This is a genomic window from Alcanivorax jadensis T9 (assembly GCF_000756655.1).
Taxonomy (GTDB): Bacteria; Pseudomonadota; Gammaproteobacteria; order Pseudomonadales; family Alcanivoracaceae; genus Alcanivorax; species Alcanivorax jadensis.
Genome location: NZ_ARXU01000002.1, coordinates 287,756 through 344,253, shown reverse-complemented (window position 1 = coordinate 344,253; position 56,498 = coordinate 287,756). Strand labels below are relative to the sequence as shown.

The window sequence follows — 56,498 nt, the reverse complement described above, 5'->3', positions numbered from 1 at the left end:
TTCGATCTGATCACTGAACTGTTTCAGTTCAGACAGGGACATGTCGCTCAGGTCCTTCTTCTTTTCTACGCCGTAGGCCACGGCCTTGCCAACGATTTCGTGGGAGTCGCGGAAGGCAATGCCCTTGCGCACCAGGTAATCGGCCAGGTCGGTGGCGGTGGCGAAACCGCGACGGGCCGCTTCGCGCATCACCTCGCGATTGGGTTCCAGGGCCGGGATCATGTCGCCGAAGGCGCGCAGGCTGCCTTTGATGGTGTCCACGGCGTCGTAGAGCGGCTCTTTGTCTTCCTGGTTGTCCTTGTTGTAGGCCAGCGGCTGGCTCTTCATCAGGGTCAGCAGGCTGATCAGGTGGCCGTTGACGCGGCCGGTCTTGCCGCGCACCAGCTCCGGCACGTCCGGGTTTTTCTTCTGCGGCATGATGGAACTGCCGGTGCAGAAGCGGTCGGGCAGGTTGATAAAGTTGAACTGGGCGCTGGTCCACAGCACCAGTTCTTCGCTGATCCGTGACAGGTGAGTCATGGTCAGGGCGGCCAGGGCACAGAATTCGATGGCGAAGTCCCGGTCGCTCACGGCATCAAGCGAGTTTTCGCAGACGCCGTCAAAACCCAGCAATTCGCAGGTGCGCTCGCGGTTGATCGGGTAGGTGGTGCCAGCCAGGGCAGCGGCGCCCAGCGGCATGCGGTTGACCCGCTTCTTGCAGTCCAGCAGGCGTTCGCGGTCGCGCTTGAGCATCTCGAACCAGGCCAGCAGGTGGTGGCCGAAGGTCACCGGCTGGGCGGTCTGCAGGTGGGTGAAGCCGGGCATGATAGTGGCCGCTTCACGTTCGGCCAGGTTCAGCAGGCCGGTCATCAGGTGCAGATACTGTTCTTCCATGATCAGCATTTCATCGCGGAGCCACAGGCGGATATCGGTGGCCACCTGGTCGTTGCGGCTACGGCCGGTGTGCAGCTTCTTGCCGGTGATGCCGATCTTGTCGGTGAGCCGCGCCTCGATGTTCATGTGCACGTCTTCCAGGGCCACGGACCACTGGAATTCGCCGGCTTCGATTTCTTTCTGGATTTCCGCCAGGCCGTTGATGATGGCGTCACGCTCCTCATCGGTGAGCACGCCCACTTCTGCCAGCATAGTGGCATGAGCCTGGGAGCCGAAGATGTCCTGGCGGTACATGCGCCGGTCGAAATTCACGCTGGCGGTGAATTCCTGAACGAACTGATCGGTGGATTCGCTGAAGCGGCCGCCCCAGAGTTTGTTCTGCTGCTTGTCGGTCATCGTACGGTTCCCATGCATAAAGCCGGATTTGCGAGGCGCGCAGTATAGCAGGGACCGGGGACCCCCTGAACATTAGCCCTGCTGGTATTGCTTGGGTGACGTGCTCGCTTAATGTATAACTGCTTGTAACTAGTGATTTTTACTGACCGGAGATTCAATGGCGGCCACGGACGAGCAGCCCAATTCCAGTTTTCTGCCTGACCTGTGCAGCACTCGCGCGGTGCTGGTAGTCGTTGTCGTGGCAGAGCTGATGGCTCTGGTGATCAACCTGGTGGCCACCTATTACAGTGATTTCAGCATGGGCAGGCTGGCGATCACCTCACTGTTTGTGCAATGGGTGGGGCTGACCTCGGCGGCGCTGGTCTGCCAGCTACGTCCCAGGCTCAATCGCCTGGCGCCCTCCGTGGCAGCGGTGGCAGTGGTCTTGCTGGTGGTGGTCGACACCCTGGTGTTCAGCGTGGTGGCTGCCCTGGTGATGAGCTGGGTGACCGGGACCCTGATGCCGGGTTCTCTGTGGTCCATGGAAATTCTCGTCAACGGCCTGATTGCCGCCATTATTGCCGGCCTGGTGATGCGCTATTTCTACGTTCAGGAGCAGCTTCGTCAGAAGGGGCAGGCGGAATTGCAGGCGAGAATACAGGCCCTGCAATCGCGGATTCGTCCGCATTTCCTGTTTAATTCCATGAACATCATCGCCAGCCTGATTGCGGTGGACCCGGATACCGCCGAAAAAGTGGTGGAGGATCTGTCGGTGCTGTTTCGGGCCAGCCTGAAGAATATCGGCAACGAGGTCTCTCTGGATGAGGAGCTGGAGCTGTGTCGGCGCTATATTCATATTGAGCAATTGCGCATGGGCGAGCGTCTGCAGGTGGAATGGGACATCCGCGTGGAGGCAAAAAGCGTGATGATTCCGCTGTTAACCTTGCAACCCTTGCTCGAAAATGCCATTTATCATGGCATACAACCATTAGCTGCGGGCGGCGTGGTGACGATCCGGGCCCTGGCAGAACATGGCGAGCTGGTATTATCGGTGAGTAACCCCAAGCCGGAAGGCGACGGGCACCACAACGGCAACCGAATGGCGTTGGAGAATATTCGTCATCGACTGGAAGCGTTGTATGGTGACGAGGTGGCGGTGGAATCACGGCCGCAACAAAAAGAATACGAAATCGAAATCCGATATCCGCTGCAATAAAAAAGGATGGGAATTATGCGGGTGCTTGTGTGCGACGACGAACAACTGGCTCGGGACCGGCTCAAGCGGCTGGTAGAGAAAACCGACGGCGTTGAAGTGGTGGCAGAAGCGGCCAACGGCCGCGAGGCTGTGGATCAGGCTCAAATCACCAGGCCTGACGTGATCCTGATGGATATTCGCATGCCGGAAATGGACGGTATGGAAGCCGCCGAGCATCTCAGCAAGATGGATAATCCCCCGGCGCTGATTTTCTGTACCGCCTATGACGAACATGCCCTGCAGGCCTTCAAGGTCCATGCGGTGGACTATCTGCTCAAGCCGGTCAGTGCCGATGATCTGGCCACGGCGCTGGGCAAGGCCCGGACCCTGAACCGGGTGCAACTGGCGGAAATCGGCAGGGATGTCAGTGAAGAAAAGCCGCGCCGGCGCGGGCATATCAGTGCCCGCACCCACCGGGGTCTGGAACTGGTGCCAGTGGATGAGGTGCGCTATTTCCTGGCTGACCAGAAATACGTCACCGTCTGCTCCGGCGAGGGCGAAGTGCTGATCGATGAAACCCTCAAGGAGCTGGAGACCGAATTCGGTGACCAGTTCGTGCGTATTCACCGCAATGCCCTGGTGGCGTTGAAGTTTATCGAGGGTATGGAGATGGCCACTGCCGGCCACCACCAGGTACGCCTGCGCGGCATCGATGAAAGGCTCACTGTCAGCCGCCGGCATGTGGCCGGCTTGCGCCGGGTGCTGCAGAATCTGTAGTCGTTAACAGAGGTCTGTCGGCATGCTAGCCTTGGACCTCCCCATGTTCCGAGCAATCCAATAACAAGAACAGGAAACCTGCCATGAAAAAGCTTCTTCTTCTGCTGGTCAGCGCCGCAGCACTGAGCGGTTGTGCCTCCGCCACCATGCCGGTCACCGGTCTGCTCTACGGCAACGTGAAAGCGCCGCTCACCGCCACTGCTTCCACCGAGAAACCCACCCGGGTTGGCCGAGCCAGTACCCGTTCGATTCTCGGCATCATTGCCTCCGGCGACGCCAGCATCCAGACCGCAGCGCGCAACGGCGGCATCACCGAAATCCATCATGTGGACTACGAGTCCCAGAACTTCTTCGGGGTGTTGGCGGAGTTTACCGTGGTGGTTTACGGTAACTGATTGCCCCTTTTGAATTTGTAGGAGCCATGCTCGCCATGGCGAACTTGCTTGCGATCTCAATGGTTCGCTGCGCTCAGTTCGCCATGGCGAGCATGGCTCCTACGGTATGAGCTTCTCTTCCTGTAAACTGTCCTCCTCATTTCAGAACCACAGGATCTCCCATGTCCCGCGAAGTCTTGCGTATCGCCACCCGCTCCAGCCCGCTTGCCATCTGGCAGGCAGAATACGTTCAGCAGCGTCTGGAAAGTCTGCATGAGGGGTTGAGCGTGGAGCTGGTTCGGATCAAGACCCAGGGTGACAAGATTCTCGATACCCCGCTGGCCAAGATTGGTGGCAAGGGCCTGTTCGTGAAGGAGCTGGAAGAGGCCATCATGGACGGCCGTGCGGATATTGCCGTGCATTCCATGAAGGATGTACCCATGGAATTGCCGGAAGGCTTTGCGCTGCCGGTGATCTGTGAGCGGGAAGATCCCCGCGATGCCTTTGTCTCCAATCATCATGACAGCCTGTCTGCTCTGCCACATGGTGCCTGTGTGGGGACTTCCAGCCTGCGCCGTCAGGCCCAGGTACAGGCCAACCGCCCGGACCTGGTGGTGAAAAGCCTGCGCGGTAATGTGCAGACCCGCCTGGGCAAGCTGGATGCCGGCGAGTTCGACGCCATTATCCTCGCCGCTGCCGGGCTCAAGCGGCTGGAGATGCACGAGCGGATCCGTTACGAAATGCCGCCGGAGGAATCCCTGCCGGCGGTGGGGCAGGGTGCGGTCGGCATCGAGTGCCGCGAAGGCGATGAGCGCACCATCGCACTGCTGAGTCCGCTCAGTGATGTGGATACCTGGGACCGGGTAGTGGCGGAACGAGCCATGAATCGACGTCTTGAGGGTGGTTGTCAGGTGCCTATCGCCGGCTTCGCGTTGCTGGAAGACGATCAGCTCTGGCTGCGTGGCCTGGTTGCCGAGGAAAACGGCAAACAGGTGCTCCGTGCAGAAGGGCGCGCCCCCCGCGAGCGCGGTGCCGAACTGGGTGTGGAGATTGCCGAGCAACTGCTGGCCCAGGGGGCGGATGTGATCCTCAAGGCTCTCTACGAGAAAGGCTGATTGTCATGCAGGTGCTGGTCACCCGTCCCCGGGGGCAGCAGCAGGCCTTAATGGATGCCCTGCGTCAGGCTGGCTATCAGCCGCTGCACAGCCCCGCACTGCATATCGAGCCGCTGCCGGTCAGCGATACGACCCGCCGGGTGCTGATGGACCTGGATTTGTTCCATGCGGTTTTCTTCGCCAGCAGTAATGCCGCCCGCCTGGCCCTGGCCGCCATGGCGGATATCTGGCCCCAGTGGCCGGTGGGCGTCCACTGGCTGGCGGTAGGCAAGGCCACTGCGGCGGAAATTACCCGCTGGCATCTGCAGCCCACCGTTCCTGACGGCGGTTTCAATTCCGAAGCGGTGCTATCCCTGCTCTGCCTGCAGCAACTGACGGAAAAAAAAGTGCTGTTGTGTCGTGGTGATAGCGGTCGGGAATTATTGGCACAGACTCTTGCCGAGCGAGGAGCGGAAGTTGTCACCCTGCCGTTCTATCGTCGTTTGCCCTGCGCAGCATTTCATTGCCCTGCACAATGCAACTGGGTCATGGTGACCAGTGTGGAAAGCTGGCGAGCCATCAGCGAAAAAATTCCACCTGACGTCGGGGTGGTGGCTGCCGGGGAGCGAGTGGCCTCTCATATCCGTGCGGAACATGCCGGTCCAGTGCGAGTGGCGGCCAGTGCCCATGATGAAGATATGCTGGCCACTCTGCCTTCTGCATAAAGAACATGAATGACTGATCTCTTCATATCGCCAAGGTAGTGTTTTGTAATCTATCTCCCGGGTTCATGCCCTGTTTGCCTCTCCTATTACATTGTTTAATGGACACTCAGCGCAGCCCCAATTAAGGTTTTCGCAGAGGATCGCCCGTTTGGGGGTGCCAGATAATCAGAACATGGAGCTGACATGACGCAGGAACGTCTTTATTCCCGCCAGACAGGCAAGAGCATCTGGGTTGTACTGGTGGTGTTGGTGGTTCTGGCGGCCCTGGGGGCCGGTGGCTGGTGGGGCTGGCAACAGTTCCAGCAGATGCAGAAAGAAAAAGCCGGTCTTGCCGGTCAGATCAGCGAATTGAAAGCTGCCATGGCCAGCCAGCGCAGCGAGGTGCAGGGCGCGCTGTCTTCCTTCGAGAAAAAACAGGCGGAGCTGTCCGCCCGTATGGTCAAGGATCGCGCCGTGCTCAGCGATATGCAGAGTGGTGGGCAAACACTGTGGCTGGTCAACGAAGCCCGGGCACTGGCCAGCCTGGCCAGCCAGCGACTGCTGCTGACCCAGGATGCCTCTGCCGCGCGGCGTTTATTGAAAGCCGCGGATGAAACCCTGGCCCGCCTTGATGATCCCAAGGTGCTGCCGGCCCGTCAGGCGCTGGCCATGGACATGGAAAAACTCAGCGGTGCCGGTCAGGTGGATGTGCAAGGCATGGTGCTTCGCCTGGGCGCCCTGCGTCAGATTACCGCTGAGCTGGCGGTGCCAGTGGAGGAAGCCCCTCCCGAGCGGGATTTACCTGAAGTGAATCAGCCCTGGTGGCAAGACGTGCTCGACCGCCTGCCGATCAATGTACGTCATCACGAAGGGGCTGTGCCGTTGCCGTTGTCTGCCGAGCAGGCGTCACTGGTGCGTCTGACCCTGGATGGCAGTCTGCAGCAGGCGCAGCTGGCTCTAATGCAAGGACGTGCCAAGGCCTACCAGCAGGCGCTGGATAATGCGCGCACGACGCTGGCCCAGTGGTTCCGTGAGGATGAGCCGCGGGCGGCGCAAATGCGCAAGGCGTTGAAAGAGCTGGGTGGCAGCAGTGTGGCTCAGGCCCTGCCGGAGATTGGCGCGGGTCTGGCTGCCATTGAAGAGTTGAAACGCAAGGAGGGCGGTGCATGAAAAAAGTCGCCCTGCTGATCGTCATCGCCCTGGTTGCCGCACTGGCACTGGGGCGCTGGATGGCGTCGGATTCCGGCTACGTGCTGGTAATCCGCGATGACTTCTCCCTAGACACCACCCTGGGCTTTGTGGTGCTGGCGGCACTGCTGGCGGTGGTGGCCATTGTGGTGCTTACCCTGCTCGGCAATGCCGCCTGGAATGTGCTGGAGCCGGTGCGAGCTACACGTCGCTGGAAAAAAGCCGTGGCGGCCCGGCGTTTGCGCAGTGGTCTTCTGCAACTGGTGGATGGCGAACAAGAAAAGGCCGAGCGGCTGCTGGTAGCCGCCGGAGAAGACGGTGACTGGCCCCTGCTGGCCTGGTTGCTGGCGGCGGAAGCGGCTCAGGAACAGGAGAACGTGGAGGCCAGTCAGCGGTATCTGGAAAATGCCAGCAGCGACCGCCGTGGCCAATTGGTGGCCGGGCTGATGAAGGCCCGTTTCGCGCTGGATGATGGTTATCCGGAGCAGGCCCGCCAGGAGCTCAAGGTGCTGGCGGACCTGGCGCCGCGCAACAAACGCATCCTGCGTACCTATGCGGAAGTGCTGGAGAGCCAGAAAGACTGGCCGGCTCTGTGCGCCCTGATGCCGCGCCTCAAGCGCGCCTTCGGTGAGGGCAAGGAATCCCGTCGTGAACGCCGAGCCTGGCTGGCCCTGCTGCAGGAAACCGCGCGCAAGCCCGGCTTCAATGATGCGGACAGCCGTCGGGAGGAACTGCGCAAGCTATGGAAGGATGTGCCGGTTCATTTGAAGAATGATCCGGCCATGGTGGCCCGCTATACCGGTTTTCTGGCCCAGCTGGGCGGTGGTAAGGGCGCCTTGAATCTGGTCCGTGAGCAGTTGACCCAACAGTGGGATGACCGCTTACCGCCGGTACTGGAAGCCATCGACGATATGTCTCCGGATGATTTGCTACAGGTGCTGGAAGGCTGGCTGGCAGAACGACCGGGTAACGCAGCGGTGTTGATTACGGCCGGTCGAGTGGCTCTCAAGGCCCGTCTGTGGGGCAAGGCCCAGGGTTTCTTTGAGGCCGCCGCCAACTCCAGCCAGAGCGCCACAGCCCTGGCTGAACTGTCTCGGCTGTATCAGGCGCTGGGTGATACCAGCAAGGCACAGAAGGCCTTTGAGCGTCGCCTGCAGCAACTGGACGGAGAGTTGCCCGCGTTGCCGATGCCGGAGAAGTCGTTGTAGAACGGCATTGGCAAACGAAAACCAAAAGGCCGCGCCGGATTTCTGGTGCGGCCTTTTTGCTGTAGGAGCGCCGCTTGAGGCGCGAACAGGGCCGAGTTACGAGGAACGAAAGGACTTTCGAAACTCGAACCTCGTGACTCGCTTCTAATGCTGTTCGCGCCTCAAGCGGCGCTCCTACAAAACCCGTCGAGCCCTTGCGGCTCGGTGTGGCGGGTTATTTCAGGGCCTGGGTGATGCTCTGCCCGACTTCCTGCCAGCCCTGATCCAGGGCTTTAACCAGTGCCGCATAGCCCTCGCCGCCAATAGGGCCCTGCCACTCGATGGTTCCCCGTTGGACTTGCTCTTCATGGGTGAATTGCCAGGTGCCGGTGATCATGGCCACGTCACCCCCATTGCTCTGCACGCCCTGAAAGCGGCTGAGTTGCAGATCCAGTTTCCCCAGTTCATGGAGTGTTGTCTGGCTTGCCAGGGTGGCCGCCAGCGCCCGCTGTAGTTGCGAGCCCAGTGGCTCCGCCCAGCGATGCTGGCGGGCCACGTGCAGTTCGGTGTCGCTCAGTTGCAACACGATGCCGCCCTGGTCCAGGTAGCTGGCCAGGCTTACGCGAATCTGTAGTGGGCTGTGGCCACTGTGGCTGGCGCCGGGTAGCAGGTAGTCCGGCGCGGGTGCCGGCGGGGTCTGGCTGCAGGCGCTCAGCCACACCATCAGGGTGACCAGCAGGCCGGAAATGAACAATGATTTCATTGGCGGGAGCCTCTGGGTTGCGGATCGGGGGCCGGCTGGCGCTGGAAGATCAGTGCATTGGGCTGCCGATTCAGGGTATCCAGCAGCGGTTCGGCGTCGTTGAGTAGACGATCCAGTTTCTGCAGGGTGCCTTGCAGTTGCTGGTAGCCGTCGCCGCCGGTCTGCCAGCCCTGCAGCGTACCTTCCAGGGCGCCGAGGGTGCCGGTAAGCCGTTCCGGCAGGGCATTGAGTGCCGGGTCGGCCAGCAGGGCTTCGAGCCGTTGGGTGGTGCCGGCCAGGTTGTCCAGGTTGCGGTTCAGGTTGCCGGCAATGGATTCCATGGGCAGGTTGTTGAGGGTATCCAGAAGCCGCTGGATCTTGTCCTCGATCTTGCTGATGCCGCCGCTGTCGATCGTGGGGAAAACGGCCACATCCGCATAGCGTTCGCCACTGTTGGCAGCGGGCGTGTCGGCATGGAAATCCAGATCCACAAACAGGGCACCAGTGAGCAGGTTGCCCGGCTTCAGGCTGGCGCGCAGACCATCATCAATCATGCGATCGATTTCCTGCCGCCAGCGCTGTGTATCTTCCCGGCTCTGGTGAGTGATGCGTTGGGGTTCCAGGCGGATCAGCACCGGAATGGGAGCACTGCTGATAGTGCCCGGGCCCGATTGGGCAAAGCTCCAGGCCACTTGTTCCACGGTGCCCACACGGATGCCGCGATACTCCACCGGGGCGCCGGTTTTCAGGCCCCGCACACTACTCTCCACCAGCAACACATAATCCAGGGTGTCGGTGTAGAGAGCCCGCCGGGCGCTTTCTTCATCGTTGTGCAGGGTGAACTCCCGCTCGTCTTTTACCGGGTCGCCGGCGCGCATATTGCCATCAGGGACGGCAAAGGTGATGCCGCCGCCGATCAGGGCTTCCAGGGAGTGGATCTGAGCCTGGAAGCCGCGGGCATCGAGCTTGAAGCCAAGCCCGTTGACCTGCCAGAAACGGCTGCTGTCCGAGACCAGCACGTCGTAGGGCTTCTGGATAAAGATGCGGTGGTGGAAGCGCTTGTCGCTGGCATTGAAGCGGGTTTCCACCACCCGGCCCACTTTCAGGCTGCGAAAATGCACCGGGTCGCTCACGTCCACATTGGTCCCTGCCTCGCTGACCAGTTTCAGGAACAGGCCGGCGCCGGTTTTTTCCGGGGGCGGCGTGTCCTGTACCTGAAAACGCTTGCCCTTCTTGCCGCTTTCGCCGGGCATCAGCTCGATGTAGGAGCCGGACAGTACCGTGTTCAGGCCACTCACGCCCTCCCTGCTGATCCGGGGTTTGACCACCCAGAAGCGGGTGTCCTCGGCCAGCATGCGGTCGGTGTCTGACTGCATCTGTACGGTCAGCAGTGTGTGGCTCATGTCATCCGACAGCCTCACGCTTTCTACCAGGCCGACCTGCACATTGCGGGTTTTCACCGGCGTCTTGCCGGCGTTGATGCCTTCCGCGTCCGTCAGTTTCAGGGTAATTACCGGCCCCTGACTGGAGAGATAACTGAATACCAGCCACAGGCCGATCAGGGCAGCGGCCAGAGGGATCAGCCAGACGGCGGAAAGCCGGGTGCGGCGGGGTTCGGCTTGGGTATCACTCAAGGCTGATGCTCCGGTTGTGTGTTGGGGGGCAGCTTCTGCTGCTGGTCCCAGATCAGGCGCGGATCAAACTGGTGGGCCGCCAGCATGGTAAATATCACCACGGCGGAAAAGGCCACGCCACCCACGCCCGGGGTCACGGTAAGAATATTGCCCATCTGGAACAGGGCGACAATGATGGCCACCACGAATACATCGATCATGGACCAGCGCCCCACCCATTCGGTGATCCGGTAGAGCGCCATCTGGTTTTTCATGTCCAGGGTGTCGCGCCGGCGGCTGGCAATGCATAGCCAGCCCAGCGCCAGGATTTTTCCGAACGGCACCAGCACGCTGGCGGTAAAGATGATCAGGGCAATGGGCCAGTCGCCATGGCGGATGAAAAGCATGACACCGGCAATGATGGTGGACGGCTCGTTCTGCCCCAGGCTGGTGGTGGTCATGATCGGAAACAGGTGGGCGGGGAAGCAGCAGAGGATGGCGGTGATCAGCAGTGCCCAGACCCGTTGCAGGGTCAGCGGGTGGCGGTCATGCAGGCTGCTGTGGCAGCGGTGGCAATGGTGACTGCCCAGGGTTTGCAACTGCCCGCAGCGCTGGCAGCCGATCAGCCCCTGGCTGCGGGCGGTGAGTCCGCTGCGGGTAGCGGCGGGTTGCTGCAGATTACCCAGCAACCGCTGCCACAGGCTCACGGTATTCATGCGGGTGACGGTAATCAGCAATAACAAAGCGTAGCCGGAAAAGGTCCAGAAGGCGGAGAGCAGCTGGATATGGGCCATGGCGACGATCTTCACCAGGCTCACCAGGGCGGCGATGGCAAACACATCTGCCATCATCCAGGGCTGCATGCGGGGCAGCCAGCGGGCCAGCAACAGGCTGCCGGGCAGATGACGGCGGGCGGACAGACTCAGGTGTATCCAGCAAATCGACAGCAGATAAAGGGCCGGGATCACGATGATGGTGGCGATCACGATGACCGCTAGCGACGGGTGGTGATAGACCGCCAGTTCCCAGGCGGCATCGGTCACCGTCATGGCGCGCTCAATGCCATTTTTTTCGAAACCGATGTAGGGGAAGAGCAACGATAGGCCGAGCAGAATCAGCGCGGTAAAGGCCAGCGCGGGAGTCAGTTGATCGCTCTGCGCCTGGCGCATCAGCGGGTGCCGACAACGGGGGCACTGTAGCCAGCCGCTTTCCTGGCGAAGGTCTACTTCGCATACCAGGTCGCATTCGTGGCAAGGCAGAAGCAATGTCTGGTTATGCGCCGTGGGCGGAGAATCCTGCGCCATCGCATCCTTTCCTTGGTAATCAGCTACAAGCCGCAAGCTACAAGCTACAACGCGGGCTCGGTTGTTGCCAGTCCGGGAACGTTTTGGCCGCGATTCGAGGCGAATGCTCGATGCCCAATGACGAATTAGACTCGCATCGCGGGCTCAGGCCTCTTCGGTCGGCACGGGTTTAGCCCGCGTTGCTGCAGCTATTCCCTGGGCGCGTAATCAAACACGTCACAGTGGATATTGCCGGCGGGGACGCCTTCTTCCACCAGCGCATCGAATACCGCCCAGGCCATGGGCGGGGAACCGCCCAGGTAGAACAGCGGCAACTCCGGTTCGTTCAGGGCCGCCAGCGCTGCCTCATGCACCAGGCCTTCGGCGTGGTCCGGGTGACGGATGTCGGAGAGGGCAGTGGTGAAATCGAAGTCTTTCAGTGCCATCTTCCACTGGGAGGGGAGTGTCGGCAGGTAGAGATCTTCCGGGGTGCGGGCGCCCCAGAACAGGCGGACCGGGTGGTCGAAGTCCAGGGCGATCAGGCGTTCGACCATGGCCTTTACCGGGGCGAAACCGGTGGAGCCACAGATAAACCACACCGGCTGTTCCGGGGCGCTGTCGATAAAGCGCATGCCGGCGGGCAGGGTGGCGCTGACGGTGCTGGCTGATGTCAGGTGCGCCATGATGTCCTGGGCGGCACTGTTATCGTCGCCGTGGCGGATATGTAATTCCAGGCGGCGGCCATCGCAGTGGTTGGCGATGGAAAAGGGGAAGCTCTCGCCGTTCAGGTTGAGCATCATGTATTGCCCGGCATGCCACTGCACCCGCTTGCCGGCGGGTAGCTGTAACCAGACCCGACTCACATCGTGATTGAGCGCTTCAATCTGCTGAATCTGGCAATGAACTTCATGGCTCGGCAGTTCGCCGGGAGCGGTCACCTCGGGCACATCGATCTCACAGTCGCTGAGTGGCTGAGCGATGCAGTATAACACCTGGATGCTATCGGCATCGCCCGCATGAATGGTGTGGTTTCTTTGCTGAACGTGTCCGCTTTGAAGCGTTCCCATGCAGCGCTCACAGACACCATTGCGGCAGGCCACCGGAAAGCCGAAGCCGGCCTGCTGGCCGGCCTCGATGATGGTCTGGTCGTCATGGCAGGAGAAGCGTTCCCTGCCGTTGACGGTGATGGTGAAGATATCGGGCACGTTTTGCTGAATTGATAATGGAAAATTGAGAATTGATAACGGAAACCACCTCCAGTAAGGGCTGGCGGTGGCTTTCATGGTTTTAAGTTATCAATTATCCATTCTCAATGATCAATTGCCTGCTCGTTATGCTCCAACGCCCACGAACAGCGCCACGATACAACCCATGCCAAAGGCCCATACCAGGGTGCGGGCGCTGGCCCAGTCGGCGATATAGCAGACGGTGAACATGACCCGGCTGACCACGAAGGCCAGGGCGATGCCGTCGATGGTGGGTTGAGGGGCGGTCTGGGCCAGGTGGGCAATGATCACGGCCGCGGCAAAGGCGGGGGTGACTTCGAAGCCATTCTGCTGGGCCCAGTGGGCGCGCTTGCGGCTGCCTTCCAGGGTTTCCAGGAATTCGCGCGGGTTATGGTTCTGCTTCGGGCCGAAGCCGCCCTGGAATTTGGCTAAAGCGGTATTCAGGTAGGGCAGGAAAATGGCGGCAAGCACGCACCAATAGGCAAGGGTCATGATGTTTTCTCCGTGATTTTTATATGCCGTAGGAGCGGCGCTTGAGCCGCGAAGCCGTCTTCGAAAAGATCTCTGGGGCTTCGCGGCTCAAGTGCCGCTCCTACTGGAATGAAGATTAGGTTATCTCAGTCTTTGTCATCGGCCTGTGAGGCTAGCAGGCATGCCTCGATCACCGCAAAGCGATCCTGCCCCCAGACCATGGTGTTTTCGGTCAGGAAGCTGGGTACGCCCCAACTGCCGGCGGCCATCATGGCGTTGCGGTTGTCTTCGGCATGGTCGCGCCAGCTGTCGTCGTCCAGCCAGCGGCGGGCCCGGTTCCAGTCCAGCCCGGCATTTTCCACCAGAAACTTCAGGCCGTTGTCGGTGGCGGCATTGATGCCCTGGCTCCAGATGCCGGTGGCGGCGGCACGCAGCCATTCGCGCAGGCGGCCTTCCTTTTCCGCGAAAGGCCAGATGGCCATACAGCGTTCCACCCCGGCACCGACCGGATCGCACACCTTGCCAAATGGCACCTTGTGCAGACGGGCTTCCCGGGCGGCGTCCTTGAGGATGTAGAAACGCTTGGCCTTGGGGACCGAGAGCCCGCGCATCACCATGGGCAGGACCGGGCGAATTTTCAGGTTCAGGCCGTAATGGTCCGCCATGGCATAGGTGCGGGCCAGCGCCAGGTAGGAGTAGGGGCTGCGGAAGGAGAAAAACAGCACCAGCGGCTTGCCTTTCAGGCCTTCCGGGACCTCTTTCAGACGGGCCCGTTTGGCGCGGCCGTAGGGCAGTGGCCAGTCCGCGCTGCCCAGGCCCAGGTCGTTGAGACGATGGGCCAGATGGTCCAGCCGCTCGATACTCCAGTACCACTCACCTTCGTACTGCAGGGTGCCGGTGAGGTAGTGGCCATCCTTGAGGAACTGGTCGCGACGGGCTTCCAGTGCCAGCTGGGCCCGGTCGGCGGGCATCTGGCCGTGTTCGGTGAGCAGCTCTTCCAGCTTGTCGTGGTCGTTGCGCCACAGGGCATCCGCCAGGGCGGCGGCCAGGCTCCAGAAGCGCTCGTCGCCCTCGTGTTTCAGCAGGCAGCGTGTCGCTGCCAGGCTCACTTCCCGGGGCGGCAGTTGCCAGTTGTGGGGAAAGTCCAGGTCGTGCAGGCGCGCCAGCTGGGTGGCGTCGCGGGGGGCCAGTTCTTCCAGCATGTCCGCCGCCGGGTACATCTGCTGATCCAGATACAGCATGACCCGGGGGGTAATCGTGATGCCGAAGTGGCGGGCAAAGCGGGGTAGTACCTGGGCCATCAACACCGAATAGGGGTCATCAATGCGGAAGTAGAACACCGCCTGATGAGGGCGCCGTTGCAGCTTGCGGCGCGATTCGCGAAAGGCCCGTCGCCATTGTTGCAGGCGTTCGCTGGTGATCAGCTTGGCCACCAGTGGCATCAAACGTTGTCTCAGACTCATTAACAGAGTGCTCCTCGTAAGTGGGCACAGGCCGGGGTCGCCGACGGGAAAACACGCCTACGATACTTGTTCAGAAAGCGCCGTGTGGCAACACCCTGTCTACCGAGGTGCGGCAACGGTCATGAAACCGGCAGGGGCGGATGGGAAGCGGGGCCAACGAAAAGGGCGGCCCGAAAGCCGCCCGAGTCGGTTACTTGTTGAGCTGGCTGAGATCCCGCACGGCGCCGCGGTCGGCGCTGGTGGTCAGGGCCGCATAGGCTTTCAGGGCGGTGGATACCCGGCGTGGGCGCATTTCCATGGGCTTGTAGGCCAGTTTGCCGCGGGCTTCCATCTTGCTGCGGCGATGAGCCAGTTCCTCATCGGAAATGTCCAGGTTGATGGTGCGGTTGGGAATGTCGATGGCGATGGTGTCGCCTTCTTCCACCAGAGCAATGGCACCGCCTTCCGCCGCTTCCGGGGAGGCATGACCGATGGACAGGCCGGAGGTGCCGCCGGAGAAACGACCATCGGTGAGCAGGGCGCATTGCTTGCCCAGCCCCTTGGATTTCAGGTAGCTGGTGGGGTAGAGCATTTCCTGCATGCCCGGGCCGCCTTTCGGGCCTTCGTAGCGGATTACCACCACGTCGCCGGCGACGATCTGGTCACCGAGGATGGCGCGCACGGCGGAATCCTGGGATTCGAACACGCGGGCGCGGCCGGTGAAGGTGAGGATGGAGTCATCCACCCCGGCGGTCTTCACGATACAGCCGCGCTCGGCGATGTTGCCGTACAGCACCGCCAGGCCGCCGTCCTTGCTGTAGGCGTTTTCGTAGTTGCGGATGCAGCCGTTTTCCCGGTCGTCATCCAGGCTGTCCCAGCGGGTGTCCTGGCTGAAGGCGGTCTGGGTGGGGATTCCCGCCGGCCCGGCGGTGAACATCTTTTTCACCCCTGCATCGCTGGTGCGCATGATGTCGTAATGCTCCAGCGCTTCCGCCACGCTGGCGGAATGCACCATGGGAATGTCCCGGTGCAGCAGGCCGGCCCGGTCCAGTTCACCAAGAATGCCCATGACGCCACCGGCGCGGTGCACATCTTCCATATGGTACTTCTGGGTGGCCGGGGCCACTTTCGATAGGCACGGCACCTTGCGGCTCAGCCGGTCGATGTCTTCCATGGTGAAATCGATCTCGCCTTCCAGGGCGGCCGCCAGCAAGTGCAGCACAGTGTTGGTGGAACCACCCATGGCGATATCCAGGCTCATGGCATTTTCGAAGGCCTTCACCGAGGCAATGTTGCGCGGCAGCACCGCCTCCACATCCTGTTCGTAATACAGCTTGGCCACATCCACGATGCGACGACCCGCTTCCAGGAACAGTTCGCGACGGTCCGCGTGGGTGGCCAACAGCGAGCCGTTGCCGGGCAAAGACAGGCCCAGCGCTTCGGTGAGGCAGTTCATGGAGTTGGCGGTGAACATGCCGGAGCAGGAACCGCAGGTGGGGCAGGCGGAGCGCTCCACTTCGTTGAGGGTTTCTTCGTCCACGCTGTCGTCGGCGGCCATCACCATGGCGTCCACCAGGTCCAGCTTGCCCTCGGAGAGCTTGGTCTTGCCCGCTTCCATGGGGCCGCCGGAGACGAAGATCACCGGAATATTGAGGCGCATGGCGGCCATCAGCATGCCGGGGGTGATCTTGTCGCAGTTGGAGATGCAGACAATGGCGTCGGCGCAGTGGGCGTTGACCATGTATTCCACGGAGTCGGCAATGATGTCGCGGCTGGGCAGGGAATAGAGCATGCCGTCGTGGCCCATGGCGATGCCGTCGTCCACCGCAATGGTGTTGAATTCCTTGGCGATGCCCCCGGCCTTCTCCACTTCACCGGCCACCAGCTGGCCCATGTCCTTCAGGTGCACATGCCCCGGTACGAACTGGGTAAAGGAGTTGGCGATAGCAATAATCGGTTTACCGAAGTCCCCGTCCTTCATGCCCGTGGCGCGCCACAGGGCACGGGCGCCGGCCATGTTACGGCCATGGGTGGTGGTACGGGAGCGATACTGCGGCATGGGAACCTCGTAATGGTAGCTAGCGGGACATAAGCCCGGCATTGTAACCCACAGTCACACGCTGTTGGAGCCTGGCTCGCAAGGCGAAAGGGTTTCGTTCGGCGGGATGTCAGGATCGGGGGATGCGATAAACCAGATGAGTGGCGGGCTGGCTGCATTGGCTTTGTGCTGTAGCTCGTTTAGCATTAGCTAATGAGAATTAGCTAATGAGCTTCCCATGGATATTATCAACATGCACGACGCCAAAACCCGGCTGTCCCAACTGGTGGACAAGGCCGCCAAGGGTGAGCCTTTCATCATCGCCCGGGCAGGCAAGCCAGTGGCGCGGGTGTCGGCCATTGAAGCGCCGGAACCCGCTACTGCACGGCGGTTGGGATTCCTCAAGGGCCAGATTCAGGTACCGGACGATTTTGATCGCCTGGATGAAGACAGTATTGCCGACATGTTCGAGGGCTAAATGAACCTGCTGCTGGACACCCATATCCTGCTGTGGGCAGCAGGGATGCCCGAACGCCTTTCTGAAGAAGTACGGTTGTTAATCGCGAATGCGGAAAACCGGGTGTACTTCAGTGCGGCCAGTATCTGGGAAATCACCATCAAGAACGGCTTGGGGAGATCCGATTTTCGGGTCGATCCCCATTTGTTCCGGCGTGGTTTATTGGAAAATGGCTATGACGAGCTGCCGATCATCAGCAGTCACACGCTGGGGGTTAGCCATTTGCCGCCGATACATCGCGATCCGTTTGACCGTATTCTTGTTGCGCAGGCTGAGTATGAGGGTTTTTTACTGCTGACCGGGGATGAAATGGTGGCGCAGTATCCGGGGCCGGTCAGGAAGGTCTGAGTTTGAGGGCGACAATGCCGCTTAGTTTTTCCCTGTGTTTGGTTTGGAAGATCGCGGTAGGGGGGGCTCACTGGGTAAGTCTTTAGGACAGGATGCGAGTGCTTTATTAAGGCCTGTCAAAGGAAATGTCAAAACGGTTTCGACTAAATCGCCTTGGAAGTGCACTCCAAAACGTATAACGCCTTCGTTGGGTAAGTTTTCCTTGATCCATTGGTAAGGTTTTGGCGTTGCAATTAATAAGGAGTACTGATCTATGCTTATGGGTGAATAGCCTGTTGTTTTAAATCGAAATCGAACTTCTTTAGGTGCTGAATCATTAATTGTTATTCTGCCTTTTTGGATGTAGCCAGTGACTTCGCCGTTAATTTTAATTGCTTCTTTGGTATAGGCTTTGAAAGGACTGATAACTTTCGTTCTGTAATTGTGACAATCAATTCGAAGGACTGACTTCTGGCCATTGATGGTTTCTTTGCTTGTGCTGTAAATATCAGCTTTTCCCCAGTGATCCATCTTGTGGATGGTCTTTGTTAGTGTCCAGTCTGAGAACTGCAATTCTGTGGTTTCAAAATTCGACGCCAAGAGCGAAGTGGGAGCAATTGCTAGGGAAGCAATTGTTAAAGCTGAAATGAGTTTGCATGCTAGCAAGGATATAAAGTTTTTCATGGCTAAGACTCAGTGAAGCTTTTCACAAACACCTTCGAATTCCTCTGCCAGTTATACAGCGACTTCCGGGCCCCCGGCAGCGCTTCCACGCCAGCCAGTTCAAACCCCTGCTGCTGAAACCAGTGCGCGGTCAGGGTGGTGAGCACGAACAGGCTGGTCAGCCCCTGTTCCTTAGCCCGCCGTTCCAGGTAGCCCAGTAGTTGGGCGCCGCGCTCGCCCTTGCGATAGCCGGGGTGGACGGCCACGCAGGCCAGTTCGCCGGTCTTGTCGTCCGGGAAGGGGTAGAGGGCGGCGCAGGCGACAACCATGCCGTCGCGTTCGATGATGGCGAAGCGCTGGATTTCGTTTTCCAGCAGTTCCCGGGAACGGCGCACCAGGGTGCCGTCCGCTTCCAGGGGTTCGATCAGTTCCAGGATGCCGCCCACGTCGTCGATGCGGGCGCCACGCAGAGTCTCGTAAGTTTCCCGGGTAACCAGGGTGCCGCAGCCGTCACGGGTGAACAGTTCCTTGAGCAGGGCGCCGTCGTCGTTGGCATCGATCAAGTGCGCCCGGCCGACGCCGTTGCTGGCCGCGTGGCAGGCGGCGGTGAGCTGTCGATCCACGCCGTTGTCTTGGTACTGGTCGCCGGCAAGCAATTTGCCTGCCTGCTGGGGGCTGAGTTCGCGTACCAGGTTGCCTTCCGGGTCGGCAAGGCGCAGGTCGTCACCCATCAGGATGAGCTTGTCGGCGCCCAGGGCGATGGCGGCGGTGGAGGCGACTTCTTCTGCGTTCACGTTGAACAGTTCACCGGTGGGCGAGCAGCCCAGGGGTGACAGCAGCACCACATTGCCATTGCTTAGTTGCTGGCGGATGGCGTCCACTTCGATGCGCCGCACTTCGCCGGTGTGCTGGTAGTCAAAACCGTTGCGAACCCCTACCGGTTTGGCGACCACGAAGTTACCGCTGATCAGGCGGATACCGGCGTTGTACATGGGGGAGTTGGCCAGCCCCATGGAGAACAACCCTTCCAGTTTCAGGCGCAGGGCACCCACCGCCGCCATGACACCGTTGAGGGCGGCGCTGTCAGTGATGCGCATGTGTTGTTCAAAGGTGGATTCGATGCCGGACTCCGCCAGCCGCGCGCTGATCTGCGGGCGGGCGCCGTGGACCAGTACCAGCTTGATCCCCAGGCTGTTGAGCAGGGCCAGGTCGTGAATCAGGGTAGGCAGGCGCGGGCCGTCCAGCAGTTCGCCGGAAAGCATGACCACAAAGGTGCGCCCCCGATGGGCATTGATGTACGGGGACGAATTGCGGAACCAGTGGACCTGATTGTCGGGGGTGGTGCTGGGCACGGCGTGTCTCGGCGGTTGGTGGCTGACAGGCCAGTATAGCCAGCGGCTGTGGTGTGATGCCAGATGTGGGTAATCGCGGTCGAACGACCGCTCCCACAAAGGTGGGTTCTGGCTCCCGTGGGAGCGGTCGTTCGACCGCGAATAAAAAAACACCGCCCGGAGGGCGGCGTCAGTGTGCTTCGTGAAGCCTGTCAGTGCTGCTACGCCCCGAACAGGCCCTTGAAGAAGTAGAAGAACAGAATGGACAGCAGGGCCCCGGCCGGCAGGGTCACCACCCAGGAGGTGAAGATGGTGCTGACCACGCGCAGGTTCAGGGAGCCGATGCCCCGGGCCATGCCCACGCCCAGGATCGCCCCCACAAGGGTGTGGGTGGTGGAGATGGGCAGGCCGGTGCCGGAGGCCAGGATCACGGTGCCGGCGGCACCCAGCTCGGCGGCGAAGCCGCGGCTGGGGGTCAGCTCGGTGATGTTCTTGCCTACCGTGGCCATTACCCTGGCGCCGAGAATGGCGAGGCCGAAGACGATGCCCATGGCGCCGACCAGCAGAATCCAGCCAGGCATGGCGGCTTCCCCGCCGATCACGCCTTCGTTGACGATAACGCTGTTGATGGCGGCCAGCGGTCCCACCGCGTTGGCCACATCATTGGAGCCATGGGCGAAGGCCATAGCACAGGCGGTGAAGATCATCAATACGGCAAAGATGCGCTCCACGGAGTGAAAGCGGAAATCCTTGTCGGCTTCCGGGTTGGGCTGGATGCGGCTAAGAATGGCGGCGCCGATCACGGCGACCACCAGACCGCCAACGGCGGACCAGCCAAGACTGGCACCATAGCTGATTTCCAGGCCGATATGCTTGAGACCTTTCAGCAGGGTAACGGCGCTAATCGCGAAGCCCACCAGGAACATGTAGAAGGGCACCACCCGCTTGGCCCGCTGGAAGGGGTCGTCCTGGTTGAGTACCAGCTTCTGTACGCTCTTGATCAGGGCAAAGGAAATAAAGCCTGCCAGTAAGGGTGAGGTCACCCAGCTGGCGACGATGTTGCCCACCTTGCCCCAGTTGACCGCGTCCATGCCCACGCCCACTGCCGCAAAGCCGACAATGGCGCCGACGATGGAGTGGGTGGTGGAGACCGGCCAGCCGAACCAGGAGGCGACAATCAGCCAGATACCGGCGGCCAGCAGGGCGGACATCATCCCGTAGACCAGATAGTGGGGGAACTCGGCAAAGACGCCGGCATCGACGATGCCCTTGCGCACGGTGGCTGTCACTTCGCCACCGGCCAGATAGGCGCCGCAGAATTCAAAGACGATGGCGATCATCACGGCTTGCTTGACCGTCAGGGCGCCGGAGCCCACCGAGGTGCCCATGGCGTTGGCCACGTCGTTGGCGCCCACGCCCCAGGCCATCAGAAAGCCGAACGCGCCGGCCAGCAACAGCATCAGGTAGCTGTGTTCAATCATCCACTCCATAAGATAGCTCCTAGCGTGCGACCAACATCTGCAGGCGGCCGCCCACTTTCTGGGCGCGATCGGCGAGATCGCCTACCCATTCGATGATCTTGTAGAGAAAAATGACATCCACCGGGGGCAGTTCGCTTTCCAGCTTGAACAGGGTGGAGCGGATGGTGATTTGCTGCTCGTCGTTGTTGCGCTCCAGACGGTCCAGCTCTTCGATGAGCTCTTCCACGATCTGGATTTCACGGCCGCTGAAGCCGGTCTCGATCAGCTCATCCAGCTCGTTGATGGCTTTCTGGGCTTGAGCAGAGGTATCGATGGCGCCCTGCACATAGTCGCGCATCACATCAGCCAGTACCGGCGGGATGCTCATCTGCCGGCCCAGCATCAGCCCGGAGATGTCCTTGGCCTTGTTGGCCACCTTGTCCTGCACGCTGATCAAATCGAGCAGATCGGTACGGGGCATGGGAAGAAACAGACTTTTGGGCAGGTTCAGGCGGAACTCTTTTTTCAGTTCGTCGGCCAGGTTTTCCAGCTCGGCGATGCGCTTGCGGGCAGCGCGTGCCTTGTCCCAGTCACCGTCGGTAACGGCGGCGAAGAAATCTGCCAGGGTGCGGGCACAATCGTGAACGGTGTCGTAGTGTTGCTGCAGGGGCTTGATGGGGGAGCGGCCAAAGAGGCCGGCAATGGAGCTTCCAAAGGACATAGGCGCCTCGGATCCAGAGTCAGAGTAAAACCTGAAGCTGAGGCTTCAGGTGGAATCAGTGTCCCACTTTCCCGGGCGGTCGCCCAGAGGGAGAGGGCTCGGGTCATGGCACGACCGTGCATCTGTCACAGATGTGTCATGAAACTGGTCGCGAGTATAGTCAAAGCCGCCGGGGCTGTCAGGGGTTCAATGTTAGGGTTACAGTACTAGGACAAAATAATGAGGCCGCATGACGGCCCGTTAGTGAAATCGGAGAGTCTTGAGTGAACGCTACCGCCAACCCCGCCAAACTGGATGGTCTGCTGATTGATGTGCGCTGGCTGATGCGCGAGTTGCTGGAAGAGGGGCGTGTCAGTCAGGAGGATTTTAATGTCATTTCCACCACGCCGCGGGAAAAGAAGGAGCTGAACTGGCATCCGATTCAGGTGCTGGCCAAGTATCGGCTTACCGATCGCAGTAATACCCATCAATTGCTGGATGTGGAATTTCTCACTCGCTGGCTGGGCGAGAAAGCCGGTATCCGGGTCTGCCATATTGATCCACTCAAGGTGCATGTGGACCAGGTTACCAATGTGATGAGCTACGCCTTTGCCGAGCGCCACGGCATCGTGGCGATTGAGGTGCTGCGCGACAAGGTGGTGGTAGCCTGTGATCAGCCCTTCGTGCGTGACTGGCAGGCCCACCTCAAGCAGGTGCTGCGCGACCGTGAGCTGGAGGTGGTGCTGGCCAATCCGGAGCAGCTGCGCCGCTACCGGGTTGAGTTCTATAACCTGAGCCGCTCTATCGCCGGGGCCTCCGGCAACACCGGCCAGGAAATGTCCGGCATTACCAACTTCGAGCAGTTGCTGGAAGTGGGTAAGGGCCATCACGATGCGGATGACCAGCACATCGTCAATATCGTGGACTGGATTCTGCAGTATGCGTTTTCCCAGCGGGCCAGCGATATTCACCTGGAGCCGCGCCGGGAGACCGGCAAAATGCGCTTCCGTATCGATGGCGTACTGCACGATGTTTACGAACTGCCGGCGGCGATCATGGCGGCAGTTACCAGCCGGCTGAAAATTCTCAGCCGCCTGAATGTGGCGGAAAAGCGCAAAACCCAGGATGGCCGTTTGAAGACCAAGTCGCCGGAGGGGGATGAGATCGAGCTGCGACTCTCCACCCTGCCCACCGCCTTCGGGGAGAAGATGGTGATGAGGGTGTTCGACCCGGATGTACTGGTGCGCAGTTTCGAGCAGATGGGTTTTACTACCGAGGATTACGAGGCCTGGCAGCGCATGACGTCCCACCCCCATGGGATCATCTTTGTCACCGGGCCCACTGGTTCAGGCAAGACCACCACCTTGTATTCCACCCTCAAGCAGCTGGCCACCAGCGAGGTGAATGTCTGCACCATTGAAGATCCCATCGAAATGGTGGAGCCCAGCTTCAACCAGATGCAGGTGCAGGCCAATATCGACGTGAGTTTCGCTCAGGGGGTCAAGGCCATGCTGCGCCAGGACCCGGATATCATCATGATCGGCGAGATCCGCGACCTGGCCACGGCGGACATGGCGATTCAGGCGGCGCTTACCGGCCACCTGGTGTTGTCCACGTTGCATACCAACGATGCGCCGTCATCCATTACCCGTCTGGTGGACCTAGGGGTGCCGCCCTACATGATCAGCGCCACGGTGCTCGGGGTGATGGCCCAGCGGTTGATCCGCACTCTCTGCCCTCACTGTAAGAAAGCCACGGAGACCGATGTGCAGGCCTGGGAAGAACTGGTGCGCCCCTTCAAGATGAAGCCGCCGGAAGCCATCTATCGGCCGGTGGGCTGCCTGGAATGTCGGGATACCGGCTACTTGGGCCGCGTGGGGGTCTATGAAACCATGCCGCTGAATACCGCCCTGAAACAGCAGATTTCCCGGGGTGCCGAACTGGAGACGCTTACTCGTCAGTCTCTCAAGAATGGTATGAAGCCCCTGCGCATCAGTGGTGCCATGAAAGTGGCGAAGGGGCTGACCACCATTGAAGAGGTAATGCGGGTGACGCCGTCCCAGGATATTTTGCTGGGATAGAAAATGAGCAAGTTGAAAGTTCAAAGTTGAAAGGCGCGAAGAAAGGATTGGCGGCACCCGGGAAAGGCGGCGCTTCGCGCGGCATGGCTGTCCCGTCTGTGAGCATGACTCATTAGGCCGCTGTAGGAGCTTGCTTGCATGGCGAACCTGCGATCTTGAATCGCGGGCACGGCCTGAGTTAAGCGGTCCAGGCTCTTCCCGCGCCTTTCAGCTTTGAACTTTCAACGTGCAACTCCTTCCTGCCCTCTAGCCTTTCTCTCCCTCCCGTACGACAATAGCCGCCCATGAAAGAACCCCAATATCACGCTCTGCCGGATGAACTGTCGGTGCTGGTCAGCCAGCACTGGCAACACTTTGTGGAATCCGGTCACCGTATCCCCGACGCCCTGCTTGATGACCTGCCCCGGGTGTGGGCGGGCTCCGACTATGTGGCGCAGCAATTTCAGCGTGATCCGGGCCTGGGGCAGTGGCTTGAGGACAGTGATCCGAGTGGCGCCCTGGCTGAGGATTCGCTCCGTCAGACAGTGCAGGAGCAGTTGGCCGCCTGTCACAGCGAGGATGAACTCAAGCGTGCCCTGCGCCGTCTGCGCCACCGCCATATGGTGCGCATCATCTGGCGGGATCTGGCCGGGATTGGGGATTATCACAGCACTGTGGCGGATCTGTCGCTGCTGGCGGATACCCTGATACAGGAAGCGCTGACCGTGCTGCACGGCTGGGCCTGTGAGAAAAGTGGCACCCCGGTGGGGCCGGATGGCAAGCCGGTGAAGCTGGTGGTGCTGGCCATGGGCAAGCTGGGGGCGCGGGAGCTGAACCTGTCCTCGGACATTGATCTGATTTTCGCCTATGAGCATGAAGGCGAAATCGAGGGTGAGCGACGCAGCCTTAGCCATCACCAGTTTTTCGTGCGCCTGGGCCAGCAGTTGATCAAGGCCCTGGACCAGCCCACCGCCGACGGTTTCGTATTCAGGGTGGATATGCGCCTGCGCCCCTGGGGCAAGAGCGGCGTACTGGCCATCGGTTTCGATGCCATGGAAGGGTATTACGAGACCCAGGGACGCGAGTGGGAACGTTATGCGCTGATCAAGATGCGCCCGGTGGGTGGTGATCTGCAGGCGGGAAAACGCCTGATCAAGCGGCTCAATCCCTTCGTCTATCGTCGTTATATAGACTACGGGGCCTTCCACTCCCTGCGTGAGATGAAGTCCCTGATCGAGCGGGAAGTGAACCGCAAGGGCATGCAGGCGGATGTGAAGCTGGGTGCCGGCGGCATCCGTGAAGTGGAATTTATCGTTCAGGCGTTCCAGCTGATCCGTGGTGGCCAGCTGCCGGCCCTGCGGGAACCGAACCTGATCAAGGTGCTGCCGCAACTGGTGGAGCTGGAATTGCTGCCCGAGGACGTGGCGGATGAGCTGACCGAAGCCTATCTGTTCCTGCGGGACGTAGAGCATCGATTACAGGGAGTAGCCGATAAGCAGACCCAGCGTCTGCCGGACGACGAGCTGGGCTGGCAGCGTCTGACCTTTGCCATGGGCTTCTCCGCCCGGGCCGCCTTCGAGCGCAAGTTACGTCGTTGCCGGGAAAGCGTGCGTCATCATTTCAGCCAGGTGATTGCCGACCCGGAACAGGAAACCGATGCCGCCCAGGGCGCCGATCAGGAGCTGCTGGATCTGTGGCTGGGCGAGCTGGATGAGGCCCAGGCTGCGGCTCAACTGGCAGCCATCGGCGTGCAGGAGGGCGACAAGGTCTACGCCCATCTGAATAATTTCCGTGAAGGTCGCTCGGTGCAGAACATGCAGGCGATCGGCCGCGAGCGTCTGGACCGGCTGATGCCTTTGCTGCTGGAGGCGTTGGGTTATCAGGGCCATGGCGAAACCACCGTGGTGCGGCTGCTGGCCTTTGTGGAAGCGGTACTGCGCCGTAGTGCCTACATCGCCCTGTTGGTGGAAAATCCCAGTGCGCTGACCCAGCTGGTGAAGCTGTCCGGCGCGAGCCCCTGGATTGCCGAGCGCCTCACTCTGCATCCGGTGCTGCTGGACGAATTGCTGGATGTGCGCACTCTCTATTCGCCACCGGAGCGGGCAGAGCTGGACGACGAGCTGCGTCAGCAGTTGCTGCGCGTGGCCGAGGATGATCTGGAACAGCAGATGGAGGTGCTGCGTAACTTCAAGCAGGCCCATCTGTTGCGGGTGGCTGCCTCGGAAGTGACCGAGGTGCTGCCACTGATGAAGGTCAGTGACTATCTGACCTGGCTGGCGGAAAGCATTCTCAACCAGGTGGTGATGCTCGCCTGGGAGCCGCTTGTGGAGCGCCACGGCCGCCCCTCGCGGACCGATGGCCAGCCCTGCAGTCCGGATTTCGTGGTGGCGGGCTATGGCAAACTGGGCGGTATCGAGTTGGGCCACAACTCCGATCTGGATCTGGTATTCCTGCACGATGCAGCCAGCGGCGGCGTGACCGATGGCGACAAGCCGGTGTCCAACGAGCAATTCTATGCTCGCCTGGGGCAGCGCATCATCCACATCCTTTCCACCCGTACCATGAGCGGTCAGCTCTACGAAGTGGACACCCGCTTGCGGCCTTCCGGCAGTGCCGGTCTGCTGGTGAGTTCCATGGATTCCTTTGAGAAGTATCAGCTCAATCAAGCCTGGACCTGGGAGCATCAGGCCTTGGTGCGTGCCCGCGTGGTTGCCGGTTGCAACCGGGCCCGGGCGCGCTTTGATGCGATCCGCCACCAGGTGCTGTGCGCCGAGCGTCCCCTGGACAAGCTGCGCGAAGATGTCCTGGCCATGCGCGACAAGATGGTTGACCACCTGGGGGAGAAAGGGGAGGACCGCTTCCATCTCAAGCAGGACCCGGGTGGTATCGTTGATATCGAATTTATGGTGCAATACGGGGTTCTGAGATGGGCCTCCTCCCACGGTGAACTGACCCGCTTCACCGATAATGTGCGGCTGCTCGAAACACTGGCTGCACTGGATATTATGTCGGCACAGGATGCCGGCCTGCTGCGGGAAGCGTACCTCGCTTACCGATCCGCGGCTCATCGCGCCTCGTTGCGCAAAGAGAAATCCATTGTCGACGACACTCAATTCCGCGATTTGCGTGAAGGCGTGCGAGCGATCTGGAAGCACTGGTTCGACCTGCAGGGCTGACACCTGCAGGTCCTTAGCTCTGGGAGTATCACTGCCATGTCGATGGCTGTAAGAGACGGTTTTATCTGGTTGGATGGCGAACTGGTTCCCTGGCAGGACGCGAAGGTTCACGTGCTCACGCACACTCTGCACTATGGCATGGGTGTGTTCGAAGGTGTGCGCGCCTATGAGACGGCAAAAGGGCCGGCGATTTTCCGTCTGCAGGATCACACCGACCGCTTTTTCAACAGTGCGCATATCCTCAACATGAAACTGCCCTTCACCAAAGAGCAGATCAACGAGGCGCACCTGTCGTCTATTCGGGAAAATAATTTGCCCCACGCTTACCTGCGCCCGATGGCGTTTTATGGCAGCGAAGGGATGGGCCTGCGCGCCCACAATCTGAAAGTGCATGTCATGGTGGCAGCCTGGGAATGGCCGTCCTACATGTCTCCGGAAGCCCTGGAGCTGGGCATCAAGGTGCGAACCTCCAGCTACACCCGTCACCACGTGAACATCACCATGTGCAAGGCGAAGGCCAACGGCAATTACATGAATTCCATGTTGGCCCTTAATGAAGCCCTGTCCGGCGGTGCCGATGAGGCGCTGTTGTTGGACAACGAAGGCTATGTGGCAGAAGGCTCCGGTGAAAACGTATTCCTGGTTCGCGACGGCGTGCTTTACACCCCGGAGCTGACGTCCTGTCTGGACGGCATTACCCGCAAAACCATCATTCAGTTGGCCGAAGAGCGAGGTTATCCGGTGCGTGAGAAACGCATTACTCGTGATGAGCTGTATATCGCCGATGAAGCTTTCTTCACGGGTACCGCCGCAGAGGTCATGCCGATTCGGGAGCTGGATGGACGCATCATTGGCGCAGGCAAGCGTGGTCCGATTACCGAGCAGTTGCAGGCGGTGTATTTCGACCTGGTGCGCGGCAAACAGGATGAAAACTACGGAGACTGGCTCACTTACGTGAGCTGAGCAGGCGCATGCCGGCATTCTTGTCCGACTCGCCCTCCGCCATCCTTGTCGTCGGCCCGTCCTGGGTCGGCGACATGGTAATGGCCCAGACCCTTTTTTCCGAACTGCGTCGCCAATACCCGGACTGTGCCATCGATGTGCTGGCGCCGGCCTGGTGTCGGCCGTTGCTGTCGCGCATGCCGGAAGTGCGCGAGGCGCTATCGCTGCCTTTCGATCATGGCGACCTGAAGCTGGGTGAGCGACATGCGCTGGGCAAATCCCTGCGTGGTCAGTACCAGCAGAGTTATGTGCTGCCCAATTCCCTCAAGTCTGCGTTGGTGCCCTGGTCGGCAAAGATCCCGCAGCGTATCGGGTGGCGTGGGGAAATGCGTTACGGCCTGCTGAACGACGTGCGCAAGCTGGACAAGGAAGGCCACCCATTGATGGTGCAGCGCTTTGTAGCGCTGGCGCTGTCACCGGATGCGCCGGCACCGAAACTGGATACCATTACTGCGCCGCACCTGGAAGTCAGTGAAGACTCGCTTCAAGACGCTATCGCGACACATGGCCTTGATACGCAACGGCCGGTGCTGGGCCTGTGTCCCGGTGCCGAATTCGGTCCGTCCAAGCGCTGGCCGGAGCATCATTACGCGGCGGTAGCACAGCACTGGATTGAGCACGGTGGGCAGGTATGGATCTTCGGCTCCGGCAAGGATCAGCCCGTGGCTGATACCATCGTCGAGATGCTGGATAACAGTGCGGATGAGCATGCCGTGGTGCTGGCGGGTAATACTTCCCTGGAGCAGGCGGTGGATCTGTTGTCGGCCACCACCGCGGTGGTCAGCAACGATTCCGGGCTGATGCATATTGCCGCCGCCCTCAAGCGTCCACTGGTAGCAGTGTACGGTTCCACCTCGCCGGGGTTTACGCCACCGCTGGGTGATCGTGTAGCGGTAGTGCGATTAGGCCTGGAGTGCAGCCCGTGTTTTGAGCGTGAGTGCCCGCTGGGGCATCTGAACTGTCTGCGCCAACTGCCGCCGCAACTTGTGGTTGATGCTTTGGAGCAACTGGTGGGAGGTGAGTAATCGAAACAGAATTGAAGGCTAGCTATTTCCATCCTCACTGGCGGTTGGCGCTGCAGGGACATGGACTGAAAACGATTAGTGACTGGTTGGCTCTGGATAAGACTCTGATTGATGAACCTAACCATAGGGGGCGTGGTATCAGTCAGGTTTTTCGGGCGCGCGTGAGTGACCCATGGGGTGGTGAGGCAACAGTCTATATCAAGCACCAGCGTAATTATGTGCGCCGTAGCTTGCTGCATCCGCTATCTGGGCAGGCTACCTTATATCAGGAATACAAGGCACTGATGGGCTGCTGGCAAGCTGGGGTACCGGTGGCGGAGCCTTTGTTCTTTGCTGCCAGCAACCTTAATGGAGACAGGGAAGCCATGCTGGTGAGTCTCGATCTTGCTGGGTTCCAGAGTCTGGATCAGGTGGCGTTGGATCAGTTGTCTACGGCTCGCCGGTTTGCCCTGATTCGGGATGTTGCCGCTGTAGTGCGTCTGCTTCATGAGCGGGGCCTGGTTCATCAGAATCTTTACCCCAAGCATGTGTTTGTGTCTTGGTCGGAGGCGATGCAGCGTTTTGATGCTCGCTTTATCGATATGGAACGCTGTCGGCCTCATTATCATGCATTGCGTCCCAGATTGCGGGACCTGGATAGCTTGGCGCGGCGCTCTGAAGGTTTTTCTGCCCGTGATAAAATCCGTTTCCTCCATCACTATATGGTACAGCCCAAGCTGGGCACTCAGGGGCGCTCATTACTCGGTCGCCTAGAAAGGAAGTCCAAGGCTCTAGCGGGTAGCTAATCCATGCGAGTGCTGCTTATCAAGACCTCCTCCATGGGGGATGTGATCCACACCTTGCCGGCACTGACCGATGCGCTGTCGGCCATTCCCGATCTGCAGGTGGACTGGGTGGTGGAAGAGGGCTTTGCCGACCTGGCCCGTCGCCACCCCGCGGTCCATCAGGTTTTCCCATGTGCCCTGCGCCGCTGGCGCAAACATCCTTTCAAGGCTCGCCGCTCCGGTGAATGGTCTGCCTTCAAGTCCGCCATTCAGGCAATGTCCTATGATGCGGTGATCGATGCCCAGGGCCTGATCAAGAGCGCCTTCGTGACCCGTTTGGCGCGCGGAGAAAAATTCGGACTGGATAAACAGTCCGCACGGGAAGGCTTGTCTGCCAAGGCTCTCGATCACCCTCTGCGGGTGGCGAAGGGGCAGCATGCCATCGACCGGGTGCGGCAACTGTTTTCGCTGGCGCTGTCGTACGACCTGCCCGATGGTGCCCCGGATTACGGCCTGCCGCGCAGCCATGTGCCCACACCGTTGAGCCGCCCGGCACAACTGGTGTTTTGCCATGGCACCACCTGGCCGACCAAACATTATCCGGAAGCCTTCTGGCGCCAGTTGCTGGAATTGGCTACCAGTGAAGGCCATCGGGTTTTCCTACCCTGGGGCAGCGAGGCGGAAAAAGCCCGTGCCGAACGCCTGAGCGAAGGCCTGGGTCAGGCAAAGGTCCTGTCGAAAATGGGACTGGATGAACTCACCGATAAATTCCTCGAATGGGATGCGTTTATCGCCGTGGATACCGGCCTGGCCCATCTGGCTGCTGCTGCCGGCTTGCCTGGAGTGGCGCTCTATGGTCCCACAGACCCGGTATTAACCGGGGTGCGCGGCATCCAGGCCCATTCGTTGGCTGCGGATTTCCCGTGTGCACCCTGCGTGCAGGAAAAATGCACCTATCGCGGTGAACTGGGCAAGGGCGTGGAGCCGCCCTGTTTCAGCAGTCTTAAGCCCAGGCAGGTGTGGCTCGAATTGCGGAGATGCACTGCATGAAGATGGCTTTTGCCTTGTTTGAATATTTTCCTTACGGCGGGTTGCAACGGGACATGCTTTCCATTGCTCGACGCGCCGTGGAAAAAGGGCACCAGGTGACTGTTTTTGCGCGCCAGTGGCAGGGCGACCCTGCGCCAGAGGGGATAGCAGTGCAGCTGCTTCCGGTCACTGCGTCCAGTAATCATGGCCGTGACAAAGCCTTCGCGGAGGTTGTGAGTCAGCGTTGGGATAAATTCGACCTGCGGGTGGGCTTCAACAAGATGCCTGGGTTGGACTGGTATTATGCGGCTGATGGCTGTCTTGCCGAACGCTATCATTTTCCCCGCAGTCTGCTGCCTCGTTACGGCAGCAAGTTGGCTATGGAGCGAGCAGTGTTTTCGGAACACAGCCCTACCCGGATTCTTTCCATCTCTCCACCGCAGATGGCCCTGTTCATAAAACATTACCGCACACCGGAAAACCGCTTTGTGTCGCTGCCTCCGGGCATCCGCCGTGACCGGGTGTTGCCGGAGAATTATGCCTCGTTGCGGGAGGCGTTCAGGGCGAATCTGGGCCTGGACGACGATGAACCCATGCTGTTGTTCGTGGGGTCTGGTTTCCGGACCAAGGGACTGGACCGGGCCATTGAAATGATAGCGTCGCTGGGGCGTGGGCAGTTGTTTATTGTCGGCGATGATCGCAAGGCGCGATTTGATCGTATTGCCCGGCGCGCTGGCGTGGCGGACCGGGTGCATTTCATGGGCGGTCAGGATAATGTGCCGCACTGGCTATGGTCAGCGGACTTGCTGCTACACCCGGCCTACGCCGAAAACACTGGTACCGTACTGTTGGAAGCCGCGATTGCCGGCTTGCCGGTACTCACCACACGGGCCTGTGGCTATTCCCCCTACATTGAACAGGCCAATATGGGGCGGGTCATGGCCGACGGCGTCAGCGCAGAAGAACTGGCTGACGCTGCTCAGGTGCTGCTCGACACTGCCAGGGATTCCTGGCGTAAAAAAGGCCGGGCGTTTTCACGTACCGGTGATATCTACGATCTGGTGGAGCATGCCGTGCGGGCGCTGGAAGGCCGTGCGGACAAGGCATAACAAAGGGATCCACATGCAACTGTTTCTGCGCGATGACCTGGCTAGCGCCTGGGAAGGCAAAGACCCTTTCGAGCAAGCGGCGTGTCAGCAGGGGGATATTTTCCGTGAGCGGGAAGGGCGCCGAACTTTACGTTTTCACGTGGGCGAGACCAGTTACTTTCTCAAATACCATGGTGGTATCGGCTGGCGGGAGATCATCAAGAACCTGACCCAGGCCAAGTTGCCGGTGCTGGGCGCCATGCAGGAAGTCAACGCGGTGGATGCTGTGCGGTCGGCGGGGCTGGATACCATGACCGTGGTTGGCTACGGGGCTCGGGGACGCAACCCGGCCAGTCTGCAGTCCTTTATCGTCACCGAGGATCTGGTGCACACCCTGAGCCTGGAGGATCTGGGCGAGTCTTGGCTGGAAGAGGGGACGGTGCCGGTGTGCTTCAAGCGCCAGCTGATCTGCCGGGTGGCAGATATCGCCGGGCGCATGCACCGGGCCGGCATCAACCATCGTGATTTCTATATCGCCCATTTTTTGATACCGAAAAATGCGGCGGCCGAGCACGACGCTACTGGTCCGCTGTACCTGATTGATCTGCATCGTTCTCAGGTGCGTCGCAGTGTGCCCTGGCGCTGGCAAGTGAAGGACCTGGGTGGTTTGTATTTTTCCACTGCCCGTTATGGGATGACGCGGCGGGACGTACTGCGCTTTCTCAAGGTGTACTTCGGTGATGACCTGCGGGCTGTGCTCAAGCGTCACGCCAGACTGCTCAATGCCAGCCGCCGGGAAGGCGAGAAAATCTACCGTCGGTATTACGAGAAGCCGCCGGGGTTTCCGCTGCAATACAATGATCATCCGGGAAAAGATATATGAACCAGGGTTTCTCAGTGGTCATTCCGGTTTTCAATTACGGCCATTGTGTAGAACGCGCCGTGCGCTCAGTGCTGGATCAGTCATACCCGGCGTTGGAGGTGATCGTTGTCAACGACGGCTCCACGGACGACACCGATATAGTGATGCGGGGACTGGTGGCGCTGGGGGATCAGCGTCTGCGTTATATCTCCCAGACGAACCAGGGGTTATCGGCGGTTCGCAACCGGGGGCTGCAAGAAAGTCGCTACCCATGGTTAGTCTTTCTGGATGCGGATGACGAGATGTGTCCCGGCGCGCTGGAGGCATATCAGGCGTGTGCGACGGCTTGCCCTTCGGCGCGGTTGCTGATCGGAGGTCATGTGTCTGCCACGACAGACAGGCAGACATCTATCGCACCGCTGGAGGCCAGCGCTGAGCGCAAGCTGAACTTTGCCAACTATCTGAACAAGAAGTTGACCATTTCCAACGGCGCCTGTGCCATGCACCGATCGCTGTTTGAATCGGTGAGTTATGATCCGGCGTTGCGTCATACCGAAGACCTGCCGGTCTTTGCTCATATTCTGGCGAATTACGATGTGGCCTGTTTCTCCACGCCGGTGGCGATGATTCACAAGCATGCGGGCAGCATGCGTCACGATGTGGATGCCGCGCTCAAGGTGGGGCTCTCTCTGGAAGCAAAAATCTTCGACGATAATGGTCTGCCGCAATGGGCGGAAGCCCTGCGCAAACCTTACCGGGCTCGCCGACTGATCTCCCTGATCAAATTGTGTGAACGGGCGGGCCGCTACCAGGATGTGGGTCGCCTTTACCGGGAGTTGTTCTGGGTATCCCCTCTGCAGGCATTAAGTCCCCGTTACTTGCGTCGCTTTCTCCGGAGCCTGTGGCTGTCATGAATATCGAGACGTTGTCGACGCGGCAGTGGGAGGATGAGTCGCCGTTTCAGGTTACGGTAGCTGGCGCGACCTTCGTCGGTGAGCAGGTTTTGCGCCTGGTTCCGGGCAAGCGCCTGGTGGCCTCCGGGACCTGGCAGGGACAACCGGTTGTTGCCAAGATTTTCTTTAATGACGGTGGCCAGCATGCCCGCCCTGAGTCCGAGACGCTGACCATGCTCGCCGAGCAGGCGATGCCGGTACCCGGTGTGCTCAAGCTGTATCAACAGGGCCCCCACGCTGTCTTGTTACTGGAAAAACTGCCGGGCTCTGATCTGCAAACCGTACTGGGTGCCGGTTTTGATCCGGAGCTGGTTGGCCGGATGCTGAACTTGGTCTGGGAGTTGTTCCGGCTTGGCTGGGTTCAGAAGGATCTTCACCCCGGCAACTTCATGGTGTCAGAGGCGGGGCTTTACTGTATCGATGCCGGGGAAATGAAACGAGTGGTGTCTTTTGACCCTCGCGCCCTGAAGAACAACCTGGCCTTGTTGGCGGTACAGTTTCAACTCCCCTTCCAGCAGCCTCTGATCCGTGAGATCAAAAAAGCGATGGAGGGTTGGGGGCTGAACAGCGAGGGGTTTGATGCCTCCTGTCAGCGTTTGCTGCGTCGCCGTGTGATCAAGGCGGACAGAAAATGGACGCGTAACTGTACGGCGGTATCCGTGGAGTTGCAGCCGGACCGCACTGTGTATCTGAACCGGCAATGGCGCGAGCAGGCTGACGAGCTACTGGCACTTTGTGAGCCGTCGTCCGGGTTGTCGCTGATAAAGGAAGGGCGGCGTGTGCGCGTCACCGGAAACGATCAGTGGGTGGTCAAACATTATCACTCCATGGGCTGGAAAGGGCGTCTGCGTCAGAAGCTGGGGCTGTCTCACGGAATGACCAGCTGGCGGCGAGGACTAACCTGGAGTTTATTGGGGGTTCCCACTCCTGAGCCAGTTTTGTTGGTGGAGTTTACTCAGGGAGAACAAGCGGGACAAAGCATCATTGTCTGCCCCAAATTCTCCGGTATCCGGTTGAGTGAAATCATGGAAACGCACAGAAATAATGCTTCTATTGTCGCTGACAAGGTCCGGGAGTGGTTGGCGTTGTTCCAGTGGGCGGGGCTGAGTCATGGTGATATGAAAGCCCAGAATATTCTTGTCAGTGCCGGGGGTGAAATCTGTTTTATTGATCTGGATGCGGCCTCTGTCCGGGACGGCGGACTGCTGGGACAAGGCGGTAACAAGAAGGACCGACTCCGATTTGAAAAAAACTGGGGGCAATTTCGTGCGAATTCTTGAGGGGTGGGAGACGCTGAGCCAACAAAAACAGGCGGCCGTGATGGCTTTTCTCGGGAGCCTGATTCTGTCCCTGCTCGCCTTTTACAGTGATCCGGTCATTAATCGTGATGGCATGCTCTACATTGATATGGCCCAGAGTATTGCCGAGCATGGCGGGAATGTAGAGCAATTTAACTGGCCTTTCTTTTCTTATTTTCTGGCTGGTGTAATCAGCATCAGCCCCTTCAGCGATACTGTAACCAGCATGATGGTGGTATCGCTCTTTTCTGCCGGGGCTACGGCGTTGCTGGCCGTACTGCTGGGGTCAATGACCGCAAAGCGGTTTGTGTTTCTTGCTGTGCTTGTTGCATTGGCTTTTCCGGGGTTCAACGATAATCGTGCTCAGATTTTACGGGATTGGCCTGCCTGGTTTTTCTCCCTGGGAGCCATTTACGCTGTTATCCGCTTTGATGAGACGTTGCGCTGGCGTTATGCCTTGGCCGGGGTGGCGTTGCTGCTGATGGGCATGCTTTGCCGGCTTGAGGTGGCGGGTCTTGGTATGGCTTTGGGCTTGGCTTGGGGGCTGAAGGGGGGTAGACGCAAGCTACTTGTGCTGGGCAGCCTGGTGGTGACGGCGATGCTGGTCGGGCTCTGGTATGCCTTTGAGGGCGATTTTGGTGAGCGCATCCGACTTTACCTGGATGCTCTTGATGTGGTCGCCCGATATCAGGAGTTCATGACCATCTCCCAGAAATTCGCTGACACCTTCATTCATGAGTACTCTCGGGAATACGGCGGCTTGGTATTGTTCGTGGGCCTGGTTAGTATTATTCCGGCCCAATTACTGGCACTGTTGGGACCTTATTTGCTGGCGCTCTTCATGGGTAAGGCGACCTTGCCTGACCGGGAGAAACGGATTTACGGCACAGTCTTTGTGATCTGGTTTCTGATATTGGTGGTTTTTCTCACTGCCTATTTTCTGCTCTCATCTCGCTATGTGGTACTGCTTGCTCTTGTGGTCATGCCCTGGTTATTTCTGCGTTTTGCACAGGGTTATGAAAACGGATCTGCAAAGTGGCGTTCCGTGGCCGTTTTTGTGTTGGCGATGATGGCGTTGACCGGCTCCTACAGTTCTTCTGCCCGGGAAAAGATGTCCCTTGTTCAGGCTGGGCACTGGTTGATAGAGCAGAATTCCCCCGTAGTGTATTTCAATGATCCCCGGATCAGTTTTTATGCTGGAAGAACTTACTTCATGTCGCCAATGGAGCAGCCTGATGCGGTTGCTAGTGGAGAATTCCTTGTCTGGTTGGTCGACCGTGATGATATGGAGCGCCTGATTGACGAAAACAGAGTGTCACTTCGGGTAGTGGAGGTCTTTGATAGCGGCGGCGATGATGTGGTTTTGGTAATGGCAGGCCTATAATTTCTTGTAAGGAGAGGGCCGACCTTCGGGCTGATGTTTGAACCGCTTATGCACCCACAAATATTGCTCGGGATGCTTGCGGACATAGTGTTCGATAGTCTGATTGATGCGGGCGGTATCCGCCGCTTCGTCGCCGCCGGGAAAATGTTCCAGTGCTGGTCCGAACTCGATCTCGTACCGCCCCCCAGGCAAGCGATAATGCGCACACGGGATCACCGCAGCCTTGCCCATCTTGGCGATGCGGCTGGTGGCGGTGATGGTGGCTGCTGGAATGCCGAAGAACGGAACGAACAGAGCGTGGGCAGTGCCGTAGTCCTGGTCCGGCGCATACCAGACAATTTCGCCACTGCGCAGCAGGCGCAGCATTTGCCGGATATCGGTACGGTCGACGGTGCTGCGAACGTAGTGGCGGCGCCCCCGGTCGATAAGCCGGTCGATGACCGGGTTGTCATTGGGGCGATAGACCGCATGGATATCCACCAGGGTGGCAAGCATCCTTGAGCAGGTATCCAAGGTGTTGAAATGCATGCCCAGCAGCAATACGCCCTCGCCCCTGGCCTGGCAGGCTTCGATGTGCTCCATGCCCGTCACGGTAAGATTCTTATTCAGGTCGATGCGGTGATTATTGTAACTGCCGGCCATCTCAAGGATCGCCTCGCCGGTGCTGATGACGCTGCGGTGGGCCAGCTCGTCCTGTTCTTCCGGCGTCAGCTCCGGGAAGCAAAGTCGAATGTTGGTCTGGGCAATATGGCGCCGTTTTTTTGCCAGATACCACGCCAGGCGCCCCAAGCCTCTGCCTATGGCCTGCAAAAGGCGCCAGGGCAGCTGACCGATCAGCCAGAACAGGCCCACGCCGATCCAGCTAGGGTATAGCCTGGGATCAGACAATCGGGTGGGGCGGTTATTACGTTTTCCCATGCAAATCTCGAGACAAGTTCAACGGCTGTTAGGGCGGATAGAGGGGCGCTCGCTCAGCCGAGCGAGCAGCAGGGCCAGTGGCAACCAGACACTGAGCCAGCTGGCATGAAACGGCACCAGCAGGTAGGCGCCGGCGGCGAATGCCATGAACAGACCGGGAAGCACGGCGATGGAGTAGGCTGCGTCCACATGCCAGTTGACCTGACGTTGTAACAAGGCGGTGAAAGGACTGATCCAGCTGGCCAGGAACAGGACCAGGCCGACCAGACCCAAACTGTGGATCAGTAATACGAACAGGTTACGGGGATGCGCCAGGCTGAGCAGGCGGTTGTTATCCTGGGCAAGAACGTTGTTGAGTGTCTCCTGATTGAGACCATTGCCAATCAGTGGATGCAGGAAGTAGTTGCTCAAAGTGAAGTCGCTGCTGCCTTCCAGCATCAGATAGACCCCGGCCAGCAAGGGAATAACCGCCAACCAGGAGCGTCGCCGCCGGCTGGCCAGCCAGCTCAGCCCCAGCATTACCGTCATCAGGCCCAGAGGCAGTGATGTCAGACACAGAAAGGCAAAGCCCACAGCAGCACCGACCAGGCGACGCCCGCCCTTGCCACTGACCCCTTCTTCCATGCCCTGGGCGAGCAGGATAAAGGTAGGGGCTACCATGGCCATCAGGGCAACGCTGGGATCCAGGGATGGCAGGTGAAAGATCAGATTGGCCGGCTCGCTGAACAGGGGGCTACTAAGCGGTTGGGTGGTGTAGTAACTGATCATCACCATGGTGGCAACGACCATGCAGCACAGGGCGCCATTGGCCAGAGCCTGTTTGAAGGTGTTGCGGAAATACAGGTGCAGCCAGCGGAAGATGCCAACCATGACGATGAGCTGCACCATGCCGCGAACGGCGCGCGAGGTGTTGGGCTCTTCGGCCCAGGCGAAACTCAGGGCTGCCCAGCCGATGAACAGATACAGCGGCGCCAACAACGGCGACGTCATCAAACGGTAGTCACCGCTCACCACGGCCCGGGTCAGCAAGGTCAGTGCCGGCAGAAAGAACAGCACGTCCAGTACATTGAGAAAACCAATGCGGGAATTGAACAGGAAGGTACCGCTGAACATCACTGCAAAAGACAGGGTCAGCCACCAGCGCAGCCAGCGACCTTGCATGATGTTGGGGGGTAATGGCGGCATATGGTCCTGTGGCTCCCTGGATTCTCTCGGTTGGGGGACATGATACCCGTCTGACCGGTGGATGCGTAGCGGCGGCAAAGTGTACTGCCCAGAGCCCGCGGCATCTACTGCCTATCCGGCTTCCCGGGTTTTGTCTGTGTCCCTGGCGTTTCGGTGTTTCCTCGAACACTTTCAGCAGGTTAGCTAAGTATCCGGCTATGCTACACTGCCTCGAAATCCGGCTCTGTTGTGTTTTGGAGAACCTATGCACAATCCGCATATTCCTGCTTTTGGCAAGGCCCGTGTTCTGGTGGCAGGTGATGTCATGCTCGACCGTTATTGGCATGGCCCCACCGGGCGAATCTCGCCGGAAGCGCCGGTACCGGTGGTGCGGGTGACCGAGCTGGAGGACCGTCCTGGTGGCGCGGCCAACGTGGCCCTGAATATGGCCGCCCTTGGCGCCCGGGCCGAGCTGGTGGGGATTACCGGCGATGACGAGGCCGCCTCTATCCTTGAGGAGCGCCTCGGTGCCGCGGAAGTGGGTTGTCATTTTCAGAAGGTGAATGGCCTCCCCACCATTACCAAGCTGCGTGTCATCAGTCGCCAGCAGCAGTTGCTGCGCCTGGATTTCGAAGAAGCCTTCCACGACCAGGATCCGGCGCCTTTCGCCAGCAAGGTAAAGGAGCAACTGGCTCACTGCGGGGCGTTGGTGTTGTCCGATTATGCCAAGGGGGCGTTGCGTGATTGCCCCGGTCTGATTGCCCTGGCCCGGGAAGCCGGCGTGCCGGTACTGGTGGACCCGAAGGGAACGGATTTCAGTCATTACCGTGGCGCGACGTTGCTTACGCCCAATCTCAGTGAATTCGAAGCGGTGGCCGGCCCGGTCAAAGATGAGCAGGATCTGATTGCCAAGGGCCAGAAACTGATCCGGGATCTTGACCTGCAGGCCCTGTTGGTAACCCGCAGCGAAAAGGGCATGACCCTGCTGCGCGATGGTCAGCCGGAGCTGCACCTGCCTGCCCGTGCCCGTGAAGTATTCGATGTGACCGGCGCCGGCGATACGGTGATCTCGGTGTTGGCGGTGGCGCTGGCCGCCGGTGCCGACATGGCGGACGCGGTGGCGTTGGCGAATATCGCCGCTGGTATCGTGGTCGGCAAGCTGGGCACCGCGGTGGTATCTGCCCCGGAATTGCGCCGGGCGGTGCATCAGGAAGGTGGCCTGGGCCGTGGTGTGATGACTGAAGATCAGTTGCTGATTGCCATCGAAGATGCCCGCGCCCAGGGCGAGCGGATCGTCTTTACCAACGGCTGTTTCGACATCATTCATGCGGGTCACGTGGGCTACCTGGATTCCGCCCGCCGTCAGGGTGATCGCCTGGTTCTGGCGGTGAATGGCGACGAATCCATCCGTCGCCTGAAGGGACCGGGCCGTCCCATCAATCCCCTGGAGCGCCGCATGGCGGTTCTTGCGGCCCTTGAGGTAGTGGACTGGGTGGTGTCTTTCGATACCGATACCCCTGAGCCACTGCTGGAAGCCATCAAGCCGGATGTGCTGGTAAAAGGTGGCGATTACAGTGTGGATCAGGTGGTTGGGCACGAGTTTGTGCAAGGCTATGGCGGTGAAGTGAAGGTGCTCGATTTTATCGACGATATCTCTACGACGAAGATTGTGGAGCGCATTCGGCAAGACTGATCTTTCTACGAAGCCTCTGTAGGAGCGCCGCTTGAGGCGCGAAACGAGCGTTAGCGAGTAACGAGTTTCGAGAAGCGAGTTGTGAAAGGCAAAACCTGCCTGGTCGGATGTGTTGGTTTTCGAAACTCGTTTCTCGTAACTCGAAATGGTGTTGTTCGCGCCTCAAGCGGCGCTCCTACTGCCCATCCCTGTCCTCTTTGCGATGGCGGGCCGGCGTCATCCCCGTCCATCGTTCAAACGCTCTTACAAAGGCCGCCGACTCGCTATAACCCAACAGCTCGCCGATCTGCGCCACGCTTTTCTCTGAATCGGCCAGGTACCGTTTCGCTTTCTCTTCGCGCACCTGATCCATGATGCTCTGAAAGGGCTTTTGCTCGCTGCTTAACTGTCGCCGGAAGCTGCGTTCCGGGATACCGAAGGCCCGGGCCACCTGCTCGGCAGTGGGGTAGCTGCGTACGAACAGCTGCAGGTAGCTGGCCACCCGGGTGGCCAGGTTGTCGGTGGGAATCTCCCGACGGGCCAGCATGGCGTCGCACTGGTCGCGGTACATGTCTTGGGCCATTTTGTTGTAGCCCGGCAGGCGTACGGCCAGGTCCTGATTGCGAATCAGCGCTCGGCAGTGGGGCTGGTCATAGCGTATCGGGCAGCCAAAATAGTCCTCGAATCTCCGTACCTGTTCCTCCGGTGGGCGGGCATAGGGCATCCAGACCTCGGCCGGTTTCAGGTCCAGATTGAGCTGGGTCTGGATATCGTTGACCAGCTTGAAGGTGCCCACCATGTCCCGGTCGATCAGGGTGCGGCGCAGCTCCGGCGGCAGTGAGATGGGGTACAGATCCAGGGCAGTGCTGTGCTCCCCCGGGGTCAGGGCGATTTCGCCGTAGAGATAGGTAAGCGCCTGGTATTTCACGCCGAACTGGAAGCCCTGAAAGGCGGTTTCGCTGGTCATCAGCAGCATGGTGAGCTGGCCATAGCCGGCAAAACCGAAGCGACTGCCCATTTCGAAACCCAGCATCGGGTCATCCACCCGGGGCAGCAGCTCGGAAAAGATCAGCAGCTCCCGGTCCCGGCCGATTTCGCTGTTGGGGTCCAGGCTGGCCTTGTCCAGGCCATGGCGGGCCAGCACCGGCGCGCAATCCAGTCCTTTCTCTGTTTCCAGAAGTTCCACGGTGTAGATCAGTGCCAGGATCGAGCGAGCGGACATGGGATAAAGCCTTGGCCGGAATTATCAATTTTCAGCTCAGGTTAACACGTATTCACCGACGCCAACCATGGCTAGAGTAATCGCCAATGACGAATGACAGCGGTGCTGTCCATGGAGGATAACGATGACAAGTCAGGCCCGGATCAATGTACAAACCCGTCGCGTAAAGGTGGCCATCGTCGGTGGTGGCTTCGGCGGTCTGTGTATGGCCATCAAGCTGCGAGAAGCTGGCATCGATGATTTTCTGCTGCTGGAGAAGGGCGACGATGTGGGCGGTACCTGGAATCACAATAGCTACCCGGGTGCAGCCTGTGATGTGCAGTCGCACATGTACTCGTTTTCCTTTGAGGGCAATCCGGACTGGAGTCACCGCTACAGCGGCCAGCAGGAGATCCACAGCTACATCAATGGGGTCACTGAAAAGCACGGCATCCGCCAGTTCACCCGTTTCAATGCGGAAGTGACCGGCGCGCATTTTGATGACAAGGCTGCCCTGTGGACCCTGGACCTGGCAGATGGCTCCCAGGTGATATGTCAGCACTGGGTGCTGGCCAGCGGCCCCCTGCATGTCCCTTCCTTCCCCAACTTCAAGGGAATAGACAAGTTCCAGGGCAAGATCATTCACTCGGCCCAGTGGGATCACGGTTACGACATGGCGGGCAAGAAGGTGGTGTCCATTGGCACCGGCGCCAGCGCCATTCAGTATGTGCCGCACGTAGCCAAAGAGGCGGAACATCTCACCGTGGTGCAACGTACCCCGCCATGGATTATTCCCCGTGACGAACGCGCCTATTCCGGTCTGAGTAAGTGGATGTTTCGCCGCTTCCCGGCCCTGCGCAAGCTGCACCGCCTGCGTCTGTATCTGAGTAACGAAGCCCGTGTGGTGCCGATCTTCAAACCGCGCCTGGCCAAGCTGGCAGAGCCGGCCCTGAAGGCGTTTATCCGTTATCAGGTAAAGGACAAGGAGACCGCTCGCAAGCTGATACCCAGCTACACCCTGGGCTGCAAGCGCATCCTGATTTCCAACAACTATTACCCCACCTTCAACCGGGACAATGTGTCGCTGGTCACCGAAGGGGTGAAGGAAATCCGCGAGAACAGCATTGTCTTCAGTGATGGTACTGAGCAGCAGGCGGATTGTCTGGTGCTGGGCACCGGCTTTATCGTCGATCCGCGCATTTACATGAAGGATTTCGAGATCACCGGCTTGCCGGGTCACCGTCTGCAGGATGACTGGAAAGACGCCGCGGAGGCCTACCTGGGGACCACCGTCAGCGGTTACCCGAATATGTTCCAGCTGGTGGGGCCGAATACCGGGCTGGGCCATAACTCGATCATCTTCATGATCGAGAGCCAGGTGCGTTATGTCATTGATGCCATCAGCAAGCTGGATCAGCGCGGCGATGCCTGGCTGGACGTGAAACAAGATGTGCAGAATCGCTACAACGACAAGCTGCAGGAAGAGTTGAAAGGCACGGTGTGGCAGAACGGTGGTTGCATGAGCTGGTATCAGCAGGCGGATGGCCGCAATACCGCCCTGTGGCCCCACGCCACCTTCCAGTTCATGGCCCGTACCTGGCGCGTGAACATGAAGGATTACGATTGGCAGCCGGCGGTGGTGCCGGCTACGGCGAAGGCGTCATTGGGCAGGTAGGCTGGCCTATCCGTAGGCGTGTCGCTGGCGGCGCTAGTCACACGTTTATGCCGGGAGTTCCTCTTGAGGGACGAACCACGCATCAGCGTGGACATCGCCGTAGGGCGATCAGGAGCATGCTTCCTCGCTCAGGCTCGGATTCGTCCCTCAAGAGGAACTCCTACAGGGGCTTTGTAGATGTCACGGAGCGTTCCTACGGCAAGACTCACGGGCTCCCGCAATCCACCGGAGTGGTGCGCTGATACAGTGGCAGCGCTGCGTCCATCCGCTGTTCCAGTGCCTCGATCCGCGATTCATGGTTTGGGTGGGTAGAAAGGAACTCCAGCGGTTGCCCGTCCCCCGCGGCGGCCATATTGCGCCACAGCTGGGTGCTCTCTCGCGGATCGAAACCGGCACTGGCCATCAACTCCAGTCCCATTACATCGGCTTCTTCCTCATGGGCACGGCTGAAGGGCAGGGCAATGCCCAGATGGGCGCCAAGTCCCAGTGCCTGGATGATTCGTTCACTATCACCGTCCCCCTCGCTGAATAACCCCACCAGTAACAATACCGCCTTGATACCCAGTTCCTGGGTCAGGCGCTCATTACCGTGGCGAGCCAGCACATGGGCCACCTCGTGGCCGATGACTGCGGCCAGTTGGGCGTCGTTGTCGGCCACGTCCAGCAAACCCTGGTTCACGCCAATCTTGCCGCCAGGCAGGGCGAAGGCGTTGGGCGTGGGGTCATCAAACAGCACGATTTCCCAGGTGTCCGGCATGGGGGTGCCGGGAAAGCGATTGCCCACTTCCAGCAGGATTTCCCTGGCGATGCACTGCACACGGGCATTACGGGTCGTATTCTCGCTGGCCGGAATCTGTTGCTGCATCTGCAGGAAGGCCTGGCTGCCAAACTGGGCCATCATCGACCCGGGTACCAGCGCTAATTGGTCGCGACCGGTTGGAGTCTTGTCGCAGCCGCTGATCAGTATCAGGGTGGCAAGCAGAAGGAGGCGTGTCTTCATGGGCTGTCCTGCGGTGAGTGCAGTGTCAGGATAAGGGGGAAGCCGATAGGAGTGGTAGCCCTTGGGCGGGGCAGGCGATTCTGCAGCATAAAAAAAGCCCCGCTCGTTTGAGCGGGGCTTCTCAAGATGGTGCCCGGAGGCGGAATCGAACCACCGACACGGGGATTTTCAATCCCCTGCTCTACCGACTGAGCTATCCGGGCAATCAGGGCGCGTATTAAAGCGGCTCGAGCCGGAGGCGTCAAGTGATCAGCGGCTATTTGTTCGCATCGTGAGCAGGGGGAACGTAACCCTCGGCTTTTTCGTAGTTTTCGTTGTTCAAAAAACGATCGCGCTGTTCGTCCAGAAACCCTTTTGCCTGTGGGTCCATCACGTTCAGGTGTTTTTCGTTGATCAGCATGGTCTGCTCGTGGAGCCACTCCTGCCAGGCCTTGCGCGATACATTATCGAAGATGTCCTGCCCCTTGGGGCCGGGGAAGGGGGGGCGGTCCAGGCCTTCCAGTTCGCTCTGGTATTTGCGGCAGAAAACCGTGCGACTCATAACGTCTCCATGGTGCGGAATGGGTATGGCGGGACTATAACATGCTCGTCTGCTGTGGATGGTCGAGCCGGCTCAACAGTTTTTTGACCGGGGCGGCCAGCCCCAATTCGCCCGGGGCTGCCGGGTCCACCCAGCGGCCGTTGCTGTCTCGGGTGCCGACGGTGTGTACCCGGACCTCCAGCGGCGTGATATCCAGATGGAAATGGCTGAAGGTATGACGAAAGCCTGGCAGGGGCTGTGGTGTGTCACTGGTGCTGAGCGCTCGCTGGGCCAGAGCTTCGTCGAAAAGATCGACATCATCTGTCTGCGGGAAGCACCACAGGCCACCCCAGATGCCAGATGATGGCCGGGGTTCCAGCCACACCCGGCCTTGTGTATCTCGCAGGATCAGCATCACGGTGGTGCGCACCGGCACTGTTTTTTTCGGTTTGCGTCCGGGATAGTCCTGCGGATTGCCATTGGCGTGGGCCTGGCAGTGGGGCTGTATCGGGCAGGCGCTGCAATTGGGCGTGCCCCTGGTGCAGACGGTGGCGCCGAGATCCATCATGGCCTGGGTGTAGTCTGCCAATCGCTGGTGAGGGGTGTAATGTTCTGCCAGTTCCCACAGGCGGTTTTCCACCGGTTTCTTGCCGGGCCAGCCTTCCACTGCATGCAGACGCGCCAGTACCCGTTTCACGTTGCCGTCGAGAATGGCGGCACGGATCCCTCGGCTCTGGGCAAGAATAGCGCCGGCGGTGGAGCGACCGATGCCGGACAGGGCAGCGACTTCCTCCACGGTATGCGGGAAGTCGCCCGCATGTTCCGCCACCAGCGTTTGCGCGCACTTGTGCAGGTTACGGGCGCGGGCGTAGTAGCCCAGGCCGGTCCACAGGTGCAGAACTTCATCTTGGGCGGCGCTGGCCAGGCTGTGTACATCCGGAAAACGTTCCATGAACCGCTGGAAGTAGGGGATGACCGTGGTGACCTGGGTCTGCTGTAGCATGATTTCCGAAACCCACACCTGATAGGGTGTGCGGGGGTGCTGCCAGGGCAGACTCTGGCGACCGTATTGGTCGTACCAGGCGAGCACGGCATCGCTGACGGTGGAGGGGGGGATCGGTGAAGGACTGCGCATGTGGCGAGTTGTACCTGTGAAGACGCAGGCATGCAACACGCTTCACGCCTTGCGCCGGTGACGAAGCCGGCGTGGCGTGTAGCGTGAGGCGTGCCGCGTGTGGCGTTAGTTAAACAACTTTTTCAGGCCATCCTTGAGCTGTTTGTCCACTTCTTCCTTGGCCTTTTTCTTGGCGGCATCCTTGATCACTTCCTCGGCGGTGTCGCCTTCGCCGTCGATGCCCAGCTTGTCCTTGATCTTTTGCTGAGCGGCTTTGGCGGCCACTTGCTTGCCAATGTCCTTGAAGCCGGATTTGTCCGGGCCACACCATTTGGCGGGGCTGCCGCCCAGATTGCCTTCACAGCGCAGCGGCCAGGTGGTGCCTTCCAGGTACTTGGAGGTACCCAGTTCCGGGGACTGCATGCCGATTTTCAGGTCGAAATCCTGATTGAGGATATTCATCCAGCCGTTACCGGTGATCTCACCTTTGCTGAGTACCGCATTCAGGCTGTCCAGGTAGGCCACGTTCTTGTCCAGACGCGCCTTGGTGGTCAGGTCCACGATCTTGGTGTCTTCGGACAGGGCGCTGGGCAGCTTGCCGGATTCCTGATTGGGGATCAGTGCTGTGGCCAGGCCCTGGAACTGGCCAAGCATATCGTTTACGCCGCCGACCAGGGTCTGGTAAAGGTTGAGGCCGCGCACGGTGGCATCGGCCAGTGACATGTCGATAGTGCCTTTTGCGGAATCCATCAGTGCTTTTTCACTATTTCCGCTGGCGCTGTAGCTGCCGCTCATGGCGAAAATGCCCTTGGCCAGGTCGTCTTCCAGCGCCAGTTGTACAAGTGGCTGGATCTGCATGCTGGTCACGGTGTTGCTGGCGGTGATGCGTGGAGTGTTGCCGGACGCATCCAGCTTCCCTTTGGCGCTGAAGCTGCCACCGAGAGTGTCGCCGCGGGCTTCAGTGAGCTGCAGGATGCCGTTGTTGGCAGTGACTGCAAATTTCAGATTGCTCGCGTCGATGGTGTCGTACTTCAGGCTGCCGATGCGCAGTTTGCCATCCATGACAAGGGGGCGGAGAGCTTCTACCGGAATCAGTTCCGCGGTGGACAGGTTGGCGGTGCCGCCGTCCTTGCCGCCGCCGGCAGCAGCGGTGGCCGGCTCATCCAAGGATGGCGGCATGTAGCCGTCCAGGGTGATCTGGTCCAGCGCCAGGTCAAAAATGATCTTGCCGCTTTCCAGGCTGGCCAGGCCGGCGCTGCCGCTGAGAGTGCTGCTGTCCAGCGTGATCTTCAGCGGGTTGGCCATGACGCTGCCGGGCTCGCCGGCCAGAGTGGTCTCCATGGCGATGTTGCTGAGCGCCTTGCTGTCGGTGGTCTCGATGGGGGCTTCGCCGATGGCTTCCAGTACCTTGTTGGCGTCAAAGGGGGCGGTGGACAGATTACCGCTGAGCTGCATGTCGCCAGTGAGGGCGGCGATGTCGATGTTGCCGCGGGTTTCGGTGCCAGCGGCGGTGAGCAGCAGATCCTTGATAGAGACGGTGTCCTCGTTGAGGTTCACGTCGAGCTTCTGTTCCAGGTGCACATCCACTGGCATGGTGGTGGCGCCGGCGATGTTGGCGTCCAGGGTCATCGGGTCAAGGATGAAGTGGTTGGCATCCAGATCGGTGGTGAGAGTGGTGTCCAGATTCAGGTCCACCCGCATGTCGCTCTGGTCCTGATAACGCAGTGACATCTGCAGTGGGAAAGCCTCATCCAGATTGACGTCCTGGGCGTTCAGGTTGAAATGCTCTACCACGATGTCGGTGCCGTCGCTGGTGTTGCGATAGCGCACCTTGCCGTCGGTGACGGCCACGCTGGGAATGGTAAGGGGAATATCCAGGCTGCTGCTGCCTTCTTCGTCAGCGGCGGTGGTTGCCTCCTCCGGCGTTTCTTCCGCCGCAGTTTGCGGGCCGATCTGCTCCCAGTTGGCGCCATCCGGCTCCTCGATCAGGTTTACATCCAGGCCTGCCAGCGTGATGCCGTCCATCTCCACCTGACCGTACAGCAGGGGAAGTACTGCAACACTGACGCTGGCCGCGTTGAGAGCGGCAAACAGCTCCTCCTCATCCGCGATGCGGGCCTCGGTGCGGCCCAGGCTGACGCCCAGCGATGGCCAGAATTGCCATGCCAGGTCGCCCTGGATATCCAGAGTCAGATTGGCCTGCTCCCTGGCCTGTTTTTCAATTTCCGGTTTGAACTCGTTGGGATCAATCACCTGTGTGATCACAAAAACCGCGATAGCCAATAGCAGAATGATGGCAAAAATTGTGATCAGCAAAATTTTTATCAAGCGTCCCATGGAGCTCTCCTTGCGTGTTGGACGATGGACCCGGATTATACCAGTCAGAAATGACTGACTGATAACTTAGCATTGATCGTGTGAGTTTAGGGGAAGGACCTTTGCAAAAGTTCCAATTTTCAGTGTTGACGCTTCTGCTTGTGTGGTGCGGCCTGGCCACGGCTGCCCAGGGAAGGACGGTGGCACTGGCTGATGCCAAGGAGAAAGTGCTGCTGGGCGAGTACATGCAGATACTGGAAGATCCGGAGGGAGACTGGACTCTGGATCAGGTCCGTGACCAGTTTGCCAGCCGCTTTCGCAACAGCGAAAGCAGTACCCTGAACTTCGGCTTCACCCGCAGCACTTTCTGGTTACGTATTGCCGTGGATTCCACCGGTGTGGACGGAAGCTGGTTTCTGGTGGAGCGTCATCCGATCCTTGATGAATTGACTCTTTATGCGCCTGACGGGGAGGGCAATTATCGTGCTTTGGAAGTGGGGGATACTCGGAACTTTGACCAGCGGCCCATGAAGCATCGGGCCTTTGTATTTGGCCTGGAAACCGACGATCCCGGGGTGAAGGAGTATTACCTCAAGGTGCGCGGCAAGGGTGCCCTGAACATGATGCCGGCGCTCTATAGTGCCAAGGGGCTGGTGGAGTTCACATACCTTGAGCAATTGATGCAGGGCCTGTTTTACGGCTCCCTGGTGATTATGCTGGTCTACAACCTGCTGCTCTACCTGTCTCTGCGCGACAATGTGCATCTGCACTTCGTGATGTTTCTGGGCGGGATAATTTTTTTCAACATCAATGTCAGCGGCTTTGGCTTGCAATACCTGTGGCCGGAAACGCCCAAGATCAATGAATACTTCTGGCTTAGTACCTATGTGATTACATTGGCCCTTGCCCTGTATTCCCGCCAGTTTCTGCAATTGGCGCAACGTTTTCCCCGCTATGATCGGCTGATAAAACATTACCTGATGATGGTTGGCGGCGCCTTTGTGCTGCAGTGGCTCATGGAGCCCCCCTGGACCTATCACCTTTCCACGGTGATTGCGTTGATGACCATCGTGCTGTTCAGCTGGCTGGGCTGGATGGTCTGGCGGCAGGGGTTTCGGGTCGCGCGGCTCTACGTACTGGCCTGGTCGGTGTTTCTGCTGACTATCTTCCTGTTCGCCATGGGCAACCTGGGGCTTATGCCCTATAGCGTGTTCGTACCTTATCTGCCGCATTTTGGCGCTCTGTGGGTGGTAGTCATGCTGTCGCTGGCGCTTGGGGACCGAATTCGCTTTCTGGAGACCGAGCGCAAACAGTTGGCCCTTGAAGCGCAGCAGAATCTGGAGCGGCATCTGGCGGATATCGAGCAGATGAACCGGGACAAGTCCATGTTCCTGCAATACATCAGCCACGAGCTGAATACACCGATCAACTGGATCGGTGCCGCCGACTCCCTGGGACAGGATGCACAGGGTGACCAGGATGTGGATGTCTGGGCCATGGTACGCAAGGGCCAGCGACGGCTGACCGGGATCGTCAGCACCTCGCTGCGTTATTTCGATTTGTCAGACCGCAATCAGCCGCCGCCGGTGGGTAACTGCCAGCCCATGTGGGTGCTGGATGGGATTTTGCGTGAGCAAGCCGGGCGGATTGAACAGAGCGGCATTGCCGTACGCAATCGTGTATCACCGAACCTGCGGGTCAACGCCAGTGAAGGCGAGCTGCAGGAAGTGTTGTCCATTGGACTGGATAATGCCCTGCGTTTCAGTGCTGAAGGCGGCAGCGTGGACATTTCCAGTGAAGTGGATGTGCCAGGCGGGTACGCGGAGATTCGCATCCGGGATGAGGGCAAGGGCGCCACGGCGGAGCAGCTTGAGCATATTCTTGAGCCCTTCTTCGTGATGGGCTCGCGCCACCACGAGGAAGGTTTCGGTCTGTCATTGGCCATGGCCCGGGTAATGATCGAGCAGGTGGATGGCCAGTTGTGGGCGCAAAGCCCGGGGCCGGGGCAGGGCTTTACCCTGCATATTCGCCTGCCTCTCTCGGACATGCAGGCCCCGCGGGCGTAACCGTTGCCGCCCGGGTCACTGATCAGCGTGTTGGGTCGCATTCCCGGGGCATAGCCAGAATTGCCCCCAGTTGCTGGCCGATCAGCCGCAAAAAGTCCTTGCCCACCCCGCGGCCCCGGGTGGCCGGGTGCACCACCACCCAGTCCAGCTCGGGCCGGTTTTCTTCTATCAACGCCACCGCCACCCGCTTGCCGTTGAAATGGGCGGCAAACAGGCGTTTGTCGCCGGCGGCCACTGCCGCGTCCAGTTTTTCCCGGTATTGCGGGTCATCGCGCAGCACCTGATCGAAGGTGGCGGCCTGTTCCGACGATAAAGGGTGGGATTCAGCACTGATCGGCATGAAATTGCTCCGCTGGTTAGGCTCTGTCAGGGTGCGTATAATAACCGGCCCACTGCCCTGGGTAACCCCTGGAGATATAGATGAGCAAGCGCAGCGCCACTGTTGAGCGCAACACCCTGGAAACCCAGATCCAGGTCTCCATCAATCTGGATGGCACCGGCCAGTGCAAACTGGATACCGGCCTGCCGTTCCTGGAGCACATGCTGGATCAGGTGGCCCGCCATGGTCTGGTGGATATCGAGATCAAGGCCAAGGGGGATTTGCACATCGATGCCCACCACACGGTGGAAGACATCGGCATTACCCTGGGCCAGGCCTTTACCAAGGCGATTGGCGACAAGAAAGGGGTGCGCCGTTACGGTCATGCCTATGTGCCACTGGATGAGGCCCTGTCCCGCGTGGTGCTGGACCTGTCTGGCCGTCCCGGCCTGGAAATGTTCGTGGACTTTACCCGGGGCAGCATCGGCGGCTTCGACGTGGACCTGTTCTACGAATTCTTCCAGGGCCTGGTGAACCACGCCATGATCACCCTGCACATCGATAACCTGCGTGGCAAGAACGCCCACCACCAGGCAGAGACCGTGTTCAAGGCCTTCGGCCGTGCCCTGCGCATGGCGGTGGAGCCGGACCCGCGCATGAGCGGCATTACCCCGTCCACCAAGGGCACCCTGAGCGAAAGCGAGTAACCGTAGCGTATGAGCGAAGTAGTAGCCGTCATTGATTACGGCATGGGCAATCTGCACTCCGCCGGCAAGGCCTTGGAAAAGGTGGCCAGTGGCCAGCAGATCGTCATTACCGGTGACCCGGATCAGGTGCGGGCGGCAAATCGGGTGGTGTTCCCCGGTGTGGGTGCCATCCGGGATTGTATCGCGGTGCTGCGCGAGACCGGCCTGGACCGGGCCATTCTAGATGTGATTGCCGCCGGCAAGCCGGTGCTGGGGATCTGTGTTGGCATGCAGGCCCTAATGGCGCGCAGTGAGGAGAACAACGGCGTCGATTGCCTGGGCGTGTTCGGCGGTCAGGTGACCTTTTTCGGCGAGTTGCAGAATGATACCGGTGGCCGCCTGAAAGTGCCGCACATGGGCTGGAACCAGGTGCGACAGGGTATGGCGCACCCCATGTGGGCAGGCATTGCCGATAACACCCGGTTCTACTTCGTGCACAGCTACTGCGTCACCGGGTTGGTGGATGAGGAAGTGGCGGGTCGTTGCGACTACGGCCTGTCCTTTGCCGCTGCGGCTACCCGAAAAAATGTCTTTGCGGTGCAGTTTCACCCGGAGAAGAGCGCAGATGCCGGCCTGACCCTGCTGGAAAATTTCCTGCGCTGGCAGCCGTGAAGTCGCTGACCGTTGCAGTGGGTCGCCGACAGTAATGTCACTACTAACGTCGTTATTCCCCGCGCAAGCGTAAACCCAGCTTTTGAGATTTTGACATGCTTTTGATTCCCGCCATCGACCTGAAAGACGGTAAATGTGTACGCCTGAAGCAGGGGCGTATGGAAGACGATACGGTGTTTTCCGATGACCCGGTGGCGGTAGCCAGCCACTGGGTGGAGCGCGGCGCCCGCCGTCTGCACCTGGTGGACTTGAACGGTGCCTTTGCCGGGGAGCCGGTGAATGGTGACATCGTCAAGGCGATAGCCAAGGCGCATCCGGATCTGCCAATCCAGATTGGCGGTGGTATCCGCAGCCCGGAAATTATCCAGGCCTATCTGGATGCCGGGGTGCAATGGGTAATTATCGGCACCAAGGCGGTCAACGAGCCGCAGTTCGTCAAGGAAATGTGTCAGCAGTTCCCCGGCCACATCATCGTTGGCCTGGATGCGAAGGATGGCAAGGTCGCCACCGATGGCTGGGCCAATGTCACTGATGTGGATGTGATCGATCTGGCCAAACAGTTCGAAAACGACGGCGTGTCCGCCATCGTCTATACCGATATCAGCCGTGACGGCATGCTGCAGGGCGTCAATGTGGACGCTACCGTGCGCCTTGCCCAGTCTATGTCCATTCCGGTGATTGCCTCCGGCGGTATCACCAATCTGGATGACGTGCGTAACCTGTGTGCAGTGGCGGATCAGGGCATCAGTGGTGCCATTACCGGTCGTGCCATCTACGAGAACACCCTGGACTTCGGCGAAGGCCAGGCACTGTCCGACGAACTGATCGGCGCCTGACGGGGACGCATTATGGGCTTAGCCAAACGCATTATTCCGTGTCTTGATGTGGACGCCGGTCGGGTGGTCAAGGGCGTGCAATTCGTGGACATTCGCGATGCCGGTGACCCGGTGGAGATTGCCAAGCGCTACAACGATGCCGGTGCTGACGAGATTACCTTTCTGGATATCACCGCCAGCCATCAGGAGCGTGACACCACCCTGCACATCGTGGAGCGGATCGCCAGCCAGGTGTTTATTCCGCTCACCGTGGGCGGCGGCGTACGGACTCTGGAAGATATCCGTAATCTGCTCAATGCCGGTGCTGACAAGGTCGGTATCAATTCGGCGGCGGTGCACAATCCGGAATTTGTGCGCGAAGCGGCGGAGCGTTTCGGGTCCCAGTGCATCGTGGTTGCCATTGATGCCAAGAAAGTCAGTGCCGAGAGCGAGTCCAATCGCTGGGAAATCTTCACCCATGGTGGCCGCAAGCCCACCGGGCTGGATGCGGTAGCCTGGGCAAAGCAGATGACCGACTACGGTGCCGGTGAAATCCTGCTCACCAGCATGGACCGGGATGGTACCAAGAACGGCTTTGATATTGCCCTGACCCGGGCCATTGCCGACGCAGTGCCGGTGCCGGTGATCGCTTCTGGCGGTGTTGGTAACCTGCAGCACCTGGTGGACGGCGTGGTTCAGGGTGGTGCCGATGCGGTGCTCGCCGCTTCCATTTTCCACTTCGGCGAATACTCCGTGCAGGAGGCCAAGCAGTTCATGCAGGCGGCCGGGGTGGAGATGCGACTGGGCTAGCGGCCGTTATATTTCAGCGGCGCGCTACTGAGTCGACCCGCTGGCGCTTTGTTCGCAACACGAATCTTTCGGTTGCCTTTACCCTTCGCTTTGCGAGCAAAGCGCCAACAGGTATATCAGACCGGGGTCGCAGATGTGGCAAGACAGCCGCTTTGTACTGGCTGTCAGTGAAATCCTGTTTTACTCTCGAGACGTTACCAAGAATAAAACCTCGGGAGAGTGGCAATGGGTTCCAATGCGTTAATCGATATCGGCCTGCCGGTGTCGCTGTTTTTGATCATGGTGGGGATGGGCATGACCCTGACTCCCAAGGACTTCCGCGAAGTCGCCATCGCCCCGCGCGGCACCTTCTTCGGACTGCTGGCCCAGATTCTTTTATTGCCGCTCATTGCCCTGGGGGTGGCCCTGGCGCTGGAGTTGTCCCCTGCATTGGCGGTGGGGCTGATCGTGATTGCCGCCTGTCCGGGTGGTACAACGTCCAATCTTTTCGTCTATCTGGGCCGTGGTGATGTGGCCCTGTCCATCGTACTGACAGTGCTGGCCAGCCTGATCACCATTGTTACCCTGCCGGCATTTACCGGTTGGGCGCTGGAGCGCTTTCAGGATGCGGACAAGGTGCTGGAGCTGCCGGTGCTGCGCACCATCATTACTCTGTTTGTGATCATTCTGCTGCCGGTGGCAGTGGGCATGACGATTCGCCATTTCCGTCAGGACTGGGCGGAAAAGGGCGAGAAGGCGGTAGGCTTGCTGGGTCTGCTGGTGTTGGTGGCGGTGATTGCGTTGCTGATGGTAGAGCTGGGTGAAGAAGCGCTGGATCTGTTCCGCAAAGCAGGGTTGTCGGCGGTAATTCTGAACATTGCCGGCCTGGTGCTGGGTTTGGTGGGGGGGCGCCTGATTGGCCTGAGCCGGGACCAGGCCTTTACCGTGGCAATCGAGCTGGGCATCAAGAATGGCACCCTGGGGCTGATGGTGACCCTGACCCTGTTGCACTCCGAAGCCATGTCGGTGCCGTCAGCGGTGTACGGGGTGCTGATGTTTGTCTTCGGCTTCCTGATGATCGGCTATGCCAGGCTCACCGGTATCGGCCGGGGACAGCCCGCTCCGGTCTCTGAATAACTGGACTCAGGACCCGGGGTGGGTGCTATTTCCCGTAGTGGCAGTGTCCAGCGCCGGGGTGTCCAGTAGCGAAGAAACTGGCACCACTTGAATGCCGGCATCGTCCATCAGCGGTAGTACCTGCTGCAGATAATGAACGGTTTCCGGGTAAGGGTGGCCGATGGCAATCGCCTGGCCGCGCTGACGGGCGAGCCGGATCAGTTTGTTGAACTGGGCGTTGATCTTGACCAGATCACGCTCGTTATCCAGAAAGATGTCACGTCCGGCGTTGGCCAGCCCCTGTTGTCGTGCCACCTGCTGTGCCACTGAGCGGCCACTGGTGCGGCTATCCACAAAGAACAGTTGATGGGCTTTCAGTTCTGCCATCAGCCAGCCCATGGGTTCGTCCTGTTCGGTGAGTGCACTGCCCATGTGGTTGTTGAGGCCCCGTGCCTGGGGGATCTGGCTGAGTGCCTGGCGTACGGTATCGAGCAGTTCGTTTTCGCTGATGCCCTGCCGGAGTCCGCCGCGATCCAGGCGAATATGCTGGCCGGCGTCCATGGGCAGATGTACCAGCACTTCCTTGCCGGCCCGACTGGCGCGCTCGGCCAGTTTGCGTCCGTGAGGGGAATAGGGGATCACCGCGCAGGTCACCGGTGCAGGTAGATCGGCAATGGCCTGGCCGTTCTGGCGGTGATACCCCAGATCATCAATGATGATGGCAATGCGCGGCTGGGCTGTGGCAGTGGCGGTGGCCAGCAACAGCGCCAGACCGATTGCGAAACGGTGCATTAGCGACTGTCGTTGTTGCGGGCCAGTACTACGCCTTTCAGCACGGACAGGGCCTGTGCCAGAGCGTAATCTTCCTGGGCAAGAGACTGGCGCTTGCCGTCGTCGCGGGTTTCTCCGTTTTCGTTGTTCAGGTGGCGAGGAAGGTCTGCCTCTCGTACCTGCATGTCTTCACGGACTTCGAGTTTGGTAACCACGTCCACGGCGATATCCGGTGCAATGCCTTCGGCCTGAATGGAGCGTCCATCGGGCGTGTAGTAACGGGCAGTGGTCAGCTTCAGGGCCTTGTCCTTGCTCAGCGGTAGCACCGTTTGTACCGAGCCCTTGCCGAAGGTGCGATTGCCTACCACGATGGCGCGGCCCTGATCCTGAAGGGCGCCAGCGACGATTTCCGAGGCGGACGCGCTGCCACCATTGACCAGTACCACCATGGGCATGCCATTCAGGCGGTCGCCGGGTTTGGCATTGAAGTCGCTGCGACTGCTTTTCTCGCGGCCCTGGGTATAGACAATCAGGCCGTTGTCCATGAACAGGTCGGCCACTTCCACGGCGCCACCCAGTACGCCGCCGGGGTTGTTGCGCAGGTCCAGCACCAGGCCGCGCAAGGTGTCTTCCTTGGCCAGCTTGTCCAGGGCTTTGCGGGCATCGTCGCCGGTATTGTTCTGGAATTGGGAAATGCGCAAATAGCCCAGCCCGGGCTCCAGCATACGGGATTTGACGCTGTGCAGCTGGATCTTGTCGCGCTCGAGGGTAACCTGGTGAGGTTTGTCATCCCCGTCACTAAGCACCATCAGTTCGATTTCCGAACCAATCTCACCGCGCATCAGCTCTACGGCTTCGCCCAGGCTCAGACCTTTCACAAAGGTCTCGTCGATTTTCAGGATCAGGTCGCCGGCCTGGATGCCGGCCTTGCTGGCCGGTGAGCCGTCCACCGGGGTAACCACCTTGACGAAGCCGTCTTCCATGGTGACTTCGATACCCAGGCCGCCGAATTCACCGGTGGTGGTGACCTGCAGGTCGTCAAACTGGTCCGGGGTCAGGTAGCTGGAATGCGGGTCCAGTTCGTAGAGCATGCCGCGAATGGCTGATTCAAGCAGTTCGCGGTCATCAACCTCATCGATATAGGCGCCGCGGATGCGCTCCATGACTTCAGCAAAGGCACGCAGTTCATCCACCGGTACGCCCTGCTGGCGGGCCTGTTGATCCAGCGCCGGGTCTTCGGCATGAAGGCTGGCGAAGGGAGCGGCGGACAGCAGTGCCGTCACCACAGCTGTGCGCAGAAAGGACAAGGTTGGCGTTGGCATTCAGTATCCCCGGCAGGCACGCGAGATCAATGCGCGTGCTTCAATCATTTGTGTTTTGGGCCAGTGGCGGCAGTGTAACACGGCGATTACACCAGCGTGTGGGGTTCACTGCCTTGCCGCGATGGCGTATCTCGAAGTACA

The 56,498-nt window shown here is 59.8% G+C and carries 51 protein-coding genes and 1 tRNA gene (2 of these 52 running past the window's edge); 28 read left to right on the top strand and 24 right to left on the bottom strand.

All coding sequences use genetic code 11. The annotated features are described in order from the left end of the window. A protein-coding gene (gene argH, locus T9A_RS04025; RefSeq protein WP_035245274.1) for an argininosuccinate lyase crosses the window boundary here: on the bottom strand, window positions 1-1,269 show its 5' portion. The gene continues 132 nt to the left of window position 1, outside the view; the window shows 1,269 of its 1,401 coding nt (coding positions 1-1,269); its start codon is at window positions 1,267-1,269; the stop codon falls past the left edge of the window. 157 nt (window positions 1,270-1,426) lie between these two features. Between argH and T9A_RS04020 the strand changes: the two genes are divergently transcribed. The 7 genes from T9A_RS04020 to T9A_RS03990 all read left to right on the top strand — a co-directional run bounded on the left by T9A_RS04020 (window position 1,427) and on the right by T9A_RS03990 (window position 7,788). Beyond that, window positions 1,427-2,464, top strand: a complete 1,038-nt coding sequence (locus tag T9A_RS04020; protein WP_035245273.1) for a sensor histidine kinase — start codon at window positions 1,427-1,429, stop codon at window positions 2,462-2,464. 15 nt (window positions 2,465-2,479) lie between these two features. Next, entirely contained in the window at window positions 2,480-3,220 is a 741-nt protein-coding gene (locus T9A_RS04015; RefSeq protein ID WP_035245271.1) for a LytR/AlgR family response regulator transcription factor, read from the top strand. 83 nt (window positions 3,221-3,303) lie between these two features. After that, a complete protein-coding gene (locus T9A_RS04010; protein WP_035245269.1) occupies window positions 3,304-3,615 on the top strand; it encodes a TRL-like family protein in 312 nt (103 codons plus the stop codon). A gap of 161 nt (window positions 3,616-3,776) precedes the next feature. Beyond that, a complete protein-coding gene (gene hemC, locus T9A_RS04005; protein ID WP_035245267.1) occupies window positions 3,777-4,709 on the top strand; it encodes a hydroxymethylbilane synthase in 933 nt (310 codons plus the stop codon). Window positions 4,710-4,714: 5 nt separating this feature from the next. Next, complete coding sequence (locus tag T9A_RS04000; protein ID WP_035245265.1) at window positions 4,715-5,413, top strand: uroporphyrinogen-III synthase; 699 nt, start codon at window positions 4,715-4,717, stop codon at window positions 5,411-5,413. Between the two features lie 183 nt (window positions 5,414-5,596). Further along, the gene (locus tag T9A_RS03995; protein ID WP_035245263.1) at window positions 5,597-6,562 is read left to right on the top strand and encodes a uroporphyrinogen-III C-methyltransferase; all 966 of its coding nucleotides are present in this window, start codon (window positions 5,597-5,599) and stop codon (window positions 6,560-6,562) included. Next, entirely contained in the window at window positions 6,559-7,788 is a 1,230-nt protein-coding gene (locus T9A_RS03990; RefSeq protein WP_035245261.1) for a heme biosynthesis protein HemY, read from the top strand. Before T9A_RS03995 ends, T9A_RS03990 begins: the two co-directional genes overlap by 4 nt. A 214-nt stretch (window positions 7,789-8,002) precedes the next feature. Here T9A_RS03990 and T9A_RS03985 read toward each other — a convergent pair whose 3' ends face one another. From T9A_RS03985 to ilvD, 7 genes are all read right to left on the bottom strand, one after another. Then, window positions 8,003-8,530: a PqiC family protein gene (locus T9A_RS03985; RefSeq protein ID WP_035245259.1), complete on the bottom strand. Its 528-nt coding sequence runs from the start codon at window positions 8,528-8,530 to the stop codon at window positions 8,003-8,005. Further along, on the bottom strand, window positions 8,527-10,143 hold the full coding sequence (pqiB, locus tag T9A_RS03980) for an intermembrane transport protein PqiB (RefSeq protein WP_035245258.1): 1,617 nt from the start codon (window positions 10,141-10,143) through the stop codon (window positions 8,527-8,529). Before pqiB ends, T9A_RS03985 begins: the two co-directional genes overlap by 4 nt. Beyond that, on the bottom strand, window positions 10,140-11,426 hold the full coding sequence (locus T9A_RS03975) for a paraquat-inducible protein A (protein ID WP_052042470.1): 1,287 nt from the start codon (window positions 11,424-11,426) through the stop codon (window positions 10,140-10,142). Before T9A_RS03975 ends, pqiB begins: the two co-directional genes overlap by 4 nt. 188 nt (window positions 11,427-11,614) lie before the next feature. Next, the gene (locus tag T9A_RS03970) at window positions 11,615-12,610 is read right to left on the bottom strand and encodes a 2Fe-2S iron-sulfur cluster-binding protein (protein WP_035245255.1); all 996 of its coding nucleotides are present in this window, start codon (window positions 12,608-12,610) and stop codon (window positions 11,615-11,617) included. Between the two features lie 126 nt (window positions 12,611-12,736). Further along, window positions 12,737-13,123, bottom strand: a complete 387-nt coding sequence (locus T9A_RS03965; RefSeq protein ID WP_035245252.1) for an MAPEG family protein — start codon at window positions 13,121-13,123, stop codon at window positions 12,737-12,739. Window positions 13,124-13,248: 125 nt separating this feature from the next. Next, window positions 13,249-14,565, bottom strand: coding sequence for a DsbA family protein (locus T9A_RS03960; protein WP_035245250.1), 1,317 nt, complete (start codon window positions 14,563-14,565; stop codon window positions 13,249-13,251). A gap of 190 nt (window positions 14,566-14,755) precedes the next feature. Beyond that, a complete protein-coding gene (ilvD, locus tag T9A_RS03955) occupies window positions 14,756-16,603 on the bottom strand; it encodes a dihydroxy-acid dehydratase (protein ID WP_035245248.1) in 1,848 nt (615 codons plus the stop codon). 217 nt (window positions 16,604-16,820) lie between these two features. On the opposite strand from ilvD, the gene T9A_RS03950 reads away from it, so the two are divergent. Beyond that, window positions 16,821-17,060, top strand: coding sequence for a type II toxin-antitoxin system Phd/YefM family antitoxin (locus T9A_RS03950; protein ID WP_156964817.1), 240 nt, complete (start codon window positions 16,821-16,823; stop codon window positions 17,058-17,060). Beyond that, window positions 17,061-17,447, top strand: coding sequence for a type II toxin-antitoxin system VapC family toxin (locus tag T9A_RS03945; protein ID WP_035245247.1), 387 nt, complete (start codon window positions 17,061-17,063; stop codon window positions 17,445-17,447). Window positions 17,448-17,468: 21 nt separating this feature from the next. Here the strand turns inward: T9A_RS03945 and T9A_RS16995 are convergent, their stop codons facing one another. The 4 genes from T9A_RS16995 to T9A_RS03930 all read right to left on the bottom strand — a co-directional run bounded on the left by T9A_RS16995 (window position 17,469) and on the right by T9A_RS03930 (window position 21,601). Further along, a complete protein-coding gene (locus T9A_RS16995) occupies window positions 17,469-18,110 on the bottom strand; it encodes a hypothetical protein (protein ID WP_156964816.1) in 642 nt (213 codons plus the stop codon). 2 nt (window positions 18,111-18,112) lie between these two features. Beyond that, window positions 18,113-19,441 carry an amino-acid N-acetyltransferase gene (gene argA, locus T9A_RS03940; RefSeq protein ID WP_035245245.1) on the bottom strand — a complete coding sequence of 443 codons (1,329 nt, stop codon included), beginning with the start codon at window positions 19,439-19,441 and terminating at the stop codon, window positions 18,113-18,115. A gap of 200 nt (window positions 19,442-19,641) precedes the next feature. Further along, the gene (locus T9A_RS03935; protein ID WP_035245243.1) at window positions 19,642-20,910 is read right to left on the bottom strand and encodes an inorganic phosphate transporter; all 1,269 of its coding nucleotides are present in this window, start codon (window positions 20,908-20,910) and stop codon (window positions 19,642-19,644) included. Window positions 20,911-20,920: 10 nt separating this feature from the next. Next, complete coding sequence (locus T9A_RS03930; RefSeq protein WP_035245241.1) at window positions 20,921-21,601, bottom strand: TIGR00153 family protein; 681 nt, start codon at window positions 21,599-21,601, stop codon at window positions 20,921-20,923. Window positions 21,602-21,924: 323 nt separating this feature from the next. Here T9A_RS03930 and T9A_RS03925 point away from each other — a divergent pair, with 323 nt between their 5' ends. The 11 genes from T9A_RS03925 (at window position 21,925) to T9A_RS03875 (ending at window position 36,221) form a co-directional block, all read left to right on the top strand. After that, complete coding sequence (locus T9A_RS03925) at window positions 21,925-23,661, top strand: type IV pilus assembly ATPase TfpB (protein WP_084573396.1); 1,737 nt, start codon at window positions 21,925-21,927, stop codon at window positions 23,659-23,661. Window positions 23,662-23,945: 284 nt separating this feature from the next. Next, a complete protein-coding gene (gene glnE / locus T9A_RS03920; RefSeq protein ID WP_035245239.1) occupies window positions 23,946-26,816 on the top strand; it encodes a bifunctional [glutamate--ammonia ligase]-adenylyl-L-tyrosine phosphorylase/[glutamate--ammonia-ligase] adenylyltransferase in 2,871 nt (956 codons plus the stop codon). A 36-nt stretch (window positions 26,817-26,852) separates the two neighbouring features. Next, on the top strand, window positions 26,853-27,779 hold the full coding sequence (locus T9A_RS03915) for a branched-chain amino acid transaminase (protein ID WP_035245237.1): 927 nt from the start codon (window positions 26,853-26,855) through the stop codon (window positions 27,777-27,779). A gap of 8 nt (window positions 27,780-27,787) precedes the next feature. Beyond that, window positions 27,788-28,843 carry a lipopolysaccharide heptosyltransferase II gene (waaF, locus tag T9A_RS03910; protein WP_035245235.1) on the top strand — a complete coding sequence of 352 codons (1,056 nt, stop codon included), beginning with the start codon at window positions 27,788-27,790 and terminating at the stop codon, window positions 28,841-28,843. A gap of 11 nt (window positions 28,844-28,854) precedes the next feature. After that, the gene (locus T9A_RS03905; RefSeq protein ID WP_198030607.1) at window positions 28,855-29,628 is read left to right on the top strand and encodes a lipopolysaccharide kinase InaA family protein; all 774 of its coding nucleotides are present in this window, start codon (window positions 28,855-28,857) and stop codon (window positions 29,626-29,628) included. 3 nt (window positions 29,629-29,631) lie between these two features. Further along, complete coding sequence (gene waaC, locus T9A_RS03900; RefSeq protein ID WP_035245231.1) at window positions 29,632-30,657, top strand: lipopolysaccharide heptosyltransferase I; 1,026 nt, start codon at window positions 29,632-29,634, stop codon at window positions 30,655-30,657. After that, window positions 30,654-31,745: a glycosyltransferase family 4 protein gene (locus tag T9A_RS03895; RefSeq protein ID WP_035245229.1), complete on the top strand. Its 1,092-nt coding sequence runs from the start codon at window positions 30,654-30,656 to the stop codon at window positions 31,743-31,745. Before waaC ends, T9A_RS03895 begins: the two co-directional genes overlap by 4 nt. 13 nt (window positions 31,746-31,758) lie before the next feature. Beyond that, a complete protein-coding gene (rfaP, locus tag T9A_RS03890; RefSeq protein ID WP_035245227.1) occupies window positions 31,759-32,607 on the top strand; it encodes a lipopolysaccharide core heptose(I) kinase RfaP in 849 nt (282 codons plus the stop codon). Further along, window positions 32,604-33,500, top strand: coding sequence for a glycosyltransferase family 2 protein (locus tag T9A_RS03885; RefSeq protein ID WP_035245225.1), 897 nt, complete (start codon window positions 32,604-32,606; stop codon window positions 33,498-33,500). Before rfaP ends, T9A_RS03885 begins: the two co-directional genes overlap by 4 nt. Next, window positions 33,497-34,819 carry a lipopolysaccharide kinase InaA family protein gene (locus T9A_RS03880; RefSeq protein ID WP_035245223.1) on the top strand — a complete coding sequence of 441 codons (1,323 nt, stop codon included), beginning with the start codon at window positions 33,497-33,499 and terminating at the stop codon, window positions 34,817-34,819. Before T9A_RS03885 ends, T9A_RS03880 begins: the two co-directional genes overlap by 4 nt. Further along, a complete protein-coding gene (locus T9A_RS03875; RefSeq protein WP_198030606.1) occupies window positions 34,806-36,221 on the top strand; it encodes an ArnT family glycosyltransferase in 1,416 nt (471 codons plus the stop codon). Before T9A_RS03880 ends, T9A_RS03875 begins: the two co-directional genes overlap by 14 nt. Here T9A_RS03875 and lpxL read toward each other — a convergent pair. Continuing rightward, complete coding sequence (gene lpxL, locus T9A_RS03870) at window positions 36,216-37,139, bottom strand: LpxL/LpxP family Kdo(2)-lipid IV(A) lauroyl/palmitoleoyl acyltransferase (RefSeq protein ID WP_035245219.1); 924 nt, start codon at window positions 37,137-37,139, stop codon at window positions 36,216-36,218. The genes T9A_RS03875 and lpxL overlap by 6 nt on opposite strands. 18 nt (window positions 37,140-37,157) lie before the next feature. Next, complete coding sequence (locus T9A_RS03865) at window positions 37,158-38,324, bottom strand: hypothetical protein (protein ID WP_035245217.1); 1,167 nt, start codon at window positions 38,322-38,324, stop codon at window positions 37,158-37,160. Between the two features lie 244 nt (window positions 38,325-38,568). On the opposite strand from T9A_RS03865, the gene hldE reads away from it, so the two are divergent. Next, window positions 38,569-39,996, top strand: a complete 1,428-nt coding sequence (gene hldE / locus T9A_RS03860; protein WP_035245215.1) for a bifunctional D-glycero-beta-D-manno-heptose-7-phosphate kinase/D-glycero-beta-D-manno-heptose 1-phosphate adenylyltransferase HldE — start codon at window positions 38,569-38,571, stop codon at window positions 39,994-39,996. Window positions 39,997-40,171: 175 nt separating this feature from the next. Here the strand turns inward: hldE and T9A_RS03855 are convergent, their stop codons facing one another. Then, complete coding sequence (locus tag T9A_RS03855; RefSeq protein ID WP_035245213.1) at window positions 40,172-41,197, bottom strand: AraC family transcriptional regulator; 1,026 nt, start codon at window positions 41,195-41,197, stop codon at window positions 40,172-40,174. A 124-nt stretch (window positions 41,198-41,321) separates the two neighbouring features. Here T9A_RS03855 and T9A_RS03850 point away from each other — a divergent pair, with 124 nt between their 5' ends. Further along, a complete protein-coding gene (locus tag T9A_RS03850) occupies window positions 41,322-42,851 on the top strand; it encodes a flavin-containing monooxygenase (RefSeq protein WP_035245211.1) in 1,530 nt (509 codons plus the stop codon). Between the two features lie 205 nt (window positions 42,852-43,056). Here T9A_RS03850 and T9A_RS03845 read toward each other — a convergent pair whose 3' ends face one another. The 5 genes from T9A_RS03845 to T9A_RS03825 form a co-directional block, all read right to left on the bottom strand. Then, window positions 43,057-43,851 (bottom strand): M48 family metallopeptidase, encoded by a 795-nt coding sequence (locus tag T9A_RS03845; RefSeq protein WP_035245209.1) that lies wholly within the window; start codon window positions 43,849-43,851, stop codon window positions 43,057-43,059. Window positions 43,852-43,978: 127 nt separating this feature from the next. Further along, window positions 43,979-44,054: transfer RNA gene (locus tag T9A_RS03840), tRNA-Phe, on the bottom strand. 53 nt (window positions 44,055-44,107) lie between these two features. After that, complete coding sequence (locus T9A_RS03835) at window positions 44,108-44,392, bottom strand: oxidative damage protection protein (RefSeq protein WP_035245207.1); 285 nt, start codon at window positions 44,390-44,392, stop codon at window positions 44,108-44,110. A gap of 34 nt (window positions 44,393-44,426) precedes the next feature. Continuing rightward, on the bottom strand, window positions 44,427-45,506 hold the full coding sequence (gene mutY, locus T9A_RS03830) for an A/G-specific adenine glycosylase (RefSeq protein WP_035245205.1): 1,080 nt from the start codon (window positions 45,504-45,506) through the stop codon (window positions 44,427-44,429). Between the two features lie 105 nt (window positions 45,507-45,611). Then, window positions 45,612-47,822: an AsmA family protein gene (locus T9A_RS03825; protein ID WP_035245203.1), complete on the bottom strand. Its 2,211-nt coding sequence runs from the start codon at window positions 47,820-47,822 to the stop codon at window positions 45,612-45,614. 179 nt (window positions 47,823-48,001) lie between these two features. On the opposite strand from T9A_RS03825, the gene T9A_RS03820 reads away from it, so the two are divergent. Continuing rightward, entirely contained in the window at window positions 48,002-49,867 is a 1,866-nt protein-coding gene (locus T9A_RS03820) for a sensor histidine kinase (protein WP_232221995.1), read from the top strand. A gap of 22 nt (window positions 49,868-49,889) precedes the next feature. On the opposite strand, the gene T9A_RS03815 is transcribed toward T9A_RS03820, so the two are convergent. Beyond that, a complete protein-coding gene (locus tag T9A_RS03815; RefSeq protein ID WP_035245199.1) occupies window positions 49,890-50,207 on the bottom strand; it encodes an acetyl-CoA sensor PanZ family protein in 318 nt (105 codons plus the stop codon). An 80-nt stretch (window positions 50,208-50,287) separates the two neighbouring features. Between T9A_RS03815 and hisB the strand changes: the two genes are divergently transcribed. The 5 genes from hisB to T9A_RS03790 all read left to right on the top strand — a co-directional run bounded on the left by hisB (window position 50,288) and on the right by T9A_RS03790 (window position 54,285). Beyond that, a complete protein-coding gene (gene hisB / locus T9A_RS03810) occupies window positions 50,288-50,893 on the top strand; it encodes an imidazoleglycerol-phosphate dehydratase HisB (protein WP_035245197.1) in 606 nt (201 codons plus the stop codon). 9 nt (window positions 50,894-50,902) lie between these two features. Further along, window positions 50,903-51,544, top strand: coding sequence for an imidazole glycerol phosphate synthase subunit HisH (gene hisH, locus T9A_RS03805; RefSeq protein ID WP_035245195.1), 642 nt, complete (start codon window positions 50,903-50,905; stop codon window positions 51,542-51,544). Window positions 51,545-51,639: 95 nt separating this feature from the next. Further along, on the top strand, window positions 51,640-52,380 hold the full coding sequence (gene hisA / locus T9A_RS03800; protein ID WP_035245193.1) for a 1-(5-phosphoribosyl)-5-[(5-phosphoribosylamino)methylideneamino]imidazole-4-carboxamide isomerase: 741 nt from the start codon (window positions 51,640-51,642) through the stop codon (window positions 52,378-52,380). Between the two features lie 12 nt (window positions 52,381-52,392). Further along, the gene (hisF, locus tag T9A_RS03795; protein WP_035245191.1) at window positions 52,393-53,169 is read left to right on the top strand and encodes an imidazole glycerol phosphate synthase subunit HisF; all 777 of its coding nucleotides are present in this window, start codon (window positions 52,393-52,395) and stop codon (window positions 53,167-53,169) included. A 225-nt stretch (window positions 53,170-53,394) separates the two neighbouring features. Continuing rightward, entirely contained in the window at window positions 53,395-54,285 is an 891-nt protein-coding gene (locus tag T9A_RS03790; protein ID WP_035245189.1) for a bile acid:sodium symporter family protein, read from the top strand. A 6-nt stretch (window positions 54,286-54,291) separates the two neighbouring features. Here T9A_RS03790 and T9A_RS03785 read toward each other — a convergent pair whose 3' ends face one another. The 3 genes in view from T9A_RS03785 to T9A_RS03775 are tightly spaced (at most 40 nt apart) and all read right to left on the bottom strand, a layout consistent with a single transcriptional unit that may run on beyond the window. Continuing rightward, complete coding sequence (locus T9A_RS03785; protein ID WP_035245187.1) at window positions 54,292-55,056, bottom strand: divergent polysaccharide deacetylase family protein; 765 nt, start codon at window positions 55,054-55,056, stop codon at window positions 54,292-54,294. Continuing rightward, complete coding sequence (locus T9A_RS03780; RefSeq protein WP_052042468.1) at window positions 55,056-56,357, bottom strand: S41 family peptidase; 1,302 nt, start codon at window positions 56,355-56,357, stop codon at window positions 55,056-55,058. Before T9A_RS03780 ends, T9A_RS03785 begins: the two co-directional genes overlap by 1 nt. 40 nt (window positions 56,358-56,397) lie before the next feature. Next, window positions 56,398-56,498, bottom strand: the end of a protein-coding gene (locus tag T9A_RS03775; protein ID WP_035245186.1) for a murein hydrolase activator EnvC family protein. The gene runs 1,060 nt beyond the window's last position; the window shows 101 of its 1,161 coding nt (coding positions 1,061-1,161); its start codon lies beyond the right edge, outside the window; it ends in the stop codon at window positions 56,398-56,400.

Excerpts from the sequence above, each read along its gene's own strand:
- T9A_RS04020 (WP_035245273.1), top strand. The coding sequence starts at position 1,427 with ATGGCGGCCACGGACGAGCAGCCCAATTCCAGTTTTCTGCCTGACCTG.
- T9A_RS04015 (WP_035245271.1), top strand. The coding sequence starts at position 2,480 with ATGCGGGTGCTTGTGTGCGACGACGAACAACTGGCTCGGGACCGGCTC.
- T9A_RS04010 (WP_035245269.1), top strand. The coding sequence starts at position 3,304 with ATGAAAAAGCTTCTTCTTCTGCTGGTCAGCGCCGCAGCACTGAGCGGT.
- hemC (WP_035245267.1), top strand. The coding sequence starts at position 3,777 with ATGTCCCGCGAAGTCTTGCGTATCGCCACCCGCTCCAGCCCGCTTGCC.
- T9A_RS04000 (WP_035245265.1), top strand. The coding sequence starts at position 4,715 with ATGCAGGTGCTGGTCACCCGTCCCCGGGGGCAGCAGCAGGCCTTAATG.
- T9A_RS03995 (WP_035245263.1), top strand. The coding sequence starts at position 5,597 with ATGACGCAGGAACGTCTTTATTCCCGCCAGACAGGCAAGAGCATCTGG.
- T9A_RS03990 (WP_035245261.1), top strand. The coding sequence starts at position 6,559 with ATGAAAAAAGTCGCCCTGCTGATCGTCATCGCCCTGGTTGCCGCACTG.
- T9A_RS03985 (WP_035245259.1), bottom strand. The coding sequence starts at position 8,530 with ATGAAATCATTGTTCATTTCCGGCCTGCTGGTCACCCTGATGGTGTGG.
- T9A_RS03975 (WP_052042470.1), bottom strand. The coding sequence starts at position 11,426 with ATGGCGCAGGATTCTCCGCCCACGGCGCATAACCAGACATTGCTTCTG.
- T9A_RS03965 (WP_035245252.1), bottom strand. The coding sequence starts at position 13,123 with ATGACCCTTGCCTATTGGTGCGTGCTTGCCGCCATTTTCCTGCCCTAC.
- T9A_RS03960 (WP_035245250.1), bottom strand. The coding sequence starts at position 14,565 with ATGAGTCTGAGACAACGTTTGATGCCACTGGTGGCCAAGCTGATCACC.
- ilvD (WP_035245248.1), bottom strand. The coding sequence starts at position 16,603 with ATGCCGCAGTATCGCTCCCGTACCACCACCCATGGCCGTAACATGGCC.
- T9A_RS03950 (WP_156964817.1), top strand. The coding sequence starts at position 16,821 with ATGGATATTATCAACATGCACGACGCCAAAACCCGGCTGTCCCAACTG.
- T9A_RS03945 (WP_035245247.1), top strand. The coding sequence starts at position 17,061 with ATGAACCTGCTGCTGGACACCCATATCCTGCTGTGGGCAGCAGGGATG.
- T9A_RS16995 (WP_156964816.1), bottom strand. The coding sequence starts at position 18,110 with ATGAAAAACTTTATATCCTTGCTAGCATGCAAACTCATTTCAGCTTTA.
- T9A_RS03935 (WP_035245243.1), bottom strand. The coding sequence starts at position 20,910 with ATGGAGTGGATGATTGAACACAGCTACCTGATGCTGTTGCTGGCCGGC.
- T9A_RS03930 (WP_035245241.1), bottom strand. The coding sequence starts at position 21,601 with ATGTCCTTTGGAAGCTCCATTGCCGGCCTCTTTGGCCGCTCCCCCATC.
- T9A_RS03925 (WP_084573396.1), top strand. The coding sequence starts at position 21,925 with ATGCGCGAGTTGCTGGAAGAGGGGCGTGTCAGTCAGGAGGATTTTAAT.
- glnE (WP_035245239.1), top strand. The coding sequence starts at position 23,946 with ATGAAAGAACCCCAATATCACGCTCTGCCGGATGAACTGTCGGTGCTG.
- T9A_RS03915 (WP_035245237.1), top strand. The coding sequence starts at position 26,853 with ATGTCGATGGCTGTAAGAGACGGTTTTATCTGGTTGGATGGCGAACTG.
- waaF (WP_035245235.1), top strand. The coding sequence starts at position 27,788 with ATGCCGGCATTCTTGTCCGACTCGCCCTCCGCCATCCTTGTCGTCGGC.
- waaC (WP_035245231.1), top strand. The coding sequence starts at position 29,632 with ATGCGAGTGCTGCTTATCAAGACCTCCTCCATGGGGGATGTGATCCAC.
- T9A_RS03895 (WP_035245229.1), top strand. The coding sequence starts at position 30,654 with ATGAAGATGGCTTTTGCCTTGTTTGAATATTTTCCTTACGGCGGGTTG.
- rfaP (WP_035245227.1), top strand. The coding sequence starts at position 31,759 with ATGCAACTGTTTCTGCGCGATGACCTGGCTAGCGCCTGGGAAGGCAAA.
- T9A_RS03885 (WP_035245225.1), top strand. The coding sequence starts at position 32,604 with ATGAACCAGGGTTTCTCAGTGGTCATTCCGGTTTTCAATTACGGCCAT.
- T9A_RS03880 (WP_035245223.1), top strand. The coding sequence starts at position 33,497 with ATGAATATCGAGACGTTGTCGACGCGGCAGTGGGAGGATGAGTCGCCG.
- lpxL (WP_035245219.1), bottom strand. The coding sequence starts at position 37,139 with ATGGGAAAACGTAATAACCGCCCCACCCGATTGTCTGATCCCAGGCTA.
- T9A_RS03865 (WP_035245217.1), bottom strand. The coding sequence starts at position 38,324 with ATGCCGCCATTACCCCCCAACATCATGCAAGGTCGCTGGCTGCGCTGG.
- hldE (WP_035245215.1), top strand. The coding sequence starts at position 38,569 with ATGCACAATCCGCATATTCCTGCTTTTGGCAAGGCCCGTGTTCTGGTG.
- T9A_RS03855 (WP_035245213.1), bottom strand. The coding sequence starts at position 41,197 with ATGTCCGCTCGCTCGATCCTGGCACTGATCTACACCGTGGAACTTCTG.
- T9A_RS03850 (WP_035245211.1), top strand. The coding sequence starts at position 41,322 with ATGACAAGTCAGGCCCGGATCAATGTACAAACCCGTCGCGTAAAGGTG.
- T9A_RS03845 (WP_035245209.1), bottom strand. The coding sequence starts at position 43,851 with ATGAAGACACGCCTCCTTCTGCTTGCCACCCTGATACTGATCAGCGGC.
- T9A_RS03835 (WP_035245207.1), bottom strand. The coding sequence starts at position 44,392 with ATGAGTCGCACGGTTTTCTGCCGCAAATACCAGAGCGAACTGGAAGGC.
- mutY (WP_035245205.1), bottom strand. The coding sequence starts at position 45,506 with ATGCGCAGTCCTTCACCGATCCCCCCCTCCACCGTCAGCGATGCCGTG.
- T9A_RS03825 (WP_035245203.1), bottom strand. The coding sequence starts at position 47,822 with ATGGGACGCTTGATAAAAATTTTGCTGATCACAATTTTTGCCATCATT.
- T9A_RS03815 (WP_035245199.1), bottom strand. The coding sequence starts at position 50,207 with ATGCCGATCAGTGCTGAATCCCACCCTTTATCGTCGGAACAGGCCGCC.
- hisB (WP_035245197.1), top strand. The coding sequence starts at position 50,288 with ATGAGCAAGCGCAGCGCCACTGTTGAGCGCAACACCCTGGAAACCCAG.
- hisH (WP_035245195.1), top strand. The coding sequence starts at position 50,903 with ATGAGCGAAGTAGTAGCCGTCATTGATTACGGCATGGGCAATCTGCAC.
- hisA (WP_035245193.1), top strand. The coding sequence starts at position 51,640 with ATGCTTTTGATTCCCGCCATCGACCTGAAAGACGGTAAATGTGTACGC.
- hisF (WP_035245191.1), top strand. The coding sequence starts at position 52,393 with ATGGGCTTAGCCAAACGCATTATTCCGTGTCTTGATGTGGACGCCGGT.
- T9A_RS03790 (WP_035245189.1), top strand. The coding sequence starts at position 53,395 with ATGGGTTCCAATGCGTTAATCGATATCGGCCTGCCGGTGTCGCTGTTT.
- T9A_RS03785 (WP_035245187.1), bottom strand. The coding sequence starts at position 55,056 with ATGCACCGTTTCGCAATCGGTCTGGCGCTGTTGCTGGCCACCGCCACT.
- T9A_RS03780 (WP_052042468.1), bottom strand. The coding sequence starts at position 56,357 with ATGCCAACGCCAACCTTGTCCTTTCTGCGCACAGCTGTGGTGACGGCA.